The sequence below is a fragment of the Pseudomonas sp. ANT_H12B genome, assembly GCF_008369325.1.
Classification (GTDB): domain Bacteria; phylum Pseudomonadota; class Gammaproteobacteria; order Pseudomonadales; family Pseudomonadaceae; genus Aquipseudomonas.
Map to the genome: position 1 here is coordinate 1 of NZ_VOBI01000008.1, position 55,342 is coordinate 55,342.

General features: G+C 57.8%; 55 protein-coding genes, 3 tRNA genes and 3 pseudogenes (1 of these 61 cut by a window edge). 38 read left to right on the forward strand and 23 right to left on the reverse strand.

Going from position 1 to position 55,342, the window contains the following annotated elements; genetic code table 11:
- Positions 1–1,675: 1,675 nt before the first annotated feature.
- Positions 1,676–2,044 (forward strand): DUF6124 family protein, encoded by a 369-nt coding sequence (locus FQ185_RS13850; protein ID WP_149417893.1) that lies wholly within the window; start codon positions 1,676–1,678, stop codon positions 2,042–2,044.
- A 77-nt stretch (positions 2,045–2,121) separates the two neighbouring features.
- Here FQ185_RS13850 and FQ185_RS13855 read toward each other — a convergent pair whose 3' ends face one another.
- Complete coding sequence (locus FQ185_RS13855; protein ID WP_149417894.1) at positions 2,122–2,313, reverse strand: hypothetical protein; 192 nt, start codon at positions 2,311–2,313, stop codon at positions 2,122–2,124.
- Between the two features lie 145 nt (positions 2,314–2,458).
- On the opposite strand from FQ185_RS13855, the gene FQ185_RS13860 reads away from it, so the two are divergent.
- Complete coding sequence (locus tag FQ185_RS13860) at positions 2,459–2,773, forward strand: phage tail assembly protein (protein WP_149417895.1); 315 nt, start codon at positions 2,459–2,461, stop codon at positions 2,771–2,773.
- A gap of 59 nt (positions 2,774–2,832) precedes the next feature.
- Here FQ185_RS13860 and FQ185_RS13865 read toward each other — a convergent pair whose 3' ends face one another.
- Complete coding sequence (locus tag FQ185_RS13865; protein ID WP_149417896.1) at positions 2,833–3,093, reverse strand: hypothetical protein; 261 nt, start codon at positions 3,091–3,093, stop codon at positions 2,833–2,835.
- Between the two features lie 18 nt (positions 3,094–3,111).
- On the opposite strand from FQ185_RS13865, the gene FQ185_RS13870 reads away from it, so the two are divergent.
- From FQ185_RS13870 to FQ185_RS13890, 5 genes are all read left to right on the forward strand, one after another.
- Entirely contained in the window at positions 3,112–5,700 is a 2,589-nt protein-coding gene (locus FQ185_RS13870; RefSeq protein ID WP_149417897.1) for a phage tail tape measure protein, read from the forward strand.
- On the forward strand, positions 5,700–6,581 hold the full coding sequence (locus FQ185_RS13875) for a phage tail protein (RefSeq protein WP_149417898.1): 882 nt from the start codon (positions 5,700–5,702) through the stop codon (positions 6,579–6,581). The genes FQ185_RS13870 and FQ185_RS13875 overlap by 1 nt, the downstream gene beginning before the upstream one ends.
- Entirely contained in the window at positions 6,581–6,787 is a 207-nt protein-coding gene (locus FQ185_RS13880; protein WP_149417899.1) for a tail protein X, read from the forward strand. The genes FQ185_RS13875 and FQ185_RS13880 overlap by 1 nt, the downstream gene beginning before the upstream one ends.
- Positions 6,775–7,806, forward strand: coding sequence for a phage late control D family protein (locus FQ185_RS13885; protein ID WP_149417900.1), 1,032 nt, complete (start codon positions 6,775–6,777; stop codon positions 7,804–7,806). The genes FQ185_RS13880 and FQ185_RS13885 overlap by 13 nt, the downstream gene beginning before the upstream one ends.
- 89 nt (positions 7,807–7,895) lie before the next feature.
- Positions 7,896–8,447: a phage baseplate assembly protein V gene (locus tag FQ185_RS13890; protein ID WP_149417901.1), complete on the forward strand. Its 552-nt coding sequence runs from the start codon at positions 7,896–7,898 to the stop codon at positions 8,445–8,447.
- Between the two features lie 35 nt (positions 8,448–8,482).
- On the opposite strand, the gene FQ185_RS13895 is transcribed toward FQ185_RS13890, so the two are convergent.
- Positions 8,483–9,442 (reverse strand): hypothetical protein, encoded by a 960-nt coding sequence (locus FQ185_RS13895; protein ID WP_149417902.1) that lies wholly within the window; start codon positions 9,440–9,442, stop codon positions 8,483–8,485.
- Positions 9,443–9,550: 108 nt separating this feature from the next.
- Here FQ185_RS13895 and FQ185_RS13900 point away from each other — a divergent pair, with 108 nt between their 5' ends.
- The 7 genes from FQ185_RS13900 (at position 9,551) to FQ185_RS13930 (ending at position 14,482) form a co-directional block, all read left to right on the forward strand.
- Positions 9,551–9,928 (forward strand): GPW/gp25 family protein, encoded by a 378-nt coding sequence (locus FQ185_RS13900; protein ID WP_149417903.1) that lies wholly within the window; start codon positions 9,551–9,553, stop codon positions 9,926–9,928.
- Positions 9,912–11,033: a baseplate J/gp47 family protein gene (locus FQ185_RS13905; protein WP_149417904.1), complete on the forward strand. Its 1,122-nt coding sequence runs from the start codon at positions 9,912–9,914 to the stop codon at positions 11,031–11,033. The genes FQ185_RS13900 and FQ185_RS13905 overlap by 17 nt, the downstream gene beginning before the upstream one ends.
- The gene (locus FQ185_RS13910; RefSeq protein WP_149417905.1) at positions 11,026–11,571 is read left to right on the forward strand and encodes a phage tail protein I; all 546 of its coding nucleotides are present in this window, start codon (positions 11,026–11,028) and stop codon (positions 11,569–11,571) included. The genes FQ185_RS13905 and FQ185_RS13910 overlap by 8 nt, the downstream gene beginning before the upstream one ends.
- Positions 11,571–12,515, forward strand: a complete 945-nt coding sequence (locus tag FQ185_RS13915) for a hypothetical protein (protein ID WP_149417906.1) — start codon at positions 11,571–11,573, stop codon at positions 12,513–12,515. The genes FQ185_RS13910 and FQ185_RS13915 overlap by 1 nt, the downstream gene beginning before the upstream one ends.
- A 47-nt stretch (positions 12,516–12,562) precedes the next feature.
- Positions 12,563–12,763, forward strand: a complete 201-nt coding sequence (locus FQ185_RS13920; protein ID WP_149417907.1) for a Com family DNA-binding transcriptional regulator — start codon at positions 12,563–12,565, stop codon at positions 12,761–12,763.
- Entirely contained in the window at positions 12,724–13,575 is an 852-nt protein-coding gene (locus FQ185_RS13925) for a DNA cytosine methyltransferase (RefSeq protein WP_149417908.1), read from the forward strand. Before FQ185_RS13920 ends, FQ185_RS13925 begins: the two co-directional genes overlap by 40 nt.
- 367 nt (positions 13,576–13,942) lie before the next feature.
- Complete coding sequence (locus FQ185_RS13930; protein ID WP_149417909.1) at positions 13,943–14,482, forward strand: DUF4174 domain-containing protein; 540 nt, start codon at positions 13,943–13,945, stop codon at positions 14,480–14,482.
- A gap of 57 nt (positions 14,483–14,539) precedes the next feature.
- Here FQ185_RS13930 and ampC read toward each other — a convergent pair whose 3' ends face one another.
- Entirely contained in the window at positions 14,540–15,682 is a 1,143-nt protein-coding gene (gene ampC, locus FQ185_RS13935; RefSeq protein ID WP_306108877.1) for a class C beta-lactamase, read from the reverse strand.
- A gap of 161 nt (positions 15,683–15,843) precedes the next feature.
- On the opposite strand from ampC, the gene FQ185_RS13940 reads away from it, so the two are divergent.
- The gene (locus tag FQ185_RS13940; RefSeq protein WP_149417911.1) at positions 15,844–16,722 is read left to right on the forward strand and encodes a LysR family transcriptional regulator; all 879 of its coding nucleotides are present in this window, start codon (positions 15,844–15,846) and stop codon (positions 16,720–16,722) included.
- 126 nt (positions 16,723–16,848) lie between these two features.
- Here FQ185_RS13940 and gudD read toward each other — a convergent pair whose 3' ends face one another.
- Together gudD and FQ185_RS13950 are read right to left on the reverse strand one after the other, a co-directional pair.
- Positions 16,849–18,192, reverse strand: coding sequence for a glucarate dehydratase (gene gudD, locus FQ185_RS13945; RefSeq protein WP_149417912.1), 1,344 nt, complete (start codon positions 18,190–18,192; stop codon positions 16,849–16,851).
- A gap of 25 nt (positions 18,193–18,217) precedes the next feature.
- Positions 18,218–19,564, reverse strand: a complete 1,347-nt coding sequence (locus FQ185_RS13950; protein WP_149417913.1) for an MFS transporter — start codon at positions 19,562–19,564, stop codon at positions 18,218–18,220.
- A gap of 281 nt (positions 19,565–19,845) precedes the next feature.
- Between FQ185_RS13950 and FQ185_RS13955 the strand changes: the two genes are divergently transcribed.
- Positions 19,846–20,559: a FadR/GntR family transcriptional regulator gene (locus tag FQ185_RS13955; RefSeq protein ID WP_149417914.1), complete on the forward strand. Its 714-nt coding sequence runs from the start codon at positions 19,846–19,848 to the stop codon at positions 20,557–20,559.
- Between the two features lie 482 nt (positions 20,560–21,041).
- Here the strand turns inward: FQ185_RS13955 and FQ185_RS13965 are convergent, their stop codons facing one another.
- Complete coding sequence (locus tag FQ185_RS13965; RefSeq protein ID WP_149417916.1) at positions 21,042–21,950, reverse strand: DMT family transporter; 909 nt, start codon at positions 21,948–21,950, stop codon at positions 21,042–21,044.
- Between the two features lie 96 nt (positions 21,951–22,046).
- On the opposite strand from FQ185_RS13965, the gene FQ185_RS13970 reads away from it, so the two are divergent.
- The gene (locus tag FQ185_RS13970) at positions 22,047–22,910 is read left to right on the forward strand and encodes a LysR substrate-binding domain-containing protein (protein WP_149417917.1); all 864 of its coding nucleotides are present in this window, start codon (positions 22,047–22,049) and stop codon (positions 22,908–22,910) included.
- 12 nt (positions 22,911–22,922) lie between these two features.
- Here the strand turns inward: FQ185_RS13970 and FQ185_RS13975 are convergent, their stop codons facing one another.
- The gene (locus FQ185_RS13975) at positions 22,923–23,582 is read right to left on the reverse strand and encodes a YeiH family protein (RefSeq protein WP_256730408.1); all 660 of its coding nucleotides are present in this window, start codon (positions 23,580–23,582) and stop codon (positions 22,923–22,925) included.
- On the opposite strand from FQ185_RS13975, the gene FQ185_RS13980 reads away from it, so the two are divergent.
- Positions 23,493–23,816, forward strand: coding sequence for an Ldh family oxidoreductase (locus FQ185_RS13980; protein ID WP_149417919.1), 324 nt, complete (start codon positions 23,493–23,495; stop codon positions 23,814–23,816). The genes FQ185_RS13975 and FQ185_RS13980 overlap by 90 nt on opposite strands.
- 59 nt (positions 23,817–23,875) lie before the next feature.
- Here the strand turns inward: FQ185_RS13980 and yegQ are convergent, their stop codons facing one another.
- On the reverse strand, positions 23,876–25,201 hold the full coding sequence (yegQ, locus tag FQ185_RS13985; RefSeq protein ID WP_149417920.1) for a tRNA 5-hydroxyuridine modification protein YegQ: 1,326 nt from the start codon (positions 25,199–25,201) through the stop codon (positions 23,876–23,878).
- 176 nt (positions 25,202–25,377) lie between these two features.
- Here yegQ and FQ185_RS13990 point away from each other — a divergent pair, with 176 nt between their 5' ends.
- Positions 25,378–26,439: an AI-2E family transporter gene (locus tag FQ185_RS13990; RefSeq protein WP_149417921.1), complete on the forward strand. Its 1,062-nt coding sequence runs from the start codon at positions 25,378–25,380 to the stop codon at positions 26,437–26,439.
- On the opposite strand, the gene FQ185_RS13995 is transcribed toward FQ185_RS13990, so the two are convergent.
- The 3 genes and pseudogenes from FQ185_RS13995 to FQ185_RS14005 form a co-directional block, all read right to left on the reverse strand.
- On the reverse strand, positions 26,436–26,618 hold the full coding sequence (locus FQ185_RS13995) for a hypothetical protein (RefSeq protein ID WP_149417922.1): 183 nt from the start codon (positions 26,616–26,618) through the stop codon (positions 26,436–26,438). The genes FQ185_RS13990 and FQ185_RS13995 overlap by 4 nt on opposite strands.
- A gap of 100 nt (positions 26,619–26,718) precedes the next feature.
- Positions 26,719–26,913: a hypothetical protein gene (locus FQ185_RS14000; RefSeq protein ID WP_135846312.1), complete on the reverse strand. Its 195-nt coding sequence runs from the start codon at positions 26,911–26,913 to the stop codon at positions 26,719–26,721.
- 235 nt (positions 26,914–27,148) lie between these two features.
- A pseudogene (locus FQ185_RS14005) lies at positions 27,149–27,511 on the reverse strand (hypothetical protein).
- A gap of 245 nt (positions 27,512–27,756) precedes the next feature.
- Between FQ185_RS14005 and FQ185_RS14010 the strand changes: the two are divergent.
- Positions 27,757–28,575, forward strand: a complete 819-nt coding sequence (locus tag FQ185_RS14010) for a shikimate 5-dehydrogenase (protein WP_149417923.1) — start codon at positions 27,757–27,759, stop codon at positions 28,573–28,575.
- Between the two features lie 129 nt (positions 28,576–28,704).
- On the opposite strand, the pseudogene FQ185_RS30600 reads toward FQ185_RS14010, so the two are convergent.
- Positions 28,705–28,854, reverse strand: a pseudogene (locus FQ185_RS30600) (IS110 family transposase); the annotation flags it as partial.
- On the opposite strand from FQ185_RS30600, the pseudogene FQ185_RS14020 reads away from it, so the two are divergent.
- Positions 28,845–29,026: pseudogene (locus tag FQ185_RS14020) on the forward strand (cupin); the annotation flags it as partial. The pseudogenes FQ185_RS30600 and FQ185_RS14020 sit on opposite strands and share 10 nt — an antisense overlap.
- Before the next feature lie 20 nt (positions 29,027–29,046).
- On the opposite strand, the gene FQ185_RS14025 reads toward FQ185_RS14020, so the two are convergent.
- Positions 29,047–29,694, reverse strand: coding sequence for a YceH family protein (locus FQ185_RS14025; RefSeq protein WP_149417924.1), 648 nt, complete (start codon positions 29,692–29,694; stop codon positions 29,047–29,049).
- Positions 29,695–29,935: 241 nt separating this feature from the next.
- Between FQ185_RS14025 and FQ185_RS14030 the strand changes: the two genes are divergently transcribed.
- Positions 29,936–30,445 (forward strand): DUF1993 family protein, encoded by a 510-nt coding sequence (locus tag FQ185_RS14030; RefSeq protein ID WP_149417925.1) that lies wholly within the window; start codon positions 29,936–29,938, stop codon positions 30,443–30,445.
- Here the strand turns inward: FQ185_RS14030 and FQ185_RS14035 are convergent.
- The 3 genes from FQ185_RS14035 to FQ185_RS14045 are packed head-to-tail and all read right to left on the reverse strand — an operon-like array spanning position 30,442 to position 35,538.
- On the reverse strand, positions 30,442–30,789 hold the full coding sequence (locus tag FQ185_RS14035; protein WP_149417926.1) for a hypothetical protein: 348 nt from the start codon (positions 30,787–30,789) through the stop codon (positions 30,442–30,444). The two genes, FQ185_RS14030 and FQ185_RS14035, sit on opposite strands and share 4 nt — an antisense overlap.
- Positions 30,786–31,916, reverse strand: a complete 1,131-nt coding sequence (locus tag FQ185_RS14040; protein ID WP_149417927.1) for a SoxR reducing system RseC family protein — start codon at positions 31,914–31,916, stop codon at positions 30,786–30,788. The genes FQ185_RS14035 and FQ185_RS14040 overlap by 4 nt, the downstream gene beginning before the upstream one ends.
- Positions 31,900–35,538, reverse strand: a complete 3,639-nt coding sequence (locus tag FQ185_RS14045; protein ID WP_149417928.1) for a toxin VasX — start codon at positions 35,536–35,538, stop codon at positions 31,900–31,902. Before FQ185_RS14045 ends, FQ185_RS14040 begins: the two co-directional genes overlap by 17 nt.
- A 695-nt stretch (positions 35,539–36,233) precedes the next feature.
- Between FQ185_RS14045 and FQ185_RS14055 the strand changes: the two genes are divergently transcribed.
- The gene (locus FQ185_RS14055) at positions 36,234–36,629 is read left to right on the forward strand and encodes a DUF6124 family protein (protein ID WP_149417929.1); all 396 of its coding nucleotides are present in this window, start codon (positions 36,234–36,236) and stop codon (positions 36,627–36,629) included.
- 63 nt (positions 36,630–36,692) lie between these two features.
- Here the strand turns inward: FQ185_RS14055 and sstT are convergent, their stop codons facing one another.
- Positions 36,693–37,925, reverse strand: a complete 1,233-nt coding sequence (sstT, locus tag FQ185_RS14060) for a serine/threonine transporter SstT (protein ID WP_149417930.1) — start codon at positions 37,923–37,925, stop codon at positions 36,693–36,695.
- Positions 37,926–38,205: 280 nt separating this feature from the next.
- Here sstT and FQ185_RS14065 point away from each other — a divergent pair, with 280 nt between their 5' ends.
- Complete coding sequence (locus FQ185_RS14065) at positions 38,206–39,360, forward strand: MFS transporter (RefSeq protein ID WP_149417931.1); 1,155 nt, start codon at positions 38,206–38,208, stop codon at positions 39,358–39,360.
- A gap of 4 nt (positions 39,361–39,364) precedes the next feature.
- Here FQ185_RS14065 and nhaR read toward each other — a convergent pair whose 3' ends face one another.
- A complete protein-coding gene (gene nhaR / locus FQ185_RS14070; protein WP_149417932.1) occupies positions 39,365–40,264 on the reverse strand; it encodes a transcriptional activator NhaR in 900 nt (299 codons plus the stop codon).
- A 135-nt stretch (positions 40,265–40,399) separates the two neighbouring features.
- Here nhaR and FQ185_RS14075 point away from each other — a divergent pair, with 135 nt between their 5' ends.
- Together FQ185_RS14075 and FQ185_RS14080 are read left to right on the forward strand one after the other, a co-directional pair.
- A complete protein-coding gene (locus FQ185_RS14075) occupies positions 40,400–40,642 on the forward strand; it encodes a hypothetical protein (protein ID WP_149417933.1) in 243 nt (80 codons plus the stop codon).
- 29 nt (positions 40,643–40,671) lie between these two features.
- Positions 40,672–41,421 carry a TerC family protein gene (locus FQ185_RS14080; RefSeq protein ID WP_149417934.1) on the forward strand — a complete coding sequence of 250 codons (750 nt, stop codon included), beginning with the start codon at positions 40,672–40,674 and terminating at the stop codon, positions 41,419–41,421.
- Between the two features lie 78 nt (positions 41,422–41,499).
- On the opposite strand, the gene FQ185_RS30195 is transcribed toward FQ185_RS14080, so the two are convergent.
- Positions 41,500–41,670 carry a hypothetical protein gene (locus tag FQ185_RS30195; protein WP_178113539.1) on the reverse strand — a complete coding sequence of 57 codons (171 nt, stop codon included), beginning with the start codon at positions 41,668–41,670 and terminating at the stop codon, positions 41,500–41,502.
- A gap of 167 nt (positions 41,671–41,837) precedes the next feature.
- Here FQ185_RS30195 and FQ185_RS14085 point away from each other — a divergent pair, with 167 nt between their 5' ends.
- The 3 genes from FQ185_RS14085 (at position 41,838) to FQ185_RS14095 (ending at position 43,097) form a co-directional block, all read left to right on the forward strand.
- Entirely contained in the window at positions 41,838–42,566 is a 729-nt protein-coding gene (locus FQ185_RS14085) for a peptidase C39 family protein (protein ID WP_149417935.1), read from the forward strand.
- A gap of 91 nt (positions 42,567–42,657) precedes the next feature.
- Entirely contained in the window at positions 42,658–42,864 is a 207-nt protein-coding gene (locus FQ185_RS14090) for a DUF6021 family protein (protein WP_149417936.1), read from the forward strand.
- A 17-nt stretch (positions 42,865–42,881) separates the two neighbouring features.
- Positions 42,882–43,097: a hypothetical protein gene (locus tag FQ185_RS14095; protein WP_149417937.1), complete on the forward strand. Its 216-nt coding sequence runs from the start codon at positions 42,882–42,884 to the stop codon at positions 43,095–43,097.
- Positions 43,098–43,164: 67 nt separating this feature from the next.
- Here the strand turns inward: FQ185_RS14095 and pbpG are convergent, their stop codons facing one another.
- The 3 genes from pbpG to folD form a co-directional block, all read right to left on the reverse strand.
- A complete protein-coding gene (pbpG, locus tag FQ185_RS14100) occupies positions 43,165–44,103 on the reverse strand; it encodes a D-alanyl-D-alanine endopeptidase (protein WP_149417938.1) in 939 nt (312 codons plus the stop codon).
- Positions 44,104–44,277: 174 nt separating this feature from the next.
- Entirely contained in the window at positions 44,278–45,078 is an 801-nt protein-coding gene (gene mddA, locus FQ185_RS14105) for a methanethiol S-methyltransferase (protein WP_149417939.1), read from the reverse strand.
- Positions 45,079–45,280: 202 nt separating this feature from the next.
- Positions 45,281–46,135, reverse strand: a complete 855-nt coding sequence (gene folD / locus FQ185_RS14110; protein WP_149417940.1) for a bifunctional methylenetetrahydrofolate dehydrogenase/methenyltetrahydrofolate cyclohydrolase FolD — start codon at positions 46,133–46,135, stop codon at positions 45,281–45,283.
- A gap of 279 nt (positions 46,136–46,414) precedes the next feature.
- Here folD and FQ185_RS14115 point away from each other — a divergent pair.
- The 9 genes from FQ185_RS14115 to FQ185_RS14155 form a co-directional block, all read left to right on the forward strand.
- A tRNA-Arg gene (locus FQ185_RS14115) sits at positions 46,415–46,491 on the forward strand.
- A gap of 40 nt (positions 46,492–46,531) precedes the next feature.
- A tRNA-His gene (locus FQ185_RS14120) sits at positions 46,532–46,607 on the forward strand.
- A 54-nt stretch (positions 46,608–46,661) separates the two neighbouring features.
- Positions 46,662–46,746, forward strand: a tRNA-Leu gene (locus FQ185_RS14125).
- A gap of 419 nt (positions 46,747–47,165) precedes the next feature.
- Positions 47,166–48,476 carry a trigger factor gene (tig, locus tag FQ185_RS14130; protein WP_149417941.1) on the forward strand — a complete coding sequence of 437 codons (1,311 nt, stop codon included), beginning with the start codon at positions 47,166–47,168 and terminating at the stop codon, positions 48,474–48,476.
- 94 nt (positions 48,477–48,570) lie between these two features.
- Positions 48,571–49,206, forward strand: coding sequence for an ATP-dependent Clp endopeptidase proteolytic subunit ClpP (gene clpP, locus FQ185_RS14135; protein WP_149417942.1), 636 nt, complete (start codon positions 48,571–48,573; stop codon positions 49,204–49,206).
- Positions 49,207–49,317: 111 nt separating this feature from the next.
- Positions 49,318–50,601 (forward strand): ATP-dependent Clp protease ATP-binding subunit ClpX, encoded by a 1,284-nt coding sequence (gene clpX, locus FQ185_RS14140; protein ID WP_149417943.1) that lies wholly within the window; start codon positions 49,318–49,320, stop codon positions 50,599–50,601.
- 161 nt (positions 50,602–50,762) lie between these two features.
- Positions 50,763–53,159: an endopeptidase La gene (gene lon, locus FQ185_RS14145; protein WP_149417944.1), complete on the forward strand. Its 2,397-nt coding sequence runs from the start codon at positions 50,763–50,765 to the stop codon at positions 53,157–53,159.
- 147 nt (positions 53,160–53,306) lie between these two features.
- Positions 53,307–53,579 carry an HU family DNA-binding protein gene (locus FQ185_RS14150; RefSeq protein ID WP_002552737.1) on the forward strand — a complete coding sequence of 91 codons (273 nt, stop codon included), beginning with the start codon at positions 53,307–53,309 and terminating at the stop codon, positions 53,577–53,579.
- 233 nt (positions 53,580–53,812) lie between these two features.
- On the forward strand, positions 53,813–55,342 hold the 5' portion of the coding sequence (locus tag FQ185_RS14155) for a SurA N-terminal domain-containing protein (protein ID WP_149417945.1). Its footprint extends 342 nt past the window's final position; the window shows 1,530 of its 1,872 coding nt (coding positions 1–1,530); its start codon is at positions 53,813–53,815; its stop codon lies beyond the right edge, outside the window.

The window sequence follows — 55,342 nt, forward strand, 5'->3', positions numbered from 1 at the left end:
CAACATTTCCATGCTGATCACCCTGTGTTCTCCTGCTCGAAAAGTGAGCAGAAGCAGTTGAACACCTGGGTCAGTTTTCAGTCGGCAGAACAGCCTCTACTGGGTCAGTTTTCGGTCAGCGGCAACACGGCAATGCGATAGCCACGCTATCTGGCGCGCAGTCTCTGCACCTATGGCTCATCGTTAGTCTGTTGTTGGGGATCTGTAACTATCTAGCTATGCAGAATGGAGTTCGAGAAGAACTTTGCTTCCTGCAGCCCAAGTTGCTGCCGACCATGACGATGAACCAAGTAGGAAAATCCGTCAGAAAAGCCATGTGTGATGCGCAGCTCCCCTTAGAGTTCTTAGGCGAGTTTCGATCAGTGAAAGGCGAAGGCGTCCATCTTCGTACCGCGCCGAGTATCAAATCACCGTTGGTGCAGGTGAAGCTTCCTGATAGGGCGACATTGCACGTCCTGGACGACAGCAACCGCGATTGGCTGCATGTTTCAGTCGTCGGGGAGGACGGCGTGGACGGTTGGATTTCCAGGAAGTACACCCACAAGCTCCAGTAGCCAATGTGGACTATCTATCGACATACACACGCTGTGAACATCCACCAACCTCGTGCCTTAGAGACAAAAGTAGCGTTGCGCAGTAATGGGAACAATCACGCATGTTAAACGACATTTAGTGTGACTTCGTGAAGGCTACAACCCCTAACGCCATTACCTACAAACACACCCGAATCGGCCTGCCGACACGCCAGATTGCCGCCGGTACATTATCCCCCGTCGCCACTCGAAGTGACCGGGCGGAGCAGCCCGTAGCACGTAGGTGCCTCTTTTGAAGAGACAGGCCGCTCCAGGCCTGATGTTTGATGGCGCTGTACGCCGGGCCCCTAGGGGCTACCGGCTTTGCGAAGTTCCCCGGTCCACTCACCGGCGTACAGGCGCCATTTTTTTAGCAGCCCGCCAACGTTATGGTGGCTGTGTGAGGGTTCTACCGTTTACATCGATTCAGCCTCTTTGTCGGTGACCTCGCACAGCTGCCTCCCTTTCATTGCGATAGGGGGCCGCGTCATTCAAACCCAATGAATGACGCCCAGCGCGGCAGCCCATCTTCCGGGTGGAAGTCCGACCTCCCACTCCAAATTCTCGATTCGAAAAACGCTACGCTACTGTGAGCTCAATTCGTCGACTATCACAGTCACTTCGCCATGACATCGTTGAGGGCTGTTGCAAGCGCACCACAACGTCCTACTAAGCGCCGTGTTTGCGGCAACCTCATAAAAAACGAACGAAGGAATTCTCGACTTTTGATGCGCATAAACATGTATCTGGGCGCGCGTTTAAAGACACCCGCTGTTACGTCCTATCGGCTACAACGCCTTGCGTCGTTACCTACGCGTGCGCCAGAATCCGCTGGCTTGTGCGGCTGTGGGGCAGGCTATATCGTTTCCCGGTCACTGAAAAACAGTGACCGGGTTTGGTAGCCCGCCTTGTAACAGCCGTATGGCAACACCTTATGCCGTCTCTTTTTTGGGACTCTGCTTTTATGGTGGCCATGCGTGGGGCTCCTTTGTGAGCGCCGGGTTTCCTGTTGCAGCCGGTCTACCAACCCGCGTATGGCCGCCACCCTCGTTTGGTAGCAAGGGTGGTGGCTCCTTAAAATCTGCAACAAGGAGTTTTCATCTATGTTCAAAGTTACGCCCAACCCCCCAATTACCGGTCCAGTACCCTACGACGCCTTTATTGATCTTGACCCCAAAAAAATGAAAGAGGCGGCCGACCGCGCACTCAGCTTCTACCTCAACCCCGGGGCATCGAAAACGCAGATACCGCCCCACAGACCCAGCACCATCTTCACCATCGACGCAGCGGTGGATGACGAAACGTTGCTCGTCGAGGCCTGCGAATCGTTGGCATCCGCCAGCGCCATGGTCAACGATCTCACCGGCTTAACGGACGGCCCACGACGCCAAACGATGCTGGTGCTGCAACGGGTTATCATGTTAGGTGAGCTAGCAGTCAATCGCGTACTGGACAACCACAAGCCTGGGTAGTAGCCAGGCGGATAGCGAGGGCGCTAGCGCCCTCGCTGTTTAGCAGCATTCAAAGGTCGCGACCGCGACAAGCTTCCTTATTGTTTTTTGGTAATGCCACCGACATAGAACCGCAGATGATGGCGCGCGGCGCTCTCAGCGCTCAGGCCACGCAGCTCTGTTGACCGCTGCTCCCCATTCGGTAAAAACACCGTCAACGTATCGCCCGACACCAGGTATGGGGCGGCGTACTGCGTACCTTCATGCTCGATTGTGACTTCGTCTTCCATCAACAACACCTTGTCCTTTCTTTGGAGTGATTACCGCTCGATAACGATCCTCGATCGAGCCGCGAAATCCTCTCCTTAAACCCGATTAAAAGCCAGCGTCTGCGCCCAGCGCCATCATCAGGGCTCTCAACCTGGAGCCACCACAATGGCCGACGCACTCAGCTTCACCCTCAAATTCCCCTTCAAAAGCGCCAGCGGCGAGCTCATCTCGACACTGCCCATCACGCGCCTCAAACGCAAAGACATCAGCGCCGTGCAGGCGGCGACCAAAGATGAAGGCGCCATGGAAGACATGCTCGTGGCCAAGATGCTGGGCATCACCTTGGAAGACCTCGGTGAGTTCGACATTGCCGACTCGTCGTTAGCCACCGAGGTGTTGCGGGAAATGGCAGCCGGTAGAGCCATTGCTGCAGTCCTGGGACGAAGCACTGCTGCTGGTCCTGCACCTGCAACCGTCTGAAATCGAACGGCTAGACATGGTGGATTACTGGCGCTGGGTAGCGGTGTGTCAGCGCGAGATTAACCGCCGGATCGAACTCGACGAACAATCGAGTAGCTGACCACCGTCACCAAGCCAACCACAAGCCCCGCCAGCAACGCGCCGCCCGCAGCAATAGGGGCGGCTGCCAGGGCCAGCAGTGGCAGCGTCAAGCAAAACACCAGCACCGCCGCCCACACCGGCAAGTGAACCAGGCACAGCCAGGCAAGCCAGATCACACCGGCGCCGATGGCCAGTGCATAGAGAATCTTGGCGGTGCGTAAAGCGGCTTTTTCAAACATGCCCAAAGCGTAGCAACTATGGCTAACGAAGTCCTCGTCGGGTTAAAAATTGGAGCAGTTGTCTCGGGCAGCTTGAACGCGGCATTCGGGTCGGCTAAATCGACCGTGCAGCAATTGGGTCGCGCCCTCCATGGCCTCACGACCAAGCAGCAGCAGATGGGCAACGAACTGTCGGCGTCGTTGGCCCGTGGCGGCACGGGGGTCGAGCGCCTGCGCCGGCAATACGCGGCGGTGGGCAGCACCCTTGATCAGCTCAAGGTTAAACAGGATCGCCTCACCGCCAGCATCGCCCGCGGTGAAACCTTGAAAACCAGACGTGGTGAACTGCGTGGCCAGGCCATGGAGGTGGCCGGCACTGGGGCGGCGTTGGGCGCGCCGATTTTTCAATCGATGAAAACAGCCGTCGACTTCCAGGACCAGACCCGCGACATCGCCATCACCGGCGGCTTCGACGTGGCGCAAGAAGCCCACCTCAGCCATGTGATGCGCAAGGCAGCGCTACGGTGGAACCAGACGCAAACCGACGTTGCCAATGGCACCGCCATACTGATCGCGGGCGGTATTGCCAGCGCAAAAGAGCTGGCCGCCTACGCACCCGTCATGGCCAAAACAGCCACCGCCACCCGCGCCAGCATGAATGACCTGGGCTCAGTGGCCATCGCGCTCAACGACAACCTGGGCATTGGTGCCGCAGGCCTCGAGCGGTCCATGAACATGCTCGCGTTCGCGGGCAAAAGTGGCCAGTTCGAACTCGCCGACATGGCCAAATGGCTGCCGCAGTTAACACCCCAGTTTGCCGCCTTGGGCATTACCGGGGAGCGCGCCGTGGCGGAAATTGGCGCTTCGTTACAGATCGCCCGCCGTGGTGCCGGTAGCAATGACGAGGCCGCCAACAACTACAAAAACTTCCTCTCAAAGATCACCGCGCCCGAGACGCTCAAGGCATTTGAAAAGGCTGGCATCGATCTCAAAGGCAGCATGAAAAATCTGGTCAGCGAAGGGTTTTCGCCTGCGCAGTCGATGATCAAAATCCTCACCGCACACCTGGGCACAAAAGCACCGGCCGCAGCCGCCGAGTACGGCAAGGCGCTGGACATAAAGGACGAGCAAGAACGACACATCGCACTGGCTCGGTTGGATGAAGCCTACAAACTCGGCGCGTTGTTTGCCGACCAACAAGTCTTGTCATTTGTCCGCCCCGCATTGGCCAACCAAAAAGACCTGAGCAACATCAAGCAAGGCAGCCAAGGCGCCGCGGATAAAGGCGTGCTGGATCAGGACTGGGCTAAACGCATGGGTAGTTCCAAGGAGCAACTCAAAGAGCTGCGCAACAACCTGACAGACATCGGTATCTCGGTAGGCAACGCGCTGCTCCCCGCGATTGTCGATGTCAGCCGTGCAGTGGTCCCGCTCATGCGGTCGTTCTCGGCATGGGCACAGCAAAACCCTGAACTCATCAGGGGTGTAGTGGGCCTGGTGGGCGGTCTGTTACTGGGCAAAATGGCCTTCATCGGCGTTGCTTATGGGGCCAACCTGGTGATGTCACCCTTTGTCGCCATGACCCGCACCATCACCACGCTCTCCGCCAAATGGACGCTGCTGCAGGGGATGTGCCAGATGGGCAAGTTCACGCCACTGATTACCGGCTTAAGCCGTGTCAGTGGTGGTTTGCGCTCGGTGGCCAGGTACGGCGGGTTGTTCTTGCGCGGCCTGACCACCGCCTTGGGCGCGCCGTTGATGATGATCGCCCGCGGTGGCCTGTTCCTGGGCAAGATTCTGGGCGGTACCTTGCTGTTCGGGTTGAAGCTCGCCGGGCAGGCCATCCTCTGGCTCGGCAGGGCCTTGATGATGAACCCCATCGGCCTGTTAATCACCGGTATCGCGATGGGCGCCTACCTGATTTACCGCCACTGGACACCGATCAAGACCTTCTTCGCCGGCCTATGGGACGAGGTAAAAGTCGGCTTCAGCGGTGGTCTGTCCGGCATCGTCGGGTTGTTGGCTAACTTCTCGCCGCTGGGCCTGGTCTACCGAGCCTTTGCCGGCGTGATGAGCTACTTCGGCATAGAGCTACCGGGCAAGTTCACCGAGTTTGGCGGCATGCTGATCACGGGTCTGGTAAATGGCATCAGCAACATGGCCGGGGCCCTCAAAGACAGCGTCGTGGGCATCGGGTCATCCGTTAAAGGCTGGTTTACCGAAACACTCGGCATACAGTCACCCAGCCGTGTGTTCATCGGCTACGGCGCCAACATCAGCGAAGGCGCCGCCCTTGGCATCCGTGCTCAGGCAGGTCTGGTACACAGGGCCGTACTCGATATGGCCGCGCAATCAAACGTCGACGTTGCCCCGCCAAACCCGGCGCAGGTTTCCAAGGCAAGCATGATGGGCAGCGCTTCGCGTATATCCCCAAGTGCAGGCCCTAGTGCGGCGGGCCCAGTGAATTTCCATTTCTCACCTCAAATCAACGTACCTGCTGGCGCGGACATGGGCCCAATCAATCAAGGGTTGCAGGCCAGCTACACCGAATGGATGCGCATGATGGAGCGCTACATCCACGACCAGCGTCGCCGCAGCTATGGCCCATCCCATCAGGGGGGCGTCTGATGTTTGCCATCCTGGGCGATATCGAATTCACCGTGGCCGGCGGCATCAGTGGCATGGAACAAAGCGGCTCGGCCGACTGGGCAGAGCACGCACGTATCCAGGGCAAGCCCTTGCTGGAATGGATCGGTGAAGGGCTCGATGAATGCACCCTGACCATCGAACTGCACCCCGTGCTGGGCAATCCAGAAGAGCGCTTGCGTGCGCTGCGCCAGGCCAAAAGTCAGCATCAACCGCTGGCGTTTGTGATGGGCAGTGGTGAGTACCTGGGTGCCTACGTCATCACCCAGATGTCCAATGCAATACGTCGCGCAACGGCCGTGGGCCAGATCAAGGCGGCCACGGTCCATCTGAGCCTTAAGGAATACACCGGGCCGTTTACGCGCAAAGTCGCCCGGCCGGGCCTGCTTGATTCAGCCGTGAACGGGACATCGGCAGCCGCCGCCGGTAAGCCCGGTCTGATCTCGCGGCTGATGCCCACGCCCAGTACCGTCCAAGCGGTGATCGGTCACGCAAAAACAGCCGGCAACATCCTCAAGGCGGGCCGGAATGTGTACCAGACAATCAAGAGCGGCAACGCCTCGATGGTCCTCGGCCAAGTTCCGCAATTGTTAGGTGTCACGGCCCGGGCCATAGCACCGCTGCAAGGGCTGAAGGCAGCCGCCGGGTTACTCGAAGACGGCGCCGACCTGTCGCAAGTGGGTGAACGCGTATTGGGCAGTGTGATGGGCGCTCGAACAGCCCTTGATCCGGTCGACCTGGGCAACATCATCGACCGCTTCACGGCATCTCACGAGTCGCTCGACCAGGCGCTCACCACACTGCACAGCGCCCGTACCCGGCTGGCGGGCTTGGCAGGCCAAGTCTTGACGAGGAAGGCCTGATGTTTATCACCCATGTCACCACCGAAGGTGAACGGTGGGATCAATTGGCTTGGCGTTACTACGGCGATGCTCATCGCTATTTACCGATCGTTCAAGCCAACCCTCATGTGCCGATCACCGCCATCTTGCCGTCGGGCCTGACCCTGGCCATCCCCATCCTCGAACCCGTGACCTCCGCCCAGGACCTGCCACCATGGATGCGATAATCCCCGCTCAGGTACCGCAAGCGCGCTTCGTACTGACCTATCAACAGCACAACATCACCCGTAACGTCAGCCAGCATTTGCTCTCTGTGTCCTACGACGACTACCTCACCGGCCAAGCCGACAGCCTGGCCGTCGAACTGGAAGACACCGAAGGCAAATGGCGTGATCAGTGGTACCCAGGCCATGGCGACAGCCTCACCTTATCCATGGGCTGGGAAGGCCAGCCACTGCGCGCCCTTGGCCGTTTCGAAATCGACGAAGTCGAACTCAACGGCCCACCCTCGACCATCACCATCCATGGCCTCGCCACCGGCATCAAAGCGGCGCTGCGCACACCCTCACACCACGCCTATGAAAACACCACGCTACAGGCCATCGCCCAACAGATCGCCGCACGCCAGGGCCTGGAACTGATCGGCACCATACAACCCATCCCACTCGACCGCCTGACCCAGCAAGATGCCGACCTGACCTTCCTGCGCAACCTGGCAGCCGAGTACGACTACGCCTTCAAAATCACCGGCCATCGCATGGTTTTCCATGCCATCAGCACATTAGCCAAAGCGGCGCCAGTGGCAACGCTGGTACTCCAGGACCTAAGCAATGTGAACCTGCGCGACCAAATCAAAAACGTGCCCCAGGCCGTCGAGGTCAAACACAAAGACCCCGCCACAAAAACACTGGTGGCCTACAAGATCGAAAACAACCAAACCGTCGCGGTCCCCAGCAGCATGAGCAAAACCACCACCAGCGGCGACACCCAAAAAAACCGAAAACGCAGCGCCTCGACCGAAGAATCCAAAGCAAAAGCCCAAGCCCAACTGGCCCGAGCCAACCGCGAACGCACCACCGGCAGCTGGTCAGCCATGGGCCGGCCCAACCTGGTCAGCGGCAACGTCGTCACCCTAGTCGCAGCAGGAAAACTCGGTGGCCGCTACCTCATCACAACCTCACAACACCGCATGACCCGCAGCGGCTACACCGTAAGCCAATCAGTCAGACGCGTATCCGCCCATTAACCCAACACACCACACCCCATGTGGGAGCGGGCTTGCCCGCGAATGGCCAGCAAATTCACCACCCATTCACCAGACTAAAATGAGCATCCATGCCCACCCAACTCGAATACGGCGAAGTCACAGCCCTCGACCACAAAACCTGCCGCCTCCGAGTCCGCCTCGACGACCGCGACGGCGTCGAGAGCTACTGGCTCAACGTCCCTCAACGCAATACCCAAGGCACACAGCGCCGCCCACTCATGCCCGAACTGGGCGAACAAGTCGCGGTGCTGCTCGATGCTGATGGTGTGGGTGTTGTGTACCTGGGCGGCATCTACTCAACCGCCGAACCACCACCGGTTGTGGATGAGGACACGGACTATGTGCGGTTCAGTGATGGGACGGTCTCAACCTACGACCGTGCGGCCGGGGTGATGATGCTGGACTGCGTGGGGGCTTTGCTAGTGAAGTGCGGGCGCAACATCACGGTTGAGTCGGGTGATGCGGTGGTGGTGAAAGCACCTTCCGCGACGTTGGACATCGCGCAGGTCATTTTGAATGGAAACCTGCAGTTGAGTGGAGACCTGAGCGTGGATGGCAACGTTGACATAAAAGGTACTGTCATGGACGTCGGCGGTAATTCGAACCATCACGATCATTGAATTTCTGTTCCGCGCATCGCTGAAATGGCAATGTCTCATGCTCTACCTAGCTTCCCATCAACTGAAAGGAATAAGTCTCCAGCAAGATCAAGGCGTAAAGTATTCAATTCTGGCGTTTCTGGGTTGAAGCCGACATCGAAAAGTGAGGCGTCGCAATAATCTACGGCGGACAAGCCGGACTGAAATATTGGATACGAAACTTGCAGAGGGCTCCCGTTCGGACGAAGCAAGGTAACGGTTCCTTTGACCTGAATCAGTCCAGCTTCCGGCCCAGCCTGTTCGTGCGGCGTATCTTTGTTTATTACAGCTTCTTCTACCGCCACCCGACACTCAGCAGTCGCACCGTGAGCGAGCACAAATCGCGCCTCATGCATAAGTAGCATTACGCAGAGGAGGATAATTGGTTTTTGCGCAACTATCGCCTGCTCGTCGAAGCTCAACGCGTTCAACCTCAAAACGGCAAGCAAGTCATCTAACAACTGATCCCCGGTGAAAGCGGGATAGCTTACGATAAAGCTGACTAGATATTGGAAGGGAGCAAAGCCATCTTTACCAAGCTTAAAGAGTTGCAGCTGAGTGGTTTGGCTTTTCTTATCGTCTTTGAAGAAAGTATCGATACGCGATCTGAGTTTTTCAGGGGTTACGTTGAATTTCTCTCTAAGGTACTCAGGTTTACATTTGTCCACCTGATATTTCATGAGTTTTTTGATGTAAATAGGAATCGGGTTGGAAACATTCAACGCCTGCGCATCTGGCATCGCGTATTCCAAAAAGTATTTGAAACTTAGGTAAATGTTCTCCAGAGACTCGTTCAACAAGCCTCGGTCTCTCGCGTCATTGTGAGCCACAAAATCTGCTGCTTCGCGAAAGACCAAGTGCCCCGCAGAATAGGCACGCAGGCGCATGAAGAGATTGTCGATGTCATTCTCATCAAAATTACCGGCTTGGATTTTATCGACCACCTTTTGAGCTTTTATTCTTTCGCTAGCCTTCATTGTCCTAATCCATCTCGTCCATACATTGAGTCTGCCATGCGGTGGGTCCACTCGCATCTTTAAACCTGATTAAAAGCTTCTGGTCGTGAGCAGCATCATCATGGGCCCATGACAACGCCCATACCTCACACCAGCATCACCGCCGCCCACTGGCAGCCCGCTCTCGGTACCTCCGGAGAGGTGGTCGAGGGCCTGCGCGATATTGACCAATCCATTCGCATCATCCTGAGCACGCCCAAGGGCAGCGATCCCCATCGCCCGGAGTTTGGCAGCGACCTGCACCTGTACCTCGACTGGCCCACCAACCGCGTCACGCCGCATCTGGTGCGCGAGGCAGTCGACGCCATTCGCCACTGGGAACCCCGCGTCTCAGTGGCCCAGGTGAAAGTCCAGATCAACGCAGCGCAGATCATCGTGCAGGTGCATTGGCGTGTAGCCGGCGAAGTGTCCCAGTTGACCGAGGTGCCCTATGCGCGAACTGCCTAAACCCGAATTCATCAAAATAGACCCCGTCGCGCTAGAGGCCCAACTGATCGCCCGCTACGAACAGAAGTCGGGCAAAACCCTGTACCCGGCCCAGATCGAACGACTGTACATCGACCAAATTGCCTACGCGGTATCCCGATTGCAGATGAGCATCCAGAACGCCGGCGAACAACTGCTGGTGCGTTTCGCCCGCGGCCCGATTCTCGATTACCTCGGCGAACTGGTCGCCACCCCCAGGCTGCTGGCCCAAGCCGCCCGCTGTACCGTGCGTTTCACCATGCCCGCGGCGGTAACCCAGCCACTGCTTATCCCGATCGGCACTCGGGTCAGCACCCAGGATGCCAAGCTCACCTTCATCACCGATCAGGACGTGGTGATGGCCGTCGGTCAAACCCACATGACCGTCACTGCCACCTGCACGACCGCCGGCCAACAAGGCAACGGCTGGACCGTCGGCCAGATCAGCGCCCTCGGCAACTCGCCAGCAGCTGGCCTGACCGCCAGCAACATCACACTCACCACCCAAGGTGCCGAGGATGAAGACGATGACCGCTACCGCGAGCGCATCATCCTGGCCCCCGAAGCCTTCAGCAACGCCGGCAGCCGCGCCGCCTATCGCTACCACACGCTGGCGGTGCACCAGTCCATCATCGACGTCGCCGTACATGGCCCAGATGAAGGTCAGCCCGACGGCCACGTCGCGCTGTACCCGCTGACGACCACCGGCTTGCCAACGGACGATCTACTGCAACGCATAAAAGATCAGGTCAGCGGCGAAAAACTCCGTCCGCTGTGCGACACGGTCAATGCATTTTCCCCAACTGAAGTCGGCTATCAGATCAAGGCAAACATCACGTTCTACGCCAACGCAGACCGCAGCGCCGCCATGGCAGCCGCGCAAGCCGCCGCACACGCCTATGCAGTCGAGTCTCGGGCCGGGCTCGGGCGCGATCTGGTACCGGAACAACTGACCGCTTTGCTTCAAGTCACTGGTGTGTACCGCGCCAATCTGAATGTGCCGTCAGGCCTGCGCGAGTTGCAAAGCAATGAATGGGCGAACTGCTCATCCATTCAACTGATCGATGCCGGGGTGGCTTATGGCTGATCAGTCACTGCCACCCGCACTGGCCGGTGATGAACGTTTTTCACTGCTCTGTGAGCTACTCGACCAGGCATTAGCCGACCTCGATCTCAACGTGATGCTGGTTTACCTGATTGACCTGGTGAAACCCTCGCTACTATTGGCGTTGGCCGATCAATTCTCGCTCCTCGACGAAGCGGCCTGGGAGCTGGCCGAGTCCGAAGAAGCCAAGCGCAACTTAATCAAAAACGCCGCCGAACTGCATCGTTTCAAGGGCACGCCGTGGGCCATCCGCGAGGTCATTCGATTACTCGGCTTTGGCGAGGTCACCCTCATGGAAGGGCTACACGCTCAACCGAGCACCGAGCCTTCCACCTGGCCGCTGTACCGGATCGTTCTAAAACGTGTCATCACCAACGATCAGGCGGTGCTACTGCGCCGCCTTCTACTTTCCGTCGCCCCGGCACGCTGCCGCCTGGTATCACTCGACTATCAGTCAGTTGCCATTCGCTACAACGCAGTCGCGCGCTACGACGGCCAATACAACCATGGGAGCAGCTAATGGCCGATCTACCCGAATCCCCCGACTGGGCGCCTGGCGTCTACCAACTCGAAACTTCTGACCCCGTGTTAGGTGGCCCCGACGGCGTCTCCAATCAACAAGCCAAACACCTCGCGAATCGAACAAGCTGGCTTAAGAAAAAAATAGATGCGCTTTTAGATGGCAGTGGCATTCCCTTTGCCAGTCAACGTGAAGCAGAAAAAGGAGCTAATACCAACAAACCGATGAGTGCGCTCAGAGTGTTCCAAGCCATCGGCGCCAAGGTCGTCCAGGCAACAACGAGTGCGCCAGGGATCGCAAGAATTGCAACTCAACTATTGGTTAAGGCGGGTACAAACGACCACACGATCGTGACGCCGAAAGCGCTCGCGGCAACATTCCCGTTTCGAGGTATTAAAGTCTATTCGTCGGCTGGAGAGTTCACTTGGGAAGTACCACCAGGTGTCACTAAAGCTTGGGTGACTATTATCGGGGCCGGCGGTGGCGGAGCCCGAATTGCTGTTCTACCCGGTCCTTCTGGAGGATCAGGTGGGGGTATTTCCAAAAAGCTTGTCGACCTGACTGGAGTAACGTCAGTCGCTGTAAAGGTCGGTGCAGGTGGCATAGGAGGCAAGGTTAATGGCACGAATGGTACCGACGGCGGCATCTCGGCATTTGGTGCAACACCGTGGGCCACAGGTGGCTATGGAGGTCGCATAGACGGAAAGGGACCGGAAGGGGGATATGGCGTTGATGGTGATGAAACCAGCACCATCGGTGGAGGCTACCTTCCAGTTGGCACTGCCTCCAACGATGCTTTTATTGGTGGCGCTGGCGGCGGTGGAGTATCTGGATCCGCAGGAGTCGGCGACCACCGTCCGCGGAGTCCGGGACACGGTGGAGGTGGGCGAAACGGTGGCCCGGCACCTGATGGCGCAGATGGACAAGTGACCATCCAATGGTAAGCAATCGAAAGGCTTCTTAAAGGAGGCACATTACAAGGGGTCTGATCATGCAGGAAATACGCTGTGGCGAGTGCCACCGAAAACTCGCCGCTGTCAGCGGTTTCACCGAACTACAAATCAAGTGTCCGCGCTGCCGAACACTCAATTACTTGAAGGCCCCGAGCCTCCTGTCCGAATGCCCTGAGCATCTGCCCATAGAAGTGCAGAAATGCCCCAGCCCACCATTGGAAGTCTGTTCGCAGGCATAGGAGGTTTTGATGTCGGATTCGAAAACGCAGGCTACCGCACCGCCTGGCAAGTGGAACTCAACCCCACTAACCGGGCTGTCCTTACCGATCGATTTCCACACGCCGTCCAGTTCGAAGATGTCCGCCACTGCGGCGCACACAACCTCCGTCCCGTCGACGTCATCACCGGCGGCTTTCCCTGCCAAGACATCAGCCTTGCCGGCGCCAGACCCAGCAACAAAGAAACCCGAGGCCTGCGTGGTCAACGCAGCGGCCTGTTCTGGGAAGTCATACGAATCCTCAAAGAGACACAACCTCGCTGGGTGGTGCTTGAGAATGTCGTTAACCTGCTCGCTATCAACGATAGCCAAGACTTTGAAACAGTCATCCGGGCCCTTGCGCAATGCGGGTATGTGGGATTCTGGCGAGTGCTTAATGCTCAATATTTCGGAGTCCCCCAGCAACGTCGTCGCGTATTCCTGGTCGCAGGTTACAGACGAATGCCCCCCATGGAGCTGCTGGCTGACGCCGCGCCAGTGGAAGCAATACCTCCAGCGTCTGGCAAGATCGCGTGGCCACGCCCCGCGGATGCATGGGCTGCCAATACTCTATTGGCAAACAAAGCAGGCTCACAAATCGCTATGGGCTGTACCACTTTCATCGCTCAACCGAACGGATGGCATCAGATGGCTGAGCGGCAGCGAGCGTCTGAAAATGATGGGCTTTGCCTCGGACTGGATGCGTCCAACCTTGCAGAGGCTTTCGCTGCCGGAAACGCCGTCGTTACGCAAATCGCGCAATGGATCGCCGAAAAGCTAATTAAGGCACACTAAAAACAAAGGCAGCAGAGACCACCACATCCGCTGCCTAACCCCAACACCTCAGTTTCCGAAATTCCCTTGCACCACACGCAACAAACCTAAACTCCATTTACCTCGCACCAGCGCCCGAGTTTTTCGCGCTCGGCATCATCTGCTTGTCGCGGCACCAGACAATGGTGTGGTTTAGCTGAGCGCTCATGGAGTGGTCCTCACGGCGGTTCAGGTGGGGCGTCATGAGTTATGAGATTAGCTCAGCCTGTTGCGCAATGACCGCCCTGACCTAAGCTTGGGGCAAGGCGGAACACAATTGCGGTGCGTCACCCGGAACGATCGCCGCGATGCGCAATCATTAGAGCGTGGATATCAAAAGGAGATGCGCATGCTCATCAGGTCATTGACCCTGGCTACCCTGCTGGCTATCGCCGGCCCCTTGTTCGCCGCCGATGGCGACTCACCTCTGGATATGGACAAGGGCAGGGCCCGGCCGTTGATTGTCATCGCTCCAAGCACGGTGGACCCGACGTGGGTCAATCTTAAAAAGTCGCTGGATGAGCCGGCCAACCGCAAGGGTTTCACCGAACGAAACATGGTGCTGTACACCGTGCTCAACTTGATGGGCCAGCGCGAAGGCAAAGACCTGGGGCCACAAGACACTGCGGCATTGATCCGCTCGCTCAAGTTGGGCGCCGGAGCCAAGTCCAAGGTCATTCTGGTGGGTAAGGACGGGGAAAAAAAGCTTGAAGAATCGGGTGCGGTCGAGCTGAAGACGATTTTCGACGCCGTCGACCAACTGCCGGCTTCAGAGAAAGAAGCAACGGTACCAACGCCACCACCGGTCGCAGAAACCGCACCGACCAAGGGCGCCAAAGGCACAAAACCCGGCAAACCCGCCAAACCTCCTGAAATGCCGAATGATTGAATCCCGGTAGCAGCCTCGCAGGCTCGGAAGCTGCTACAAGGGATCGAGCTGTCTGAACTATTGGGCCAACGCGTTCAATATCGTATGAGCAATCTTGACCCGCTCCGGGTTCGGGTAATTTTTGTTGGCCAGGATCACGATGCCAATGTCTTTCGAAGGCACGTAGGCCACATAAGCACCGAAACCACCCGTCGAGCCGGTTTTGTTGACCAGCACATTGTCCGGTTGCGGTTGCGGCGGGTTTAGCCACTGGACTTTGTGAGCCTCCATCGCCATCTGCGTCGAGTTGCCAGCCAGCAATTTTTCCAGCGTGATCGGGTAGCGATACATCTCCCAACCCAAACCCTGAGTCATGTCACCGACCGTGTAGTAACCGGTATGCGTCGTCGCGATAGCTTGCTGCAAAGGCTTTTCCAGCCCGTTCGGTTTCATGTTCGCTTCAACATACCGAAGCATGTCCGCCGCACTGGTTTTTACCCCATATGCCTCGGAATCCAGCGCCCCCGGCCCAACCCGCACGGGTTTGTCCTCCTTGTCATACCCCTGGGCGTAAAGCGCCATTTGAGCCTGCGCAACCTTGAGGTACGTGTGCTTCAGTCCTAGTTTGGGCAGCAGGGTCTTTTCCATCACGTCATCAAAGGGTGCACCCATGCTGTGGGCTGCCAGATAACCGAATAGCCCAATGCTGGGATTCGAGTACTGCCGATGGGTGCCGGCGACGTAGGTCGGTCGCCACTGTTTGAAATAGCCGAGCATCTTGTCCGGCGCATCGGCATCGCTGGGAAATTGCAGCGGCAGGCCGCCGGCAGTGTAGGTGCCGAGTTGCAGCACGCTGATATTGTCGAACGCACTGCCGCGCAGTTCCGGCAGAACGCTGCTGGCCTTGTCGGACAGGGACAGTTTGCCGGTCGCCTGAGCGTAGGCGGCGAGGGTGGCGGTGAAGGTTTTGCTCACCGAGCCGATCTCGAACAGGGTGTCTTCGGTGACGGCTTTGCCGTTTTCCTTCGAAGCCACGCCGTAGTTAAAGTAATGCGGTTGGCCGTTGACGGTGATTGCGATCGCCACACCGGGGATCGATTGTTGCTGCATCACCGGTTCGATGGCAGCCTTCACGATGGTTTCGATGCGGTCGTCAGCAACGCAATGACCGGCGCTGAGGAAAAGCATGAGAGCGCTGTAGGACAAGAGTTTGTTAGGCATGATTGAGTCACTTTCCATGAGTTTCAATGGTGTTAACCGCTACACTCCGAGCGGTTTTTTCAATTCGGGCCGCTGATGGGCGTGCCAAATCTATGCAGTCTGCCGAGGTTCGACAACCGAGCATATTTCGGACGAGCCATTAGAAAAATTTGGGAGTTGGCATGATCCGGCCTCAGTTACCGCTCAATGCACTGCGCGCCTTCGAGGCCTCTGCCCGTCATTTGAGTTTCACCCGGGCGGCGGTGGAGTTGTGCGTCACGCAGGCGGCGGTGAGTCATCAAGTCAAAAGTCTTGAGGCTCAGCTTAACGTAACGCTGTTCAAACGTTTGCCCCGTGGGCTGATGCTGACCAGCGAGGGAGAAACCCTATTGCCGGTGCTGCGCGAATCCTTCGACCGCATCGCCCAAACCCTGGAGCGTTTCGAGGGCGGGCATTTTCGGGAGGTGCTGACGGTGGGGGCGGTGGGGACGTTTGCGGTCGGTTGGCTGTTGCCGCGGTTGACCGACTTCCAGGCGAAACATCCATTCATAGATTTGCGCCTTTCGACCAACAACAATCGGGTGGATGTGGCGGCTGAAGGACTGGATTACGCCATTCGGTTTGGCGCGGGGGCGTGGCATGGCATTGAGGCGTTGAAGCTGATCGAGGCACCGCTGTCGGTGCTATGTGTTCCCGACATTGCCCGGCAACTGAAGTCACCCGCGGATCTGTTAACGCAGACGTTACTGCGTTCTTATCGCACAGACGAGTGGCCGGACTGGTTTCAGGCAGCCGGACTCTCGACCCGCGCAGCGCCACCGCGCAGCATCGTCTTCGACTCGTCGCTGGCGATGATGGAGGCGGCGTTGCAAGGGGCGGGCGTGGCATTGGCTCCGCCATTGATGTTCGCCCGGCAATTGGCGGCGGGGGCAATCGAGCAGCCGTTCGCTATCGGCATCACCACCGGCAGCTACTGGCTGACCCGCTTGCAGTCGCGCCCCGAAACGTCGGCGATGGCGACGTTCAGGGACTGGTTACTGCAAACGGCACAGATGAGTTAGCGAATGCCATTCCTGTGGGGCGAGCTTGCTCGCGATGAGGCCATGACATTCGACATCTCCTCTGTCTGTCAAACCGCTATCGCGAGCAAGCTCGCTCCCACAGGTACTGCGGCATTTTTCAGATTGCTAGCGCACCAGACACGGCCGCTTGTTATCGAACTTCCACCCCGGGATCAAAAACTGCATCGCCACGCTGTCATCCCGCGCGCCCAGTCCCATGCCCTTGTACAGCTCATGGGCCTTGGCGAACTGATCCATGTCCAGTTCGACCCCCAGCCCCGGTTTCTTCGGCACCTGCACGCAACCACCGACGATTTGCAGCGGCGCTTTGGTCAGGCGCTGACCGTCCTGCCAGATCCAGTGCGTGTCGATGGCGGTGATTTCACCGGGTGCGGCCGCCGCGACGTGAGTGAACATCGCCAGGGAAATATCGAAGTGGTTGTTGGAATGCGAACCCCAGGTCAGGCCCCATTCATGGCACATCTGCGCCACGCGGACCGAGCCCTGCATCGTCCAGAAGTGCGGGTCGGCCAGCGGAATATCGACTGATTGCAACTGGATCGCGTGGCCCATTTCCCGCCAGTCGGTGGCGATCATGTTGGTCGCGGTTTTAAGGCCCGTGGCACGACGAAATTCCGCCATGACTTCACGTCCTGAATAACCGTTTTCCGCGCCGCACGGGTCTTCGGCGTAAGCGAGTACGTGATGCTGATCCCGGCACAGGCGAATCGCTTCTTTCAGCGACCAGGCACCATTAGGATCGAGGGTGATGCGCGCATCGGGGAAGCGTTCGGCGAGGGCGGTGACGGCTTCGATTTCTTCATCGCCACTGAGCACGCCGCCCTTGAGTTTGAAGTCCTTGAAGCCGTAACGGGCGTGGGCGGCTTCGGCCAGGCGCACCACGGCGTCGGCGCTCATGGCTTTTTCGTGACGCACGCGGAACCAGTCGTTGTCGGCGTCCGGTTCGCTGCGGTAAGCCAGATCGGTTTCGTTACGATCACCGACATAAAACAGATAACCGAGCATCTTCACTTCATCGCGCTGCTGGCCTTCACCGAGCAGGGCGGCGACCGGCACGTCCAGATGCTGACCGAGCAGATCGAGCAGCGCAGCTTCGAGGCCGGTGACCGCGTGAATGGTGATGCGCAGGTCGAACGTCTGCAAACCACGACCGCCGGCATCACGGTCGGCGAAAGTCTGGCGCACTTGATTGAGGATCTTCTGGTAGGTGCCAATCGGGCTGCCGACCACCAGGCTGCGCGCGTCTTCGAGGGTCTGGCGAATACGCTCGCCACCCGGGACTTCGCCGACTCCGGTGTGGCCGGCGTTGTCCTTGAGGATCACGATGTTGCGGGTGAAAAACGGCCCGTGAGCGCCGCTCAGATTCAGCAACATGCCATCGTGGCCGGCCACCGGAACAACCTGCATGCTGGTGATGATCGGGGCTTTTGCGGTTTCTTGTGAGTTCATTTTATTGTCCTTATAAACCAGTATTTCAGGCGTGATTGGGCGCTGGTTTGCCCTGTGCAACGGCAGGTTCGGTTTTCGGTTTATTGCGTGCGGAGAAGACAATGATCGCGGCGATGATCGAGGTCGCCGCCAGGCCGTACAGCCCGCCCTGAATCGAACCGGTGTGTTCTTCCAGCAGGCCGAACGTGGTCGGCGCAACGAAACCGCCGAGGTTGCCCACCGAGTTGATCAAGGCGATCACCCCGGCTGCGATCCGTGCATCCAGATACGCTTGAGGGATCGGCCAGAACAGCGACGACGCCGATTTGAAACCCAGGGCTGCGAAGCAGATGGCGACGAAGGCGAAGATCGGCCCGCCGGTGGTGGACATGAACATCCCGGCCGCCGCGATCAGCAGGGCAGCGGCAACCCAGGCTTGCTGGTGCTTCCATTTGGCCGACAGCGAAGCGAAAGCGTACATGCCGACGATCGACAGCAACCACGGGATGGAGTTGAACAGCCCGACCTGAATGTCGCTCAAATCGCCCATCTTCTTGATGATGCTCGGCAGCCAGAAAGTCGCGGCATAGATCGTCAATTGGATGAAGAAATAGATCACGCAGAACAGGATGATCTGGCGATCCTTGAGCAGTTTGCCCAGGGAAGGTTTGATCGGCGTCGCAGCCTCGCGGGCCAGTTGTTCGTCGTCGATGGCCTTGACCAGCGCATCCTGCTCTTCGCGGCTCAGCCATTTGGCGTCGTGGGGTTTGGAGTCCAGCCAGAACCAGACGAACACGCACAGCCCGACCGAAAACATGCCTTCAATGAAGTACATCCATTGCCAGCCGTGCATGCCGAATCCGCTGATTTGCAGCAGCAACCCGGACAACGGACCGGAGATCAGCGAAGCAATCGCCGAGCCGCTGAGGAAGATGGCAATTGCCTTGCCGCGCTCCACGCCGGGCAACCAACGAGTGAAGTAATAAATCACCCCGGGAAAGAATCCGGCTTCAGCCACGCCCAGCAGAAAACGCAGGATATAGAAGTGGGTTTCATTCTGAATGAAGGCCATGCAAGCAGCGACAAGGCCCCAGGTCAGCATGATGCGGGTCAACCAGATTCGCGCGCCGACTTTTTGCAGGAGGATGTTGGAGGGTACTTCGAACAGCGCGTAACCGATGAAAAACAGCCCGGCACCGAGGCCGTAGGCGGCAGCGCCAATGCCCAGGTCGTGCTCCATGTGGGCGCGGACGAAGCCGATGTTCACGCGGTCGATGTAGTTGACGATGAACATGATCACGAACAGCGGCAGTACATGGCGTTTCACTTTCGAGATGGCTGACTTCAGGACCGAATCGGCGCCGTCGTTCATCCCGGATATGGATGTATTCACTGCGTTATCTCCCACTGATTATTTTTATGCGGGGTGTGACGGGATGTTGCGATGTTGATAGACATCATACAACTACATTTTTCCGTCCTGCAAGCATCGTCACCCAATAAAATGGCGCTGTTTAAGCGATTTTTTATTCTTTTTGCGATTGTGTGGGGCCTTGGTGATGGCTGTTTTGCTCACATTGTTGAGTGTTGTCATACAAGTTGGTCGGTGTTTTCTTGAGATTCCCGTCAAGCGCAGTGCTAGGATTCCGCTAGCTCTGCTCCCGGATGATCGCCATGCAAGAAGACCTCGACGCGCCTGCCCGCAAGCGCACCCACAATCTGGCCCATGACCTGGTCGCCAAACTGACCCAGAGCATCTTGCTCGGCCAGATGCTGCCGGGGGACAAGCTGCCGTCGGAGAACTCGATTGTTCAGGAGCACGGGGTCAGTCGCACGGTGGTGCGCGAGGCGATCTCGAAGTTGCAGGCGTCCGGGTTGGTTGAAACCCGCCATGGCATCGGCACCTTTGTTATTGAACGAGCGCCAGAGCAGGGCCTGCGGCTGAACGTCGATACCGCGCTGGGGGTGCGCAGTATTCTGGAGTTGCGCATGGGCCTGGAAACCCAGGCTGCGGCGCTGGCTGCAGTTCGTCGCACCGATCAGCAATTGGCGCAGATGCGGCAGGCACTCGATGATTATCAAAGCCTGCTCGCCAACAACGACAGCTGCGTTGAAGCCGACAAACGCTTTCATCTGTTGATCGCCGAAGCCACCGGCAATGTGTGCTTCACCGAAATCATGCAGCACCTGGGCAACGCCATGATCCCGCGAACCCGCGTCAATGCCGCCGAGCGCGGCGCGGTGGATCTGAGCAAGCTCGGGCACTTGGCCAACCTCGAACACGAGGCAATACTCAACGCCATCAAACGCCAGGATGCGGAGGCAGCGCGAGCGGCGATGTGGTTGCACCTGAGCAACAGTCGCGACAGGTTTTCGACGGATCGCTGACAACCGATTATCTACTCGATAGCACGCTCTTCACGCATCCGCTTCCAACCTGTACGGCCCAGAAATACTGGACCTCATCAGTGAGGTGCGTCATGGCTAACGACTCAATGTTCCAGGGTGGAACGTCCAATATCGACCCCACCAGACCGATCCCCGGCACGGACGAGTTGCCGACGGATCACGATACACCGCCCGGCAGGGATCCCTCGCTGGACCCGGCCAGCGCAGACTCGGATCGACCAGAAGACTGGATGGACCCGGGAGCGGAAGAGGATGTGCCTCCGGCGGATGAACCCACACCGCTATCCGATGACAGGCGATAAACAGAACCCTGCCAGTGCGCCGGTTTTTTTGTGGACGGCAGGTTTACCGCGTTTTCGTTCTTCGCGGGCAAGCCCACATTGGATCTCCAGTGTTCACGCGATCAGTGTGGGAGCGGGCTTGCCCGCGAAGACGTCAGACGCCTCACCACAGATCAGTCATCAGACCCTGGCAACCTCAACCACCACCCGCCGCTCCAGATTCAACGCCAACACACTGGCCAACACCACTATCGCTCCGACAATCACCATCAACGTCGGCCGCTCGCCCAGCGCAAAAGACGCTATCCCCATGGCCGTCGGCGGCACCAGATACAGCGTCATCGCCGCACGGCTCAGATCCACATGAGCCAACACATACGCCCACGCCAGATAGGCCAGAGCACTCGGGAAAACACCCAGTCCGAACACGGCAAGCTGCACATCAACCGGAGCGGTGACGACCTGGCTCACCAATCCCGGAAGATAAACCAGCAGCGCAAGCGTCCCGGCCCAGACCGTGTAACACACCAGCGTCAACCCGTCGTAACGCCGGGCGTGATGCTTCTGTAACGCGAAGTAGAAACTCCACGACACCGCCGCCAGCAGGATCAGCAAGCCGTGGGCGTCGATGCTTCCCAGTCCGTGATCGCCGGCCACCACAATCACCACGCCGATCAGCCCCAGAAACACGCAGCCCCAGCGCCATACGCTCACCCGGTCCTTGAACACGAAGCGCGCCAGCAGCGTGCTGAACAAGGGCGTCGATTGTGCCAACACACTGGACGCGCCGGCGCTGACACCTTGCTGGCCGAAATTAAGCGCCACGTGGTGCAGGCTCACTGCAAAGAAACCGAGGCCGAACATCAACGGCAGGTCGCGAATTGTCGGCAGGCTGATACCTCTGAACACCGCGACCACGGCCATGAACGCCGACGCTACCAGAAACCGCAGCAGCGCCAGATGGCCAGGGTCGTAGGCCTGCAAACCGATGTGAATGCCGGTCGGTGAGTAACCCCAGCAGGCCACGACAAATGCCATGGCCAGGATGATTTTGACGGGGGAATGGGAAACGGCTGTGAGCGGTTGCATGGTCGGGCACCTGTGAGCATGTGCACCGAGTATCGGAAATCGGATCATTCGCCACAACTGACTTATAGTGCGTCAAATGTTCACTTTAGGTGATGTATGGAATTGGCTCAGATTCGCATGTTCAAAACCGTCGCCGACGTCGGCAGCATCGCCCGGGCGGCCGAATTGTTGCATTGCGTGCCGTCGAACATCACGGCACGGATCAAGGCCCTGGAGGCGGAACTGGGTGTCGCGCTGTTCCTGCGTGAGGGCAGGGGGCTGCGAATCAGTCCGTCGGGGCAGACCTTTCTGGCGTACGCCTCGAAGATTCTTGCCCTGACTGTTGAGGCCAAACGTGCCGTGGACCCTTCGGCTGAACCGTCCGGGCCGTTGCGCATTGGCGCCATCGAGTCCTCTGCCACCGGGCGTTTGCCGCGTTTGCTGGCCAAATTCCACAAGCGTTTCCCGGCGGTCGCGCTGGAGCTGACCACCGGCACCTGGGGGCAATTGCTCGATGACACCGTCAATCACCGGCTCGACGGCGCAATCGTCGCGGTCGATGTCGAGCGCGCTCAACTCAAACGCACGCCGATGTACCGCGAAGAGCTGTTGCTGATTGCCTCGACGTCTCTGGGGCCGGTGCGCGACATTGCCGATTTGCAGGACAAAACCGTGTTCATGTGGCCGCAGGGCTGCCCCTATCGGGCGGCGTTGGAGCATTGGTTGCTACGGCAAGGGCAGGCGCTGCCGATTGTCAGCCTGGCCAGTTACGGCGCGATTGTCGGCTGTGTCAGCGCCGGGGCCGGCGTCGCGCTGGTGCCCAAGGGCATCTTCGATCAATACGCCAAAGGTGCCGGTTGCACCGGGTATGAATTCCCCGAGCTGACAGCCATCGAAAACCTGTTTTACTGGCACGAAAACGCCGGGGTTCACCCGGCGCGAGAAGCATTTGTGGCGATGTTGCGCGAGGAGTTCACGTGATGATCTGTTGCGTCAGCGCCGTCGGCAACAAGTGCACTGAGAGTAATCCGCCACAAAACCGAAAGCGAACCAGGGGATCACGATCCCGCCTTTGGTTTTTTGCTCGTCAGACCGGCGAATGTTCCACCATTGGCTGAGGATCAGCAGGAAGGGAATCAGCAACATCACCCGGACCAGCTTGACGATGACCGCATTGGCCAGCGCATGTGGACCGACGGCATCCCCTGCGGCCACCACTTGAGCCACCTCGTGCACCGTCGCGCCAATGTAGATGCCGAAGGTGCTTTCATTCAGGCCGGTCAGCGGATAGAGCAGAGGATAAACCAGCATCGAGAGACTGCCGAATAACACCACCGTCGCCACCGCCATCGAGGTGGCCGCCGGGCGGGAGCGAATCGTGGCCTCCGCTGCCAGTACCGCTGCGGCGCCGCAAATGGCACTGCCTGCGCAGGTCAGGAGTGTTGTTTCCCGGTCCAGTTTGAGTACGCGAGTGCCGAACAGATAACCCACCACCAGCACGGTGGTGATGACCGACATGTCCAGTAGTAGAACCGCCGGGCCAAGGGCGCCGCCCTGGCGCTGATGGTTGAGCTGCTGACCGCCGGACTGACCGGTTGTCATTTCGGCTATCAGGCCAGTCCCTTTTTCGATGCCGAAGGTGAAGCGCCGCATGTCGCGCACCTGATGCTGATCATTGACCCGCAATTTTTCGGCCCCGGCTATGCCGAGCATATTGAAACCTTATTCAATTCGATGCTGGCGCAACAGGGCGTGCGTTTGCCGGGCGAGCGTCGTTATGCCGCCCGGAACAACCATCACACACACATCACACTGCCGCAAAGTCTGATCGTTGAACTGGAAGGGTTCGGTCGGGGCCGGTGGGTCGTGGGGCGGGTTGAATGTTGAATGTGAAGGCCTCATCGCGGGCAAACCTGCTCCCACAGGTGCGTGTGCAATTTTGCTGATCAGGCCCCGCTCACATCCCGCATCAACAACCCGAAACTCAACTCCACCGCATCGGGAATCGGCAAATACACCGTGTGACCATCCCCTGGTGCCACTTCGATCGGCTCGCCCTTAGCGTTCTGCAACTGATGCAGATCGAAGTGGAAGTTGCCCTTGGGCGTCATCAGTTCCATGTGGTCACCCAAGCCAAAACGGTTTTTCACTTTAACTTCGGCCAGCCGATCTCGCCGTTCGCCGGTCAATTCGCCAACGAACTGCTGGCGCTCCGACACCGAGCTACCGTGCTGGTAGTTCTGGTATTCGTCATGTACGTGCCGACGCAGAAAACCCTCGGTGTAGCCGCGCTGCGCCAGGGACTCCAGATCCGTCATTAGGCTGCGGTCGAACGCGCGACCCGCCACGGCATCATCAATTGCCCGGCGATACACCTGCGTGGTTCGCGCGCAATAGAAGTGCGATTTGGTTCGACCTTCGATTTTTAATGAGTGCACGCCCATTTGCGTCAGGCGTTCGACGTGTTGTACGGCGCGCAGATCCTTGGCGTTCATGATGTAGGTGCCGTGCTCGTCCTCGAAGGCCGGCATCAGTTCGTCCGGACGATTGGCTTCCTGTAACAGGAATACCTGATCGGTCGGTGCGCCAATGCCCAAGGTGGGTTCGGGGCGGAATGTCTGGACGATTTCGCCGAGCTGATTTTCCGTGGCTTCTTGCGCCGAGTACTTCCAGCGACAGGCATTGGTGCAGCTGCCCTGATTGGCATCGCGCTTGTTCATGTAACCCGACAGCAGACAGCGCCCGGAATAGGCCATGCACAGCGCGCCGTGCACAAATACTTCCAGCTCCATGACAGGAACGTGCTGGCGGATTTCGGCGATTTCTTCCAGAGACAGTTCCCGGGAAAGGATGATCCGGCTCAAGCCTTGTTGCTGCCAGAACTCGACACTCGCCCAGTTCACCGTGTTGGCCTGCACCGACAGGTGAATCGGCATCTGCGGATAATGCCGGCGCACCAGCATGATCAGGCCGGGGTCGGACATGATCAGCGCGTCTGGCGCCATGGCGATGACGGGCTGCAGATCCTTGAGGAAGGTCTTGAGCTTGGCGTTGTGCGGGGTGATGTTCACCACCACGTAAAAGCGCTTGCCCTGGTCTTGGGCTTCGCGAATGCCGAGGGCCAGATTAGCGTGATCGAATTCGTTGTTGCGCACCCGCAGGCTGTAGCGCGGCTGACCGGCATACACCGCGTCGGCGCCATAGGCGAAGGCATAACGCATGTTTTTCAGGGTGCCGGCGGGGGCGAGCAGTTCCGGGGGGAGCAGGGTCATGGCAGTGTCGCTCGCAAAAGCCGGCGAGGGTAAACGGCTTGTGCGTTGGGTTCATTGATCTGGATCTATGCTTGATGAATAAACGGATGGCACTCGCGCGAACCGTGGCGGACTAAGCATCTGGACGGCTCTTCAGAACAAGAGCAGTCGCCCCTGCGCACTGACATGGATCGGACATGAACGAACAGACACTGCAAGACAAATCACTGGTGATCTTGCTGGGCTTGGTGACCGCCGCGTTTATCTGGATTTTGCTGCCCTTCTACGGCGCGGTGTTCTGGGCGGTTATCCTCGGCATCCTCTTCGCGCCTCTGCAGCGGCGATTGCAACTGAAGTTAGGCTGGCCGCGCAACCTGACGTCGCTGCTCACATTGGGCATCTGTCTGGTCATCGCGATTCTGCCGGTGATCATCCTCAGTATCTTGCTGGTTCAAGAAGGCGCCGCGGTTTACAAAAGCATCGAAAGCGGCGAACTGGACATCGCCGGCTATGTGACGCATTTCAAACACAGCTTGCCGCAGTACTTCCAGCATTTGCTTGATCGGGCCGGGCTCGGCGAGCTGGATGGACTGCGGGAGAAAATCATCAAGAACGCGGTGACGGGCAATGAGTTTATCGCCACGCAAGTCTTCAGTTTCGGTCAGGGCACGTTTGATTTTGTAGTGGGATTTTTCATCATGCTCTACCTGCTGTTCTTTTTTCTGCGAGACGGTGCCGAACTGGCCCGTAAAGTCCGCTCGGCGGTACCGTTGCAGGAAAACCAGAAACGCCGCTTGCAACTCAAGTTCAATCGCGTGGTTCGGGCGACAGTGAAGGGCAACCTGCTGGTGGCGATCACGCAGGGCGCGTTGGGCGGTTTGATTTTCTGGTTTCTGGACATTCCGAGCGCTTTGCTCTGGGCGGTGCTGATGGCGTTTCTGTCGCTGTTGCCAGCGGTGGGGGCGGGAATCGTCTGGGCGCCGGTGGCAGCGTTTTTCCTGTTCACCGGCGCGATCTGGCAGGGTGTGGTGCTGGCGCTGTTCGGGGTGTTCGTGATTGGCCTGGTGGACAACGTGCTGCGACCGATTCTGGTGGGTAAGGATACGAAGATGCCGGACTATTTGATCCTCATCTCGACCCTTGGCGGTCTGGCGATCTTCGGTCTCAATGGTTTTGTCATCGGGCCGTTGATCGCCGCGCTGTTCATGTCGAGCTGGGCAATCTTCATCGAAACCAAACCGCGGGTTCAGCTGCCTTAGGCGCTGAGTTGACCTGTGCTGATGCGCTGTGACAACGCTTGGGCGGCCGGCAGGGAGGTGAGCGGGCCGCTGATCGGTTCGCCGTCCTGCATCAGATACCAACAGGCGAGCAATCCTAGCTCTCTGAGCGGTGCGGGAACGGCGCTGCCAATAACGGACATGATCTGAACCTGGGACATACGTACCTCCATCAATCTATGGAGCTACCTTACGGACCTGACGCCTGGACGGACAATCAACGCTTTCGATAGTCGTCATTGACGCCAATGAGTCTTCGGTTCAGTCGACCACCAGATCAAGCATATGAACCACTTCCTGCTCGTTGAGCAGGCCTTTACGCACCAGGTTTTCCGCCAGCAGCGAAAGAAACTTGGCGCTGCGATGGCCTTCCAGGTGCTTGAGTTCGGTCAGTGCGTTGTACACCTTGCTCGAAGTGCACAAGCCGACAATATGGTGCGGGTTTTGCGTGGGCATAAGGTCGTCCTTGTTGTTATCAACCTGTTGTTTACGGACAGATCCAAGATTGCGGACCCGACATGACATAAATATGACCGTTTTCCCCAAAACGGGGGAAGGGTGGCGAGTCAATCTTGCCAACTTGAACCATAAAAACTGTCCCCACAGCGACCTTGGCGAGATTTATCCAGACCTCTGCCGACGAACGGTCACAAAAAAGGCCCCGCTGTTGAGGCGGGGCCTGATGATTCGGTTACCAGCGGCCATAACCATGAGGAGGGCCGTAATAACCGCGGGGTGGACCGTAGTAACCACGTGGCGGACCGTAATAAACCGGTGGTGGGCCGTAGTAGACCGGTTGCTGCACGTAGACCGGAGCCGGCTGGTAATAAACCGGAGGTGGCTGCACGTAAACCGGCTGTGGCTGAGCGTAAACCGGTTGCTGTACCTAGACCGGCCGGTTGCTGTTGATAATTGCCGAGCCGACGATGGCCGAGCCTACGATCGCACCAAACACCGCAGGCCCTTGCCAACCGTGACCGCCGCCAGCCTCTGCTTGCCCAGCGATAGCGAGGGCACCGATCAGCAAGGCAACTGTGGGGATTTTACGGATCATGATAATTCCTCGGTTCTTCGACCCGGCGCTTGCGCCTGCAATAGACCCAAGGATTGTCGCGGGGATACTTCTAAGACAGCGTTTTTTGGAAAATCAACACAGCCGTTGGGTAAATTTTGTGTAAGGTCTGTACCGGCTTCCTTACGGTCGTGCGAGGCCTCGCGCACGCACGTCAATATGATCGAGCAGAACACGATGGCCTGGCTAATCCCGTCCATCTGAACGTGCTATTGAAGGAGATCCACATGCAGATGAACCCCAACAAAGACACCCAGTTGTGCATGTCTCTCTCGGGACGCCCCGGGAACTTTGGCTTGCGATTTCACAATCATCTGTACGAACAACTGGGCCTGAATTTCTATTACAAGGCCTTCAGCAGCCAGGATCTGCCGGGGGCCGTCGGTGGCATCCGCGCATTGGGGATTCGAGGTTGTGGTGTGTCGATGCCATTCAAGGAAGCCTGCATTGCACTGGTTGATGAGCTGGATGCGTCTGCGGCGGCGATCCAATCGATCAACACCATCGTCAACACCAACGGCCACCTCAAGGCTTACAACACTGATTACATTGCTATCGCCCAGTTGCTTGAAACCCACCAGGTGCCCAAGGATTCGACCTTTGCCCTGCGCGGCAGCGGCGGCATGGCCAAAGCCGTGGCCAGCGCGTTGCGCGATGGAGGCTACAAAAATGGCCTGATCGTCGCCCGTAACGAGCGCACCGGTCGTGCATTGGCCGAATCCCTGGGCTATCAATGGCAAGCGGAACTTGGCGGCCGGCGGCCGCAAATGCTGATCAACGTTACACCGATTGGCATGACTGGCGGACCGGAGGCCGATCAACTGGCGTTCGATGCGCAAGTTATTGCATCTGCCGAGACTGTCTTTGATGTGGTGGCGATTCCCTCGGAAACACCACTGATCGTGCGCGGTCGTGCTGAAGGTAAGCGAGTGATCACCGGATTGGAAGTAATCGCAATCCAGGCGCTGGAGCAGTTCGTGCTGTACACCGGCGTGCGGCCGACTGATGAGCAGTTTCATAAAGCTGTGGAATTTGCCCGTAGCTGATTTTTTCTGACAGTGCTGGCCCCTTCGCGGGCAAGCCCGCTCCCACAGTGGATCGGCGTCGGATAAAAGTTTTGTGAACGACGCAGAACCACTGTGGGAGATTCTATGTTGGCCGGCAACCCTCATTTTTCAGGCTGACTGGTATTTGCTCTGATTTTTCATCAGAGCAAATGCTACCCGGCACAGCTTACGAGCAAGGGCCACCAATGCCTGAGTTTTCGAGACGCCTCTTGCCAAATACGCCTCGTGAAACGGCTTCCACTTAGCTGAGCGGCGAGCTGCGCTACCTGGCGGTCAGCACCCAGCAATCGCCGGATATTGGTGAGTACCCCGATTCCGGCAAGTACGTTGTGATGGACAACTTCAAGGTCGATGCCGAGGGCAATGCGTCGGGCTCCGTCGCCGTCGCCAGGCAAGCCGATGGGGGTGGAATTATTGGGACGGCGAATAATTGCGCATAGACCGAGGTGTTTATTCGAGGCGTGCCAGGCGTTCTTCCAGCGCGGTAATTCGCGCTTCAAGTTCCTCGATCCGCTCAACTGAAACACCGCCACCCGTGCCGCGTTCGACCGGGTTATGCCGTGCCGCGAGGATCACTTCGATGTCCGCCGGATCGCCCAAGGCGTGCATGTAGCGGTCCTCGCGCTGGCCGGCCTGACGCGGTATCAACAGCGCCAGGCCTCGCGCGATCAAGCGCTCCAGTTGATGAACTACTTGTTCGGCATCTTCGAAGTCATGCATGCGTCCGCTGCGGGTCAGCAGTTCATTGACCGTTTGCGGGCCGCGCAGAAACAACAGGCCCGCCAGAATGACCTGAGCCGGCACCAGTTCAAGTGCCTTATCGACCTTGTGCTCCCAGCGATCGGCACGACTGCCCATCACCAGTTTGGTGAAGCCGCGACCTTCAAGGGCGCGTAGGCTCTGGCCAACCTGACCCTGGGTGAGGTTCGTCACCGGTTCGCGGCTGGTTTTCTGGTTGCAGGCGATCACCAGCGCATTGAGGGTCAGCGGATAGGTTTCCGGGCTGGTGGCCTGTTTCTCGATCAACGAACCCAGAATGCGGATTTCCGTGCTGTTGAGTCGCGGTTCGTCGAAAGTCGTCTGTTGCTCGGTACTCATAGGTTCTGGACCCTTACAAACAGTTAGGCTCATGGGCGGTGGCCCGATGATTTGCCTGTACTTTAGCTGAAGAGCAGCAGTACCCCGCCAGACTTCTTGCGTATCCGGGAATATCACGGCGTTGTTGATGCACGCTGCCGGGATGTCCTCCCACTGACCGCTGGATAAAAGACCGGTCGCAGGAGGGACGCGGATGGCTATAATCGGCCGACGTTCCCTCCTGTCACAACACGAGACTGCCATGACCATTTCCCTGTACGCCGCTTCCGTTCCGGTTTTCAAACAAATGCTCAACGCCCTGAGCGATGTTCTGAACAAGGCTGAAGCACACGCCACCGCCAAGAACATCGATCCGAATGCATTCCTGCAAGCCCGTCTGTACCCGGACATGTTCCCGCTGGTGCGTCAGGTGCAGATCGCCGTTGATTTCGCCAAGGGCGTTTCTTCGCGTCTGGCCGAGATCGAAGTGCCGAAGTACGAAGACACCGAAACCACCTTCGCCGAACTGCAAGCGCTGATCGCCAAGGTCCTGGCTTACATCGGCGAAATCAAACCTGAACAGATCGACGGCAAGGAAGGCATCGAGATCGTCACGCGTCCAGGCACGCCGAAAGAGAAGCGCTTCACCGGTCAGGCTTATCTGCTGAGCTACGGTCTGCCGCAATTCTTCTTCCACGTCACCACCACCTACGCACTGCTGCGTCACAACGGTGTGGAAGTGGGCAAGCGCGATTACATGGGCGCGTTCTAAACAGCCCGGGTACAAAAAAGCCCGCCAAGGTGTAAGCCTTGGCGGGCTTTTTGGTGCGTGTAGTAACGCCGGTCTGCCTCGTCACTGGCGCGGCTGTGGGCAGTGAAGTCGGGTGTGGCGCTCTGGTACTTGGCGAATTTGAACGCTTCGGCATGCGCTTCCTTACGCGCTTGCTCCAGTGCCGGGGGCACGGAAGCGTCCACCGGCTCGACCTTGCCGTCCTTGTTCAGGTAGCCGAGCAAGGCTTTGCGGGTCTGTTGCCGATCCGGTTCCGGCAACTGTTGCAGATCGACAAGTTGGCTCTGGGACGCGATGTGGGCGCGGACATTGGAAAAACAACTCATGCGCGGCGTTTGTCGGTCGGATTCAAGCGCTGCACTTCAGCAAAGATCTCGGTGATTGGTCGGCGAGGTTGGCGTTTATGCAGCTGTCGGACCTGATCGCTCAGGCGCAGCAGTTCTTCACTCGGTTTGGCCCATTGTTCCTTTGGCAGCGGCGCGGACCATTGGCGCATCACTTCGGGCATGGCCTGCGGGGCCAGTTGCTGGAGGCGGCGGATTTCCCATTCGGTCAGGTGGTTGGGAATCGTCCACAGGGTCATGACGTGGTACAGGTACCAGAAGAAGCCGGACACTCGACCACGTTGGCCGTCATGGATTTGCTGGTGCATACGGGCGCGGGCGTTGTGGAAAGTGTGCAGGCCTTCGTGGGGCGGGTCGTCGGGGCCTTGCAGGTCTTGTGGGTCCTGAATGGATTTGAGGTCGTGGATTTCGTATTCCATGTAACCGCGGATGGCTTCCCAGTGGCTGATGGCCAGGGAAAGGCCGAAGCAGGGGAATTCGACGCTGGTGAGGGTCTCGCCGTGCTGGAAACCGATGCCCATGCCGTATTGGCGGTGGATGCCGTACTGGGTGGCGCCCTGGGCCTCGATGACCCAGGCGGAAAGGGATTCCCAGGGGACGAAGACGGGCTCGGTGGCGTCTTCGGGCATGAAGCAGACTTCGCGACGTTGGCGGTTGAAGCGGGTGGGGATGATGGCGGCGCGTTTGTTGTGATAGTGATGCCAGGTGCAGAGGAGGATGGCCAACGCAGAGAAGCCGGTTATCAGGGCTAGTCCGTAGGACGCATGGAAGATTCCTTCGATGGAATCTCTAGTATCTTCCCAGCTATATCCGAGTACGACTCCAAGGAAGCCGCCAATTAGCGGAAAGAGAAAAGCGATCATGAAGGCACCACTGAACGGCAATCCTAATATGACCTGCCATGAAAACACCTGCGGTGAACCCAAGCCAAAATCCATGTACACCTCATTTAGCTCCCCGATATGTGGGCCATGCGGCGGCAGCGCTGTCGGCAGTGGCAACGGCGCGAGATAGGTGATCCTTCCACTGGGAAACGGTTCGATATCGCCCGCTTTGCGGAATTGCTCAAGTTGCGGCGCGGGCATCGGGCTATCAATCTTGATGGGCATGGTCGGCCGGCTCCAGCAAATGGGTTTCAACCAGCAACATGGGCGGATGCTCGGTAACGGCTTGACGGGGCAGCGCAGGGAAACGTCCCGCAGCACGGGGGTTAAGGTGAATGACCCGAACGCGAGAAAACCACCCGCCCTTGGCGTTCAAGGTCTGGATACAGACCGCCAGCTCCAGCGTTTCGGACGCCGGGGTGAATTCGGCGTCGGGATCCACGGGATATTGCAGGCACAGCACCAGCCGGTCGGGGCCTGTTTGTACGATGCGCAGGCTGTTTGCGACTTCCTCACTGACGACGTCCTTGCGCTCGCGCGGTACTCCACGGCTGTGCAGAGGAACGGAAAGTCGGTGGGCGCCGATCCCCAGGCGATGAGTCGGTTGACCGCTCAGGGGCGGCTGAAAATCATTGAGCTGGAGCCCTGGCAGCACCAGATGGATGTCCTTGGGCTTGGCCTTTAACAACAGATTTTTCAGCCAGGAGTCATGTGCGTTCGGCCCCAGTTGCGCATACGGGGCGTGAAGCAAATAGGCCAGATAACCTTGATAGTCATCCAGGGTATGGTCGCCGCGTTTATCCGCATCCAGGCTCCAGGGCGTGGTTTTCAGCCATTGGTCATGGGCGCTGAGGTTGTAGCGGTTGTACAGCCAGGTGCCCCCCAGTTCCAGCACGGTGAACAGGGCACCGGCCAGGTTGAAGCGGAAAAACACGGTGGAGAGGCGGGTGCCCGCGGCAGCCCAAGCGGCGGTTCTTGCGGCGCTGTTTTTTGCGACCAACACGTTAATCGCGGCACGACCGGTGTGATTCAAACCATAGGCATTGACGGTCGTCATGCCGGCAGCGCCCGCTGTCGCGAGCGCTGCACTGTTCTGCGCCTCAGCATTCCCGCTACGCGTCGCCTGTTGCCAGCTCTGGTGGTGGTTGACGAGGCTGACCATTGAAGAGGTAAAACCTAGAAGGTAGGTAAAGCCACCCAACCCAACATGCATCTTGCCCATCTGCACATGCACATTCTGCAACGCGTGGTGTTGAAGTGCCGAGACGAGTGCAGCGCTACGTGCCTTCAACGCGGTATCGGAAAGACTTTGCGCCGCAGTAAACCCGGCTGCACCAGTAACCGCCAATGCATTGGCAAAGGGAGCCCATGTTCGCTTGTTACCGGTTTGGCTCTGCATCACCCGATACACCGAAACCAAATTCACCCCCTGCACCAAAAACACCAACAACCCCATCCCCTCGCTCCGAATCAACTTCGCATTCGGCACCGAACCCACCCCCAGCCGAATATCCTTCAGCAAACTCCGCACCTCCAACTGCTGCGCCGGCGGAAACACCACCGTCACCCCCGCCCGAGCCGGTGTCGCGCCGTACAGGCGCGTCGACTGATCCGGCAGTTCCGCAATCGGGCTCAGCGCCCCGGCCAACCGGCCTTCGAGCAGCGTCAACTCTGCACGCACGCGCACGATTTCGGTCTGCAACTCCACTGCCCGTGGGGTCTTGTGCCCCGCCCGGTTTTTGTTGTGGGTGAACCGGTTTCGCTCACGGGTCAGGGTTTTCAGGTAGTCGCGCTCACTGAGCAGTTCCTTGAGGTTGGTTTGCAACGCCGCGTGTTCAGCCGGGCTGGCGACGGTAAAGGTCACCCCGGTGGTTTTCGCCGCATCGAGTATCCGCGCCGACAAGGCTTTGGGCAGGCGCCGGAACAGTTCGTCAAGGTCAGGGATTTTCTCTCCCGCCAGATCGAACCCTTCCAATGCCCGGCTCAAGCCCAGATTCAGCGCTGGGCTGAGGCTGTGCTGGGCCGCGTCGGCAACGGCGCGGGTGTGTTCGGGCAGGTCGTCGAGCGCCGGCAGGTGCGGTTGTTCGATTTTCTGTAACTCGCCCAACCAGTGCGGCAGGTTATTGAACATCCCCATGCCAGCGTTGAACAACGTGGTGTATTGCGCGGCTCGTTCCGGCTGAAGACGCAGGGGCAAGGTGTAGAACAGTGGCCGGGTCAGTTCGGGGTGTTTTTCCAGATAACCGAGCAGAACTTCGCTGGCGTGGTCGCTGCGGCAGATGTCCTTGAGGCAGGCGTATTCGGCGGTGAGGGCCTGGTGGAGTTGCTGTTGATTCTGCGCGTCGTAATACCAGGCCGAGCGATGGAAGCGACCGGCACCCACCAGCATGGTGCGGTCGGCGGTGATGCGCTCGAGCAATCGGTTCCAGCGGCCAAGGTCGTCGCGGTGCTGAAACAGCGCAGCGTCCATGGCCGGCCGGTCGATGAAGTCGTTCACCCCACGTTTACCACTGAAACTGGAGCCTTCGAGCACATCGACGATGCGTTTGTTTTGCTCTCGGCCGAGCTTGATCAAGGTATCGAGGTGACGGTCGACGAAGTCGTCGGGGGCGAGCTTGAAATGGTGGCGCGCGTAGTAACGCCGGTCGGCCTCGTCACTGGCGCGGCTGTGGGCGGTGAAGTCGGGAGTGGCGCCCTGGTACCTGGCGAATTTGAACGCTTCGGCATGCGCTTCTTTGCGCGCTTGCTCCAGCGCCGGGGGCACGGGAGCGTCCGGCGGCTCGACCTTGCCGCCCTTGTTCAGGTAATCCAGCAAGGCTTTGCGAGTCTGCTCGCGATCCGGTTCCGGCAACTGTTCCAGATCGCCAAAAAGCGCCTGGACTCGCGGATCGTCGCTGGCGTCGGCCAAGTTGCCGATATCCGCCGGACTGAGCTGGCTCAGGGATTCGATGTAACTGGCCAGCAAGTAATCGCGTTCGTTGTTATCGGCGTTGCTCCAGTCGTCAACCCAGCCGACCACGGTGTCCTGATAGTCGGCCAGATCGCGCAGTACGCCGAGGTCGTCGTGCACCACGAGGAACAGCGTGTCGTCCTGATAAGCCGGGCGGACCCGCCCGAGTAACTCGCCGATGTGCGCCTCGCGAAAGCGCGACGGCTTTTCCCATAAATAAGGTTCACGTTCGTGCTCGGGGGCGTCGCTGACGTGCACCGTCGGCAACAGAACGGCGTCCGGCGGCGACTCGGCTTCCAGGTCGGCGTGCTCTTGCGCGGCTTGCGCCTGCCGGGCCGGAACCGTCGCGATCTCCGCCAGCCACTGCTTGCCTTGCGCGACCGTCAGTAGGTGTTCGCCGCCAGTTTGGCAATGCACCGGGCCGAGGTCGACGGCCTGCATGAAGTGTTCACGTTCGTCGGAGCTGTCGAGCACTTGCGTGCATTTGGCCGCCGTCCACTGCACTTCGGCGAAGGTCACATGCAAGGTGCTGCGTCTTGAAAACACCAGCGCCGGACGCTCTTCGATGGGCGTGCGCTGATCGCCATCGACCTTGGCGCCCTTGTGCAGCAAGGCGCTGACCAGTCCGTTGAGCACCTGGTATTCGTGCAGGTGGCCTGTGGCGCTGTCGATGACGTACAACCAGCCATCACGCAGCAAACGGATGCCCAGCGGGCGGGTCGTCAGTGCATACGGCAGCTTCAGTTCGGCACTCGGGTCGAGGGGTTTTTCCACCAGCCCATAGCGCAAGGGCAACAACTGCACGTGGGTTTGCCGCAAGGGGCAGGCACCCAGGGAGCCGATGGGGGATTTGGATGCGGCGGCCGCCGCGAGGTCGGCTGGGTGTGGCTTGTTCATGGACGACCTCTTTCATTTGCCCATTGGCGGGCCAGGTCAGCGGCCAGTACGATGCGCTCGCCGGGGGATTGCAGCGATTGTGTATGGAGCGTTGGGGTGATGCGCTGGGGCTGATTGAGCACCTGAATGTCGCAGGAAAAATCAGCGTCGCGTCTGAAAATGACTGGGTTGGCAGCACTGTGCATCCACATGTCCCTGTGTCTTTTAAAGACACGGGACTTTGCGTGGATCTACAAATTGGCGCAGTCAGACGAATCGATATTTAGCGTAGGACGCGTCCGTTAAGCCGAATGGTTGTCGAATATCGTTTCCCGCCAACATTTTCGATTGTTAAACACCACTCGACAGCGCTTGTTTAAAACGCCCCAAGGTTACTTCGTGAAAGCTACAACACCTTGCGTCGTTGCCTACGGCTACGCCAGAATCCGCCGGCTTGTGCGCCTTGGGGGCGGTCGGTAACTTGGTTCCTGTCACTGCCCATCAGTGATCGGGTTTAGTCGCTCGCTGGTAATTGAAGATGCACAAGCTGTCTGTCAGACAGGTATTTTCTACCTGCATTTGATGGTGGCTGTGCGTAGGGCACCTTCGGGTGCGCCGGCTTCTTCAATTCCCCGGTCCGACTAACCTGCGTACAGCTGCCACCCCTTCGTTTAGTCGGCGAAGTGTTGTCAGCATCATTCAAGGAATTGAAGATCATGTTCAAGGTCACACCAAACCCGCCGGACACCGACCCAATCTCCCCATACGAAAGCCCTGATTCAAACAAACTCAACGAAGCCGCCGAGCGCGCCCTCGACCATCACTTCCCGCCAGCCCACCCCAAACCACCCAGACGCAACGGCCAGCTCTTCAGTGTCTGCCCGGGTATCAACCCTGAAACCCTGCTCGCCAATGCCTCGGAAGATTTGCTGTCCATCAGTGCCATCGCCGCCAACCTCGCCGACGATGTGGACGGTTCCCTCCGCTCCGTAGCCCTGGCGCTCAGCCGCATGGCTGACGGGGTGCATTTGTTGGTGGAGAGAATGCTGGATCATCTGGATGAGCCGGAAATGGCAGCGATTTTCGCCAAGCAACAAAACCGCGTCATCTGATCCGCCACCCATAAAAAATGGGCACCCAACCAAGTTGGCGTGCCCTTTTTTAATGCGCCGGATTTAAGCCCGGCGTTGTGCTTTCTCGTCTTCACCCAAGCACGCCGCCGCCGTGAACAGCACATCGGTCGAAGAATTCAACGCAGTCTCGGCCGAATCCTGCAACACGCCAATAATGAAACCGACCGCCACCACCTGCATGGCGATTTCACTTGGGATGCCAAACAGACTGCACGCCAGTGGAATCAACAGCAACGAGCCGCCAGCCACGCCCGAAGCGCCACACGCACAAATCGCCGCAACAATACTGAGCAAAATGGCCGTAGGAATATCCACAGCGATACCCAAGGTATTGACGGCCGCCAGGGTCAACACAGTAATGGTGATCGCTGCACCGGCCATGTTGATGGTGGCGCCGAGCGGAATCGAAACTGAGTAGGTGTCTTCATGCAGGCCCAAACGCTTGCTCAATTCCAGATTGACCGGAATGTTTGCGGCCGAGCTGCGGGTAAAAAACGCGGTGATGCCGCTTTCGCGCAAGCACATGAACACCAGCGGATAAGGGTTGCGACGCAGCTTCCAGAACACGATCACCGGGTTCATCACCAGCGCCACGAACAGCATGCAGCCCAGCAGTACGGCCAGCAGATGCACGTAGCCGATCAAGGCACCGAAACCGGACGTGGCCAGGGTCGACGCCACCAGGCCGAAGATCCCCAGCGGCGCAAAACGGATCACCAGACGTACGATCAAGGTCACACCGTTGGACAGGTCGCCCAGTACTTCGCGAGTGGTGTCACCGGCGTGGCGAATCGCAACGCCCATGCCGATGGCCCACGCCAGAATGCCGATGAAGTTGGCGTTCATCAGCGCACTGACCGGATTGTCGACCACGCTCAGCAGCAGACTTTGCAGCACTTCACTGATACCGCCCGGCGCCGTCACCGCGACGTCGTGAGAGGCCAGTACCAGGCTGGACGGGAACAGTGTGCTGGCAACGACCGCGACCACAGCGGCCGCGAATGTCCCCAGCAAATACAGAAACAGAATCGGCCGGATGTGGGTTTCCTGGCCGTGCTTATGGTTGGCGATCGAGGCCATGACCAGTACGAACACCAGAATCGGCGCAACGGCCTTAAGCGCCGATACGAAGACTTTGCCGATGAACACGGTGGACTTTGCAGCTTCGGGCGCGAACAGGGCCAGGGCAATCCCGGCGATCAGGCCGATGATGATTTGCGTGACCAGGCTCAAGCGTTTCAAACGTTGCAATAGCGAAGGGGATGAAGCGGTCATAAAACGGCATCTCTGATTTTATTAGGTGCGGGGTATGGCGACCTCAATGCCAATCACTGGCCGATGAATTGAGTATACGTATCGCAGGGAGCGGACTTTATCACAGCGTGGTCTTCATCCTTCAGACCTGTGACGATCTGCCGCCCGCGCAGGCAACGAGATCGGCAGGTTCGTGCAACCCTGATCGGTAACACTCTGTTAAGATTGCGCATCCTCATTTTCATGTTCTGCCAGTGGGCCTTCCGGCTATCGCTGGTGTCGTCGTTTTCTGGAGTTCTGCATGCTGTTGCCCATCCTTCTGTTGTCCGCCGCCGGTTTCACGGTGCTGACTACGGAATTCGTCATCGTCGGCCTGTTGCCGGCGATCGCCCGAGATCTTGAAGTCAGCATCCCGCAAGCGGGTTTGCTGGTGACCTTGTTCGCCTTCACCGTTGCCGCGTTCGGGCCGTTCCTGACGGCATACTTCGCCAGGTTTGAACGCCGCAAGCTGTTCATCTCGGTGCTGATCATGTTCGGCCTGGCCAACACGCTAGCGGCATTTGCGCCGAACATCTGGGTGATGTCCATCGCCCGGTTGATCCCCGCGTTGGGGCTCCCGGTGTTCTGGGCGCTGGCCAGTGAAACGGCGGTGGACATCGTCGGCCCGGATTACGCCGGGCGGGCCATCGCCAAGATCGGTTTCGGGATTGTCTGCGCCACGGTATTCGGCATTCCGGTGGGCACATTGATTTCCGATGCGTTTGGCTGGCGCAGTGCCTTCGGCATTCTGGCGGTGATCGCGTTTGCCAAGGCGTTGCTGCTGTTTATCTACCTGCCGAAAACCAATCTGCACCAGCATCAGGTGAGCTTTCGTTCGCAGTTCAAGATTTTGCGCAGCCCGCTGATGATCGGCCATGTACTGCTGTCGGTCCTGGTGTTCAGCGGCATGTTCACTGCCTACACCTATCTGGCGGATATCCTCGAGCGCCTCGCCGGTTTCAACGGTACGGTGGTTGGCTGGTGCCTGATGGGCTTCGGCGCGGTCGGGCTGATCGGCAACTCGTTGGGCGGCCGCGCGGTGGACCGCCATCCGCTGATCGCTTCGATGATGTTCTGCGCGTTCATGATCGCCGGTATGGTGGCGTTGGTGCCCAACATTCATTCGCCCCTCGGCCTGGCGGCGGCGATGGGCATTTGGGGTGTGACTCAGGCAGCGTTGTTCCTGGTCAGTCATGTGCGTTTGATGAAGGCGGCACCCGAAGCGCCAGCCTTTGCCGCGTCGCTGAACATCGCCGGGGCCAATCTGGGCATCGGCTTGGGCGCGATGGTGGGCGGTAGGGTGATCGACAGCGTTGGCCTGGGCGGCCTCGGTTTCGCGGCGGCCGGGTTTATCCTGGTCTCGATCCTTCTGGCGATGGCGCTGATGACCTTCAAGCCCCGCGAAGTCTGCGCCTGACGCTTCACATCGCGGTAAACAGCTCGCGTCGGGCACCTTCGGTAATGGCCACAATGCCGGGGTGCTTGACCTTGCGTTCCACCGAAATGGCATAGAACGACTCGGTCACCGCGTCAGTCTGGCCGATCAACTCCACGCCATATTGGCGTTTCACCTCGTCGGCAATCACGCTCGGGCCGATGAAAATCCCGCTGCCGGACTGACCAAAAGCCTGCATCAACGCGCTGTCGTCGAACTCGCCGACAATGCGCGGCTGGATCTGCTGCTCGGCAAACCAGCGTTGCAAGCGACTGCGCACCACGGTTTCCGGCCCGGGAATCAATAGCGGTGCGCCGTGCAGGCTGCGTGGGAAATCCTGACCGTAACGCGCCGCCAGCGCCGTGGTGGCAAAGAAGCTGATCCCGCATTCGCCCAGCTTCTGGCTATAACCCTTGATGTCCAGGTGCGATGGCATCGGGCTGTCGGAGATCACCAAGTCCAGGCGCTGGATCGCCAGATCGGCGAGCAGACGTTCGAGTTTGTCTTCGCGACAGGTGATGCGCAGCGGCTCGCTCAACTCCATGGTCGGTGCAATCAGCCGATAGACGATGGATTTTGGCACCACGTCGGCCACACCCACTCGAAACAGAATCTGCTGCTCATTAGGCTGCGCTCGCAGCATCAACTCCAGTTCACCGCCCAGTTGAAACATCTGCTCGGCGTACTGCAGGGTCTGACGCCCGGCCTCGGTGAGTTCCAGTTGCCGGCCGACCCGGCGAAACAACTCGATGCCATAGGTTTGTTCGAGCAGGGAAATCTGCCCGCTGATGGTCTGTGGGGTCAGGTTCAGCTGCTCACACGCACGCACGATGCTGCCGGTTTTGGCGACTACCCAGAAGTAATGCAGCTGTCGATAGTTGAGCATGGCGACCTACAGTTCGTAAAAACCGAAGTATAACCGCTAAAAATACGAATTTTCCTGAAGTGTTTGCCTCCCTAGAATGCCCCGCTATCGACGGGCCACCTTTTCGGCCCTGTCTGTTCTATCGAGGAAAGCATCATGAAGCTCAAAACCACGGCGCTCTTAATTACGTCTTTACTGGTATTGGCCGGTTGCGACCAGGCCGAAAAGAGCGCTCAGCAATTGATGGGCAAGGCCGCCGAAACCGCCAAGCAGGCAATCGACGACACCCATAAAGCCGCCGAGCAAGCGATCAGCGATGCCACGGGCGGTTTGATCAGCAAGAAAGAATCAACGGAAAAAGAGACGGATAAAACCGAATCTTCGTCCCAGGAAATCTAAACCGTCTTACAGCGAGTCAGGACTGACCCATGGAATACCTTGTAGAACTAGCCGCCAGCCCCACCGCGTGGGTCGCCCTGGCCACGTTGATCGTCATGGAAATCGTGCTTGGCATCGATAACCTGATTTTCATTTCGATCCTGACCAACAAACTGCCGGAACAACATCGGCAGAAGGCGCGGCGCATCGGTATCGGCATGGCGCTGATTCTGCGATTGGGCCTGTTGAGCACCATCGCGTTCATCGTCCAGTTGACTGAACCTGTGATCGATCTTCTCGGCCACGCGTTCTCCTGGAAGGACATGATCCTGATCGCCGGTGGCCTGTTCCTGTTGTGGAAGGCGACCACCGAGATCCATCACAGCATGGACCCTGCGCCCGATGATCCGAAGTCGGCTACTTCGACCGTGACCCTGGGCTTCGCCGCTGCCATCGGTCAGATCCTGATGCTGGACATGGTGTTTTCCATCGACAGCATCATTACCGCTGTCGGCATGACCGAGCATTTGCCGATCATGATCATCGCGGTGGTGGTGTCGGTGCTGGTGATGCTGCTGGCGGCTGATCCTCTGGCCAAATTCATCAACGACAATCCGACGGTGGTCATGCTGGCGCTGGGCTTCCTGATCATGATCGGCATGACGCTAATCGCCGAAGGCTTCGGCGCCCACGTACCGAAAGGCTACGTCTACGCGGCTATGGCATTCTCGGCGACGATCGAGGGGTTGAACATGATGTCGCGGCGCGCAAAGCACAAACGTGTAGCGACTGAAGCTTAACGGGCGATAAACGAAACGGCCGCCTGCGCTCGGAAGAGGGCAGGCGGCCGTTTTTGTTTGGCTGTAAAAAAGAGCCAGTCAGTGCGCGCTGGCGTGGTGCGCAGTAGTTTTATCCGTTTCCGCCACCGGCGCCGATTGAGCAGGGTGGTGATGGTGCCGACGGGTAATTCGCAGGACTCCCCATAACATGGCAGCGGCGACGGCCAGCCAGCCAGAAATCAACATCACGATAGTCATTGTCAGGCTCATCAGTGCCTCCTCTTTGCCCTGCTGCGGGCACACACTCTTTGCAAATGACAGTCTAGTCGCTGCAGTGTTTCAGGCTATTGACCAAAGGTCGGCTGTCACCAACCAGTTTGCTCTATCGAATGCTATCAACTGCCGGTTAAGGCTATACCGCTGTCGCGCGGCGTCCTATGATCGACGGCCAAGCCGGGAGCGCGGATGCCTGGCGTCTGAACAAGAGAGTAATGATGGTGCGGGTATTGTCTCGAATTCTATCGGCGGCGCTGATTGTTGGCTGCCTTGCAAGTCTGGCTGGCTGCGCGGGCAGCGTGGCGCCTGAGATCAAGCGTTTGCCGGAGCGTGTCGAACTCAGCGGCAGGTTCTACCGGGGCGTGGCCAATCAAAGCGGACCGCAAGTGCTGGCCAGCATGCTGTCCCAGCAAGGCGTTGTGATTACACCGGGGTTGCTGGACAAGCCCCTGCATTTGCCGGGCGCCGAGGCCCAATTGCAGCAGAACATGCAGAACCTCGCTCGCGAGTACGGCATGGTCGTCTATCCCCTCGACAGCAATCTGCCTGCGCTATTGACCCAAGTCGCGGCCGGTTATTCGGTGATGGTGCGCTTCACGGAAGGCTCGGCATTTTGGGCTGAACCCCGTTACGCCATTCTCGCCGGGTATAACCGTCAGAAGCAGACCGTGCTGCTGCGCGCCGGGATGAATCGCCGGTCGTTGATGAGCTTTAGTTCTTTTGAATCGGCGTTCAAGGACGCCGGTGGCTGGGCGGTGCTGATCCAGCGGCCGACCCAGATTCCGGCTCAGGTCGATCAACAGCGCTGGCTAAAGGCTGCGAATGATCTTGCTCAGGCCGGTCAGGAGCAGGCCGCCGCCAAGGCGAAAAAAGCGCTGAGCGGGCAGTGAGTCCGTTCGTCATCTGGCGGGCACCACCACCCGTTGCCCGTCTCTTACGTATAGGGCCTGGATTTTTCCGGGCCATGACACGGAGGCGCCCATGGCACATTCCAATACCCCCGTCGGCCCGCACTCGTCTGAACATTCGTCCGGCGATGACTTGGGATTCGATCCCGATTCTCCGGACCTCGCCGATCCTCAGGTCGACCCCGTCGGCCCTGCCAAGGCGCCCAGGGATGTGAAGCCGGGCGACAACAGCAAGGCTCCGGCGAAGCCTTATGATCCACTCGCCGATCTGAAACCCTGAGCCTGAGTGAGGTGCGTATGTCTACCGATTCGAGTTTCAACGACAAGCGTCCGGATAGCGTTCCAACGACCCCTGAAAAGGACATCGACCCCGTGATGGACCCGAACGATCCGCTAAGAGATCCATTGGCCAGACCGGCTGTAGTGACAACCGAGCATCCTCAGGGCCGCAAAGATCCAAGCGCTGGAGATGGCATCCCGGATGACGACCAGATGCCGCTGCCTAACGATTAGTTCAGGATTAGTTCTGGATAAAAAAAGCCTCGATTAATCGGGGCTTTTGTTTGCTGGCGCTGCGCGTCTACTTTGATGCTTCAACAACACCGCTTTGACGGTGCTTGAGATTTTTTTCGGATTTGTACTGCAAGGCTACAGACGGTACGTCGGCGCCCTTGCCGGTTTCGACCCAACTGCGAATACGGCTGGCATCGGCGAAGTGTGTGTACTTGCCGAAAGCATCAAGAATCACCAGCGCAACCTGGCGATTACCCATGCTGGTGACCAGCACCAGGCAATGACCGGCCTCATTGGTGAATCCGGTTTTCGTCAGTTTGATGTCCCAGTTCGGCTTTCTGACCAGATGGTCGGTGTTACGGAAACCGAGGCTGTAGTTGGGTTTGCGGAACGAGACGGTTTTTTCTTTGGTTGTACTCAACTCGGTCAGCAGCGGGTATTTGTGCGCGGCAACCAACAGCTTGCTCAGGTCGCGGGCGGTGGACACGTTGCGAGGGGAGAGGCCGGTCGGTTCTACGAAGTGGGTGCTGGTCATGCCCAGCGCCTTGGCTTTGGCATTCATCGCTGCAATGAACGCAACATAGCCACCCGGATAGTGGTGAGCCAGGCTCGCGGCAGCACGGTTTTCCGAGGACATCAACGCGATCAGCAGCATTTCCCGGCGTGGCAGTTCGCTTTTGAGTTTGACCCGGGAGAACACGCCTTTCATTTCCGGGGTATCGCTGATGTTGATGGAAAGGTATTCGTCCATGTTCTGCCTGGCTTCAACCACTATCAGGCCCGTCATCAGTTTGCTGACGGAAGCGATCGGCACAACCACATCGGGGTTGCTGGCATAGATGATTTTATTGGTCTGCATATCCATCAGCAATGCGCTGCCGGAAGCGATCTTCAGTTGCGAGGTGTCGCGGGGCGCCGAGGTGGTTTCGGCGGCGTTAGTCATTGGCGTGATGAAAGTCCCTGTAAATGCAAAAACTAGGCTCAGGATGGAAAGACGGATTTTCACGCTGGCGAACTCATAAGGGTGGATATGCCGTTTTGTTACGGGCTGTTTCTTAAAAACGACGCATTCTAGGAGTATGAGCCACGAAAGCGCTAGGCGCCCGTGTGGCGAGAGCTTTATATGAAAAAAATTTAATGTTTTTGATGCCTGCCCTTGATGAGCAGGCGGCGGATTGATTTACTTTTGATCGTTGCGCCTGGGGGCGGGTTTGCGTTTGGTCAGGGGCACCAGCATTGCGACGTTCTGCTGATAGCGTCGGTACTGCTCCCCAAACAGATCCACCAGATCTTTCTCTTCAAAATGCACCCCAATCAGGATGTAGAGAGTGTTGAGCAGCGCAAACAGCAGATGTCCGAATGTCATGTCGGGTGTCGCCCAGAACACCATCACAAACCCCAAGTACATCGGGTGTCGAACCCGCTTGTAGAGTAAAGGGGTTTTAAAGGCGGGGTTCTCGGGTCTGGCGGGGTAAAAGGCGTTGAGTGCCTGCTTTATACCGAACAGTTCGATATGGCTGAACAGGAACGTTGCTAGCACGACCAGGCCCAGGCCCAGCCAGAATAAAGCCATGATTAATCCGTGGCCCCATGCAGACGTTACGCGCCAGATCGACGTTTCCATGGGTTGCCACAGCCAGAACAACAGCGCGAGCGGCAGGCACGTCGACAATACGTACGTCGCGCGTTCGATGGGAGGCGGGACGAACCGGGTCCACCAGCGCTTGAAGCGCTGTCGCGCCATGCCGCTGTGCTGTAAGGCAAACAGCGTAATCAGCGAGGTGTTGATAAGGGTAGCCAACGGCCAATCGAGGCTGGAGCCGGAGTTAATGTCTTTGGGCACTCCAATGCCTGAGAGAAAACCCGTCAGGTAAAGCGCGGTGAGCAGAAAACACAGGTAACAGAAGAGGCTGTAAAGCAGGCCAGCGAGTTTTCCAGAGAAAACGAAAAAGCGATGTCGAGTCAGGCCGCGGGGATTCATAAGTGATGCCTATTCAGCGTTGCGCATACGTCCCGATTCGCGTCTACGGTTTACGGGGATGGTTCGATATTCAGTCTAGGACGATTCAAGGTTTTCGCCGTTGCTCTGTCCGGCAACCCTTAGGGGTATTACTTGTTCCATGGCTGAAAACAAGAAACCCCGTCAGAAGCGGGGTTTTTTGTTTGTTCGGCGTGGTGTGGAATCAGTCGTGCAGGGTTTCAGCTGCGTACAACGTGTTTTCCAGCAGGCAGGCACGTGTCATCGGGCCAACGCCACCCGGAACCGGCGTGATCCAGCCGGCACGGGGTAGGGCGGTTTCGTAGATCACGTCACCGACCAGTTTGCCGTCTTCCTGGCGGTTGATGCCGACGTCGATCACGATCGCGCCTTCCTTGATCCACTCGCCCTTGACCAGACCCGGCTTGCCGGCGGCGACCACCACCAGATCGGCGCGACCGACGTGGCCCGCCAGATCCTTGGTGAAGCGATGAGTGACGGTCACGGTGCAACCGGCCAGCAACAATTCCATCGCCATCGGGCGGCCAACAATGTTGGAGGCCCCGACAATCACTGCGTCCATCCCGTAGAGATCGACACCGGTGCTTTCCAGCAACGTCATGATGCCTTTAGGGGTGCACGGACGCAGCAGCGGAATACGCTGGGCGAGGCGGCCGACGTTATATGGGTGGAAGCCGTCGACGTCCTTGTCCGGACGAATGCGTTCCAGCAATTTGGAGGCGTCCAGGTGTTCAGGTAAAGGAAGCTGAAGCAGAACGCCATCAATCGCCGGGTCGTCGTTCAGGCGATCAATCAGATCGGTCAGCGCTTCTTGAGTGGTTTCGGAAGGCAGGTCGTAGGCTTGGGAAATGAAGCCGACCTCTTCACAGTCTTTACGCTTGTGCGAGACATAAACCTGAGAGGCAGGATCGCTGCCGACCAGGATCACCGCGAGGCCGGGCGTGCGCAGGCCTTGCTGGCGACGCTCGGTAACGCGTTTGGCGATCTGCTGGCGCAGGCTGGCGGCGATCGATTTGCCGTCGATTAGTTGTGCAGTCATTGCGCGTGATTAACCATCGAGAGGGGAAAAAAAGAGAACGCATTCTCGCATGTCATGAGGTGAGGGCAAAGGCGCTTGGTCTGCAAATTCCCCTAACCCCTTTAATTAAATGAATTTTTTTTAAAAAAGAGTTGACGACCTTCAGGGTCACCTATAACATTCGTCGCACTTGTCGGGCACAGCCTAGCACTGGTTAAGAAGGTCGAGCAGAGTTGATGTTTAATTCGGTGAGACTGAAAGCACTTAGTTTGTAATCGTCCAAGAATACAGATTAACAAGGCGCCCGTAGCTCAGCTGGATAGAGCATCCGCCTTCTAAGCGGATGGTCGCAGGTTCGAGTCCTGCCGGGTGCGCCATTAGGCAGCTTTGGCACAAGTAACGCAACATGGCAATATGGTGGGCGTAGCTCAGTTGGTAGAGCACGGGATTGTGACTCCCGTTGTCGAGGGTTCGATCCCCTTCGTCCACCCCATATTTAGAAAGGCGCCAGATTAACAGTCTGGCGCCTTTGCTTTAAAAGCTTGAAGCGGATGTGGTGGAATTGGTAGACACACTGGATTTAGGTTCCAGCGCCGCAAGGTGTGAGAGTTCGAGTCTCTCCGTCCGCACCATACAAGTAGCTATTTAATAGCAGACAACGGCGCAGCACCTGAAAAGGGCTGCGCCGTTTTTGTTTTATAAGTCTGAAATGTTCGAAGCGGCCGCAGATTCTGGGTCGAGAGGGCGGATCGAGTCGTCAGAAATATTTCGTGATGATACCGATTCGCCCGTCGGTCCCCTTGCGGGGTCGGCTGTCAGGGGTAGATTGCCGCTTCCTCTATATATAGAAGGATTGGCGCAGAGCCCTGGCTTGATTGGCTGTATTTGCTAACAGGGCGAGGCACAACCGTTTGTCCCCGCCTATAAATTGCCTGCTGCTTTTTTACCCGTTTTCAGTAGGGTGACTTCTTGAGTTTGACCCACTAGAATGCATGCCCTTGATTCTGGGGTCGGAAACGGCCGGCTAACGTCTGTGCAACGAGGAATATCCATGCAAGTTTCTGTTGAAAATACTTCTGCTCTTGAGCGCCGCATGAGCATCACCGTGCCGGCTGAGCGCATCGAGACTCAGGTCAACAAGCGTCTGCAGCAGACTGCCCAAAAGGCCAAGATTGCTGGCTTCCGTCCAGGCAAAGTGCCAATGAGTGAAATCAAGCGCCGTTTTGGTGCTGATGCACGTCAAGAAGCAGTCGGCGACGTGATCCAGTCCTCTTTCTACGAAGCGGTTGTTGAGCAGAAGCTGAACCCGGCTGGCGCTCCTTCGATCGAGCCGAAATCGCTGGAAGCTGGCAAAGACCTGGAATACGTCGCGATTTTCGAAGTGTTCCCTGAGTTCACCGTTGCCGGTTTCGAAGGTATCGCGGTTGAGCGCCTGAGCGCTGACGTGGCTGATGCCGATCTGGACAAAATGCTGGAAGTGCTGCGCAAGCAGAACACCCGTTTCGAAGTGGCCGATCGCGCTGCTCAAAACGAAGACCAGCTGAACATCGATTTCGTTGGCAAGGTCGACGGCGAAGTGTTCGCTGGCGGTTCCGCCAAAGGTACTCAGCTGGTTCTGGGTTCCGGTCGCATGATCCCTGGCTTCGAAGACGGTCTGGTTGGCGCTAAAGCCGGCGAAGAACGTGTTCTGAACCTGACCTTCCCTGAGGACTATCAGAACCTCGACCTGGCCGGCAAAACCGCTGAGTTCACCGTTACTGTGAATACTGTGTCCGAGCCAAAATTGCCAGAGCTGACCGAAGAGTTCTTCGCTCAATTCGGCATCAAGGAAACCGGTCTGGAAGGCTTCCGCACCGAAGTTCGCAAGAACATGGAGCGTGAGCTGCGTCAGGCGATCAAATCCAAGGTCAAGAATCAGGTAATGGACGGTCTGCTGGCCACCAACCCGATCGAAGTGCCTAAGGCGCTGCTGTCCAACGAAGTTGACCGTCTGCGCGTGCAGGCTGTTCAGCAGTTCGGCGGCAACATCAAGCCTGACCAACTGCCGGCCGAGCTGTTCGAAGAACAAGCCAAGCGCCGCGTGGTGCTGGGTCTGATCGTGGCTGAGGTGGTCAAGCAATTCGACCTCAAGCCTGACGAAGCTCGCGTTCGTGAAATGATTCAGGAAATGGCTTCGGCCTACCAAGAGCCTGAGCAGGTTGTGTCCTGGTACTACAAGAACGACCAGCAACTGAACGAAGTCCGTTCGGTTGTGCTGGAAGAACAAGTTGTGGATACTGTTCTGCAGAAAGCTAGCGTGACCGACAAATCGGTCTCTTACGAAGAAGCGGTCAAGCCGGTAGAAGCTCCACAAGCCGACTGATCATTTCTTGCGGTAAGAAGTACACACCATAAGCCAGCCTTCGTGCTGGCTTATGCGTATTCAAGACATAACTATTTGGGAGTGACTGCAGAGCATGTTCCGTAATTCGTATATTCAGCAGAACTCTGATATCCAGGCCGCAGGCGGCCTGGTCCCGATGGTTGTCGAGCAGTCCGCTCGTGGCGAGCGCGCCTACGATATTTACTCGCGTCTTCTCAAGGAGCGTGTGATCTTTCTGGTTGGTCCGGTAGAGGACTACATGGCCAACCTGATTTGTGCGCAGCTGCTGTTCCTTGAAGCGGAAAACCCGGACAAGGACATCCATCTCTATATCAACTCCCCGGGCGGTTCGGTGACAGCGGGCATGTCGATCTATGACACCATGCAGTTCATCAAGCCTAACGTGTCGACTACCTGTATCGGCCAGGCGTGCAGCATGGGTGCGTTTTTGCTGACGGCCGGTGCTGCTGGCAAGCGTTTCTGCCTGCCGAACTCGCGTGTGATGATTCACCAGCCACTGGGCGGTTTCCAGGGCCAGGCATCGGATATCGAAATCCATGCCAAGGAAATCCTCTTCATTCGCGAGCGTCTCAACACGCTGATGGCCAAGCACAGCGGGCACACTCTTGAAGAAATCGAGCGCGATACCAATCGCGACAATTTCATGAGTGCAGAAGCCGCGCGCGCGTACGGCTTGATCGATGAAGTGATCACCCAGCGCCCCGCTTAAATAAGCAGCTCAAAATAAGGTGGGTCGGCGGGTCCGATCACCAGCGGGCTTGAAAAAGCCCGCAATAGCCTTCATCTTGTGTTGCAAGCCTATCGGATTTGGATCGAACGAATGACTGACACCCGCAACGGCGAGGACAACGGCAAGCTGCTCTATTGCTCCTTCTGTGGCAAAAGCCAGCATGAAGTGCGCAAATTGATTGCCGGCCCCTCGGTCTTTATCTGCGACGAGTGCGTCGACCTGTGCAATGACATCATCCGTGAGGAGGTGCAGGAAGCCCAGGCCGAAAGCAGCGCGCATAAATTGCCTTCGCCTAAAGAAATCAGCGGCATCCTTGATCAGTACGTGATTGGTCAGGAGCGTGCGAAAAAGGTTCTGGCCGTAGCGGTGTACAACCACTACAAGCGTCTGAACCAGCGTGACAAAAAGAGTGACGACGTCGAACTCGGCAAGAGCAACATCTTGCTGATCGGCCCGACAGGCTCGGGTAAAACCCTGCTTGCCGAAACCCTGGCTCGCTTGCTGAACGTTCCATTCACCATCGCCGATGCAACCACCCTCACCGAGGCGGGTTACGTGGGCGAAGATGTCGAGAACATCATTCAGAAGCTGCTGCAGAAGTGCGATTACGACGTAGAAAAAGCCCAGATGGGCATTGTCTACATCGATGAGATCGACAAGATCTCGCGCAAATCTGATAACCCGTCGATCACCCGGGACGTTTCCGGTGAAGGCGTGCAGCAGGCCCTGCTCAAGTTGATCGAAGGCACGGTCGCTTCCGTTCCGCCGCAAGGTGGTCGCAAGCATCCGCAGCAGGAATTCCTTCAGGTTGACACCCGTAACATCCTGTTCATCTGCGGTGGTGCGTTCTCTGGTCTGGAAAAGGTTATTCAAAACCGTTCCACCAAGGGCGGCATCGGCTTCAACGCAGAAGTACGCAGCAAGGAAGAAGGCAAGAAAGTCGGTGAATCCCTGCGTGAAGTTGAGCCTGACGATCTGGTCAAGTTCGGTCTGATCCCGGAATTCGTCGGTCGTCTGCCGGTACTTGCCACGCTGGACGAGCTTGATGAAGCTGCTTTGATGCAGATCCTTACCGAGCCGAAGAATGCTCTGACCAAGCAGTACGCCAAGTTGTTCGAGATGGAAGGTGTGGACCTGGAATTCCGGGCCGACGCGCTGAAATCGGTCGCCAAACGTGCCCTGGAACGCAAAACCGGTGCCCGTGGACTGCGTTCGATTCTCGAAGGTGTATTGCTCGACACTATGTATGAAATCCCCTCGCAGTCCGAGGTGAGTAAAGTAGTGATCGATGAAAGCGTTATAGAAGGCAAGTCCAAGCCACTGTATATCTACGAAAACAGTGAGCCGGCTGCCAAGGCAGCGCCAGACGCTTAAGCGTCACGCTGCTGGAACAAAGAAGGGGCCTTCGGGCCCCTTTGCTTTTTGCGCGTTTTAACACTGTCTTTGCGCTTGTTTTTTTTGAAGGCAGCCCCCATCTTGGTTTCAAGCTTACTTCCATCTGTTTACGGCCTTATGGCCGCCGTAGAGGCGAAATCATGAAGACAACCATTGAATTGCCTCTCCTGCCATTGCGTGATGTTGTGGTTTATCCGCACATGGTTATCCCGCTGTTCGTGGGGCGCGAGAAATCCATCGAAGCCCTCGAGGCTGCGATGACGGGCGACAAGCAGATCCTTCTGCTGGCTCAGAGAAACCCTGCTGACGACGATCCCGGTGAAGATGCACTTTATCGCGTAGGTACAATTGCTACCGTTCTGCAGCTGCTCAAGCTGCCTGACGGCACGGTCAAGGTTTTGGTCGAGGGTGAGCAGCGGGGCGCCGTGGAGCGCTTCAGCGAAGTGGACGGTCACTGCCGCGCCGAAGTCTCATTGATTGACGAAGTCGACGCGCCTGAGCGCGAGTCGGAAGTGTTTGTCCGCAGCCTGCTGGCTCAGTTCGAACAATATGTGCAGCTGGGCAAAAAAGTCCCCGCTGAAGTCCTGTCGTCGCTCAACAGCATCGACGAGCCAGGTCGCCTGGTCGACACCATGGCCGCGCACATGGCCCTGAAAATCGAGCAGAAGCAGGAAATCCTCGAAATCATCGATTTGTCAGCCCGGGTCGAGCACGTCCTGGCGTTGCTGGACGCCGAGATCGACCTGCTGCAAGTCGAAAAACGCATTCGCGGTCGCGTTAAAAAACAAATGGAGCGCAGCCAGCGCGAGTACTACCTGAATGAGCAGATGAAGGCCATTCAGAAAGAGCTCGGTGACAGCGACGAAGGCCACAATGAAATCGAAGACCTGAAAAAGCGCATCGATGCAGCGGGTCTGCCAAAAGATGCCTTGGCAAAAGCCCAGGGCGAGCTGAACAAGCTTAAGCAAATGTCGCCAATGTCCGCTGAAGCGACGGTGGTGCGTTCGTATATCGACTGGCTGGTCCAGGTGCCGTGGAAGGCTCAAAGCAAAGTGCGCCTGGATCTGGCACGTGCTGAAGACATTCTCGACGCCGACCATTACGGTCTGGAAGAAGTCAAGGAACGGATCCTCGAATACCTCGCCGTGCAAAAACGTGTGAAGAAAATTCGTGGTCCGGTGTTGTGCCTGGTCGGTCCTCCCGGGGTGGGTAAAACCTCGCTGGCGGAGTCGATTGCACACGCCACCAACCGCAAGTTCGTGCGCATGGCCCTCGGCGGTGTGCGCGATGAAGCGGAAATTCGTGGTCATCGGCGTACTTATATCGGTTCGATGCCAGGAAGATTGATTCAAAAGATGACAAAAGTGGGCGTTCGCAACCCGCTGTTCTTGCTCGATGAAATCGACAAAATGGGCAGCGACATGCGTGGCGATCCGGCGTCGGCGTTGCTGGAAGTGCTCGACCCTGAGCAAAACCACAACTTCAACGATCACTATCTGGAAGTCGACTACGACCTGTCCGATGTGATGTTCCTTTGCACCTCGAACTCCATGAACATTCCACCGGCGCTGCTGGACCGGATGGAAGTGATTCGTCTGCCGGGTTACACCGAAGACGAGAAGATCAACATCGCTGTCAAATACCTTTCGCCAAAGCAGATTACTGCCAACGGTTTGAAGAAAGGCGAGCTGGAATTCGACGCCGAAGCGATCCGCGATATCATCCGCTATTACACCCGTGAAGCCGGTGTGCGTGGGCTGGAGCGCCAGATTGCCAAGGTTTGCCGCAAGGCGGTGAAAGAGCATGCAATGGAAAAGCGCTTCTCGGTGAAGGTCACGGCCGACATGCTTGAACACTTCCTGGGCGTGCGCAAATTCCGCTACGGTCTGGCTGAATCGCAGGATCAGATCGGTCAGGTCACCGGGCTGGCGTGGACTCAGGTGGGCGGCGAATTGTTGACCATCGAAGCCGCTGTCGTGCCGGGTAAAGGCCAATTGATCAAGACGGGTTCGCTGGGTGACGTGATGGTCGAATCGATCACCGCGGCCTTGACCGTCGTTCGCAGTCGCGCGAAGAGCCTGGGGATCCCTTTGGACTTCCACGAGAAGCGCGACACGCATATCCACATGCCGGAAGGGGCGACCCCGAAGGATGGCCCTAGCGCCGGTGTAGGTATGTGCACGGCTCTGGTGTCGGCATTGACCGGGATCCCGGTACGTGCGGATGTTGCCATGACAGGCGAAATCACGTTGCGTGGCCAGGTACTGGCGATCGGCGGTTTGAAAGAAAAACTGCTTGCTGCCCACCGTGGCGGGATCAAGACCGTGATCATTCCTGAAGAGAATGTGCGCGATCTGAAGGAAATTCCTGACAATATCAAGCAAGATCTGCAGATTAAACCGGTTAAATGGATTGACGAGGTCCTGCAAATTGCGCTGCAATACGCGCCGGAGCCCTTGCCTGATGTGGTTCCAGAGATAGTTGCAAAGGATGAAAAACGCGAGTCTGACTCTAAGGAAAGAATTAGCACGCATTAGTACGTATTTGCCTGGGGGGCTTGTTGACAGCTTTTTAGAGCCCTTGTTATAAAGCGGCTCTTAAGTGTCTGTAGGCCATTCAGCACTCGTTTTTGCTTTCACCAAAAAACTTAGAATCATACTCAAATAGATATAAGGGGACTTAGAGTGAACAAGTCGGAACTGATTGATGCTATCGCTGCATCCGCTGATATCCCGAAAGCTGCTGCTGGCCGTGCGCTGGACGCTGTAATCGAATCCGTCACTGGCGCTCTCAAGGCTGGCGACTCTGTTGTTCTGGTTGGTTTCGGTACTTTCTCCGTAACTGATCGTCCAGCTCGCATTGGTCGTAACCCACAGACCGGTAAGACGCTGGAAATCGCAGCCGCTAAAAAACCAGGTTTCAAAGCCGGTAAAGCACTGAAAGAAGCTGTCAACTAAGTTCGATTCAGGTTTTTGCCTATCCGGGTCGGGGTCATGCCTGACCTGGCAGCGGAGCGGTAGTCCAGTCGGCGAGTCGCCGATCCGAGACGCCGAGGCTCGCAAGTTCGAGTCATCGGTCCGCTCCGCCAGTTACGAGAAGGCGCATCCTCGGATGCGCCTTTCTTCTATCCGGATTCTACCCACGCTCCACGGTTGCCTAATTTTGAAGTTCAACCGTTTCTGGGGGACGCATGCTGCAGAATATCAGGGACAATTCACAAGGCTGGATTGCCAAGACCATTATCGGGATCATCGTTGTACTGATGGCTTTCACCGGTATCGAGGCCATTTTTCAGGCGACGACCAACAGCCAGGATGCGGCCAAGGTCAATGGTGAAGAAATCAGCCAGAACGAGCTGAGCCAGGCGGTCGATATGCAACGCCGTCAGCTCATGCAACAGCTGGGCAAGGATTTCGATGCTTCCTTGCTCGACGAAAAAATGCTGCGCGAATCTGCCCTCAAAGGCTTGATCGATCGCAAGCTGCTGCTGCAAGGCGCTGAAGATTCGAAATTCGCCTTTTCTGAAGCCGCTTTGGACCAAGTGATCCTGCAAACGCCTGAATTCCAGGTCGATGGCAAGTTCAGCGCCGAGCGTTTCGACCAGGTGATTCGCCAACTCGGCTACAGCCGCATGCAGTTCCGCCAGATGCTGGCTCAGGAAATGCTGATCGGCCAGCTGCGTGCGGGCCTGGCGGGTAGCGGTTTCGTCACCGATGCACAGGTGCTGGCATTCGCCCGTCTGGAAAAACAGACCCGCGATTTCGCTTCCCTGAACGTCAAGGCTGACCCGGCGGCTGTGAAGCTGACCGACGATGAGGTCAAAGCCTACTACGACGAACACGCCAAGGAATTCATGACGCCCGATCAGGTGGTCATCGATTACCTTGAGTTGAAGAAGGCTTCCTTCTTTGATCAGGTCAGCGTCAAGGACGAAGACCTGCAAGCGGCGTATCAGAAAGAAACTGCGAACCTGTCCGAACAACGTCGGGCCGCGCACATTCTGATCGAAGTGAACGATAAGGTGACCGAGGCGCAAGCCAAAGCCAAGATCGAAGAGATCCAGGCGCGTCTGGCCAAAGGCGAGAAATTCGAGGCCCTGGCCAAGGAATTCTCCCAGGATCCAGGTTCTGCCAACAATGGCGGTGATCTCGGTTACGCAGGCCCGGGTGTCTACGATCCAGCGTTCGAAACAGCGCTGTATGCATTGGCCAAGGATCAGGTTTCGGTGCCGGTTCGCACTGACTTCGGTTTCCACTTGATCAAGCTGTTGGGTGTGGAAGCACCTGAAGTGCCGACGTTTGCCAGCCTGAAAGACAAGCTGACCCGTGAGCTGAAAACCCAGCAAGTCGAGCAACGTTTCGTCGAGGCGACCAAGCAATTGGAAGACTCGTCGTTCGAAGCCTCCGATCTGGCCCAGCCAGCGCAGGACCTGAAGCTGACTGTTCACACCTCCGCGCCGTTCGGTCGTGAAGGTGGCGAGGGTGTTGCGGCCAACCGTGCCGTGATTGCCGCTGCATTCAGTCCTGAAGTGCTGGATGAGGGTGCCAACAGCATCGCCATCGAACTCGATCCCGAAACCGTGATCGTGTTACGCGCCAAAGAGCACCTCAAGCCTGCCCAACTGCCGCTGGAAAGCGTGGCTGCCAGCATTCGCGTGCAATTGGCCAGGGAGCACGCCAGTGCTGCCGCCAAGACCAAGGCTGAAGAGCTGATTGCCAGC

Excerpts from the sequence above, each read along its gene's own strand:
- FQ185_RS13850 (WP_149417893.1), top strand. The coding sequence starts at position 1,676 with ATGTTCAAAGTTACGCCCAACCCCCCAATTACCGGTCCAGTACCCTAC.
- FQ185_RS13855 (WP_149417894.1), bottom strand. The coding sequence starts at position 2,313 with ATGGAAGACGAAGTCACAATCGAGCATGAAGGTACGCAGTACGCCGCC.
- FQ185_RS13860 (WP_149417895.1), top strand. The coding sequence starts at position 2,459 with ATGGCCGACGCACTCAGCTTCACCCTCAAATTCCCCTTCAAAAGCGCC.
- FQ185_RS13865 (WP_149417896.1), bottom strand. The coding sequence starts at position 3,093 with ATGTTTGAAAAAGCCGCTTTACGCACCGCCAAGATTCTCTATGCACTG.
- FQ185_RS13870 (WP_149417897.1), top strand. The coding sequence starts at position 3,112 with ATGGCTAACGAAGTCCTCGTCGGGTTAAAAATTGGAGCAGTTGTCTCG.
- FQ185_RS13875 (WP_149417898.1), top strand. The coding sequence starts at position 5,700 with ATGTTTGCCATCCTGGGCGATATCGAATTCACCGTGGCCGGCGGCATC.
- FQ185_RS13880 (WP_149417899.1), top strand. The coding sequence starts at position 6,581 with ATGTTTATCACCCATGTCACCACCGAAGGTGAACGGTGGGATCAATTG.
- FQ185_RS13885 (WP_149417900.1), top strand. The coding sequence starts at position 6,775 with ATGGATGCGATAATCCCCGCTCAGGTACCGCAAGCGCGCTTCGTACTG.
- FQ185_RS13890 (WP_149417901.1), top strand. The coding sequence starts at position 7,896 with ATGCCCACCCAACTCGAATACGGCGAAGTCACAGCCCTCGACCACAAA.
- FQ185_RS13895 (WP_149417902.1), bottom strand. The coding sequence starts at position 9,442 with ATGAAGGCTAGCGAAAGAATAAAAGCTCAAAAGGTGGTCGATAAAATC.
- FQ185_RS13900 (WP_149417903.1), top strand. The coding sequence starts at position 9,551 with ATGACAACGCCCATACCTCACACCAGCATCACCGCCGCCCACTGGCAG.
- FQ185_RS13905 (WP_149417904.1), top strand. The coding sequence starts at position 9,912 with ATGCGCGAACTGCCTAAACCCGAATTCATCAAAATAGACCCCGTCGCG.
- FQ185_RS13910 (WP_149417905.1), top strand. The coding sequence starts at position 11,026 with ATGGCTGATCAGTCACTGCCACCCGCACTGGCCGGTGATGAACGTTTT.
- FQ185_RS13915 (WP_149417906.1), top strand. The coding sequence starts at position 11,571 with ATGGCCGATCTACCCGAATCCCCCGACTGGGCGCCTGGCGTCTACCAA.
- FQ185_RS13920 (WP_149417907.1), top strand. The coding sequence starts at position 12,563 with ATGCAGGAAATACGCTGTGGCGAGTGCCACCGAAAACTCGCCGCTGTC.
- FQ185_RS13925 (WP_149417908.1), top strand. The coding sequence starts at position 12,724 with ATGCCCCAGCCCACCATTGGAAGTCTGTTCGCAGGCATAGGAGGTTTT.
- FQ185_RS13930 (WP_149417909.1), top strand. The coding sequence starts at position 13,943 with ATGCTCATCAGGTCATTGACCCTGGCTACCCTGCTGGCTATCGCCGGC.
- ampC (WP_306108877.1), bottom strand. The coding sequence starts at position 15,682 with ATGCCTAACAAACTCTTGTCCTACAGCGCTCTCATGCTTTTCCTCAGC.
- FQ185_RS13940 (WP_149417911.1), top strand. The coding sequence starts at position 15,844 with ATGATCCGGCCTCAGTTACCGCTCAATGCACTGCGCGCCTTCGAGGCC.
- gudD (WP_149417912.1), bottom strand. The coding sequence starts at position 18,192 with ATGAACTCACAAGAAACCGCAAAAGCCCCGATCATCACCAGCATGCAG.
- FQ185_RS13955 (WP_149417914.1), top strand. The coding sequence starts at position 19,846 with ATGCAAGAAGACCTCGACGCGCCTGCCCGCAAGCGCACCCACAATCTG.
- FQ185_RS13965 (WP_149417916.1), bottom strand. The coding sequence starts at position 21,950 with ATGCAACCGCTCACAGCCGTTTCCCATTCCCCCGTCAAAATCATCCTG.
- FQ185_RS13970 (WP_149417917.1), top strand. The coding sequence starts at position 22,047 with ATGGAATTGGCTCAGATTCGCATGTTCAAAACCGTCGCCGACGTCGGC.
- FQ185_RS13980 (WP_149417919.1), top strand. The coding sequence starts at position 23,493 with ATGGTTGAGCTGCTGACCGCCGGACTGACCGGTTGTCATTTCGGCTAT.
- FQ185_RS13975 (WP_256730408.1), bottom strand. The coding sequence starts at position 23,582 with ATGCGGCGCTTCACCTTCGGCATCGAAAAAGGGACTGGCCTGATAGCC.
- yegQ (WP_149417920.1), bottom strand. The coding sequence starts at position 25,201 with ATGACCCTGCTCCCCCCGGAACTGCTCGCCCCCGCCGGCACCCTGAAA.
- FQ185_RS13990 (WP_149417921.1), top strand. The coding sequence starts at position 25,378 with ATGAACGAACAGACACTGCAAGACAAATCACTGGTGATCTTGCTGGGC.
- FQ185_RS13995 (WP_149417922.1), bottom strand. The coding sequence starts at position 26,618 with ATGTCCCAGGTTCAGATCATGTCCGTTATTGGCAGCGCCGTTCCCGCA.
- FQ185_RS14000 (WP_135846312.1), bottom strand. The coding sequence starts at position 26,913 with ATGCCCACGCAAAACCCGCACCATATTGTCGGCTTGTGCACTTCGAGC.
- FQ185_RS14010 (WP_149417923.1), top strand. The coding sequence starts at position 27,757 with ATGCAGATGAACCCCAACAAAGACACCCAGTTGTGCATGTCTCTCTCG.
- FQ185_RS14025 (WP_149417924.1), bottom strand. The coding sequence starts at position 29,694 with ATGAGTACCGAGCAACAGACGACTTTCGACGAACCGCGACTCAACAGC.
- FQ185_RS14030 (WP_149417925.1), top strand. The coding sequence starts at position 29,936 with ATGACCATTTCCCTGTACGCCGCTTCCGTTCCGGTTTTCAAACAAATG.
- FQ185_RS14035 (WP_149417926.1), bottom strand. The coding sequence starts at position 30,789 with ATGAGTTGTTTTTCCAATGTCCGCGCCCACATCGCGTCCCAGAGCCAA.
- FQ185_RS14040 (WP_149417927.1), bottom strand. The coding sequence starts at position 31,916 with ATGCCCATCAAGATTGATAGCCCGATGCCCGCGCCGCAACTTGAGCAA.
- FQ185_RS14045 (WP_149417928.1), bottom strand. The coding sequence starts at position 35,538 with ATGAACAAGCCACACCCAGCCGACCTCGCGGCGGCCGCCGCATCCAAA.
- FQ185_RS14055 (WP_149417929.1), top strand. The coding sequence starts at position 36,234 with ATGTTCAAGGTCACACCAAACCCGCCGGACACCGACCCAATCTCCCCA.
- sstT (WP_149417930.1), bottom strand. The coding sequence starts at position 37,925 with ATGACCGCTTCATCCCCTTCGCTATTGCAACGTTTGAAACGCTTGAGC.
- FQ185_RS14065 (WP_149417931.1), top strand. The coding sequence starts at position 38,206 with ATGCTGTTGCCCATCCTTCTGTTGTCCGCCGCCGGTTTCACGGTGCTG.
- nhaR (WP_149417932.1), bottom strand. The coding sequence starts at position 40,264 with ATGCTCAACTATCGACAGCTGCATTACTTCTGGGTAGTCGCCAAAACC.
- FQ185_RS14075 (WP_149417933.1), top strand. The coding sequence starts at position 40,400 with ATGAAGCTCAAAACCACGGCGCTCTTAATTACGTCTTTACTGGTATTG.
- FQ185_RS14080 (WP_149417934.1), top strand. The coding sequence starts at position 40,672 with ATGGAATACCTTGTAGAACTAGCCGCCAGCCCCACCGCGTGGGTCGCC.
- FQ185_RS30195 (WP_178113539.1), bottom strand. The coding sequence starts at position 41,670 with ATGAGCCTGACAATGACTATCGTGATGTTGATTTCTGGCTGGCTGGCC.
- FQ185_RS14085 (WP_149417935.1), top strand. The coding sequence starts at position 41,838 with ATGATCGACGGCCAAGCCGGGAGCGCGGATGCCTGGCGTCTGAACAAG.
- FQ185_RS14090 (WP_149417936.1), top strand. The coding sequence starts at position 42,658 with ATGGCACATTCCAATACCCCCGTCGGCCCGCACTCGTCTGAACATTCG.
- FQ185_RS14095 (WP_149417937.1), top strand. The coding sequence starts at position 42,882 with ATGTCTACCGATTCGAGTTTCAACGACAAGCGTCCGGATAGCGTTCCA.
- mddA (WP_149417939.1), bottom strand. The coding sequence starts at position 45,078 with ATGAATCCCCGCGGCCTGACTCGACATCGCTTTTTCGTTTTCTCTGGA.
- folD (WP_149417940.1), bottom strand. The coding sequence starts at position 46,135 with ATGACTGCACAACTAATCGACGGCAAATCGATCGCCGCCAGCCTGCGC.
- tig (WP_149417941.1), top strand. The coding sequence starts at position 47,166 with ATGCAAGTTTCTGTTGAAAATACTTCTGCTCTTGAGCGCCGCATGAGC.
- clpP (WP_149417942.1), top strand. The coding sequence starts at position 48,571 with ATGTTCCGTAATTCGTATATTCAGCAGAACTCTGATATCCAGGCCGCA.
- clpX (WP_149417943.1), top strand. The coding sequence starts at position 49,318 with ATGACTGACACCCGCAACGGCGAGGACAACGGCAAGCTGCTCTATTGC.
- lon (WP_149417944.1), top strand. The coding sequence starts at position 50,763 with ATGAAGACAACCATTGAATTGCCTCTCCTGCCATTGCGTGATGTTGTG.